The organism is Ignavibacteria bacterium (genome assembly GCA_016873775.1).
In the GTDB taxonomy this organism is placed as follows: domain Bacteria; phylum Bacteroidota; class Ignavibacteria; order UBA10030; family F1-140-MAGs086; genus JAGXRH01.
The window spans coordinates 1-42,190 of sequence record VGWC01000015.1 but is presented as its reverse complement, the minus strand read 5'-3'; the positions used below and the strand labels follow the sequence as shown (position 1 = coordinate 42,190).

Sequence of the window (42,190 nt, the reverse complement as noted above, 5' to 3'; positions counted from 1 at the left end):
GAAAAAGTCCGTGTAAGAAATTTGTCAAAAAAAAGAAACTACGTTGAAACAGAAACTAATTATTCATTCCGCACATTCCGCCGCCGCAACATCCTCCGCTGAAATTCTTTTGCGGAGAAACGTGATGGGATGAATGTTCGCTCACAGCAACACTTGGTGTAGAAAATAATTTCTTGTGTTTCTTTGAGCCGCACGTCGGACAAACAATATCGTTTTTCTTCTCGCGTGTTAAATGGAGAACGTCATACGTTTGTTCACAATCGTTGCAGCGATATTCGAGGAGAGGCATACAGTATTTAGTTAAAATGTTCTTGAAAATATTTTGAATTAATCTCTCTCGCAAAGCCGCAAAGACAACAAAGAAAACTTTTTTGCGACTTAGCGTCTTCGCGTGAGAAACACATTCTACAACTTCTCCAAAATAAAATTCGTCATCATTGTGTATAAATGCAAACGCGCGCTTAGTCGTTTATGAGTTAAGCGTAATTACACCGTTCACAAAATCAATATTCAAAATCGTGTCTCTAAAAAAATCTAAGCCAAGCAAGCCATCCACTAATGCGCTTGGCGGAAGCGTATGGCAAAGAATCGGGAAGTTTGTGCGTGTTTGCCCAAGCGCAGTAACTTCTTTCACTGTTATTTGTGCAGCAAATTCTATACCGCTTCCTGTAGTTATTTGAACACGTTTCTCGCTTGCCGCAGGGTCATAACCAAGAAGCACTGCACGATGTACATTTATCAAAGAATAGGTCGCCCCAGTATCGAGAGCAAAACGTCCGACGATTTCTTCCTTATGTTCGCCAAACAAATGTACATTCACAACAATAAGACGACTGTCCGGTCGAAACGTGAATTTCATAAAATGACAGCAGTGCCTTCGGGAATTTCTCCCGTGAAGAGAATTGCTGATGACCGAGGTTTTATCTCCAGCGATTTTCTATATACTTCATCTCTATCTTTGCTATGAAATAAAAGTTTGCCGCGAAGAATTTCGAGTTGTTCATTTGTTTCGGGGTTTTCGAGTAATACCCACTCTGAATGAAACTGTTCGTTGATTTCTTGAGATGTTAAAATGTTTTGCATAGGTTTTTATTCCAGTTTATTTTTACTTGCGGACAAAATCTACAAAGAAAGTATTCCTTTACCAATTTTAATTTCTCTCGCAAAGCCGCCAAGATGCAAAGAAGAAAACTTTTTTGCGACTTAGCGTCTTTGCGAGAGAAACACAATCACAACTTCTCCAAAATAAAATTCGTCATCATTGTGTATAAATGCAAACGCGCCGGTCTATCGCCAATACCGTGCATACGGTTCGGGTAAAACATTGTTTCAAACTGCACGTTTTTCTTTATCATTTCATCTGCCATTGCAACGGCGTTCTGCCAATGCACATTATCGTCGCCGGTTCCGTGAACGAGCAACAATTTCGATTTTATTTTCTCCGCGTGTTCCAATGGCGCGCTTTCTTTGTAACCATCGGGATTGAGTTGCGGCGTGGACATAAATCGCTCGGTATAAATCGTGTCGTAAAATTTCCAATGCGTAACGGGCGCAACGGAAATTCCTGCTTTAAAAACATCGCCGCCATTTTCCAATGCCATCAACGTCATATAACCGCCGTAACTCCAGCCCCAAATGCCGATGCGCGATTTATCCACGAACGGAAGCGTCGCCAGATATTTCGCTGCTTCGGTTTGGTCGTTCGCTTCCCACTTTCCCAAATTTTTATACGTGATGGTTTTAAAAGCATTGCCGCGAAATCCCGTGCCGCGATTATCCACGCTGACAATCATATATCCTTTTTGCGCGAGCATTTGATACCACCACATATCTCTTCCGCCCCACGCATCGAGCACTGTTTGCGAACCGGGACCGCCGTACACATTCATCAACACGGGATAATGTTTCGTTGCATCGAAGTTCGTTGGCTTGAGCATCCATCCGTTTAATTCAACTCCGTCGGAAGTTTTGAACGAGAAAAATTCTTTTTGCGAAAACGGATACACATCGAACGCGGCAATTTTATTTTCTTCTATGATGCGTACTAATTTTCCTTTTGCAGAATAAAGCGCGGTTTTGTTTGGCGTGTTTGCATCGGAATAATTATCAATAAAATATTTTCTGTCGGGAGAAAAATTTATCGAGTGTGTTCCTTTGCTTTGCGAAACGCGTTTAACTTCACCGCCATCAGTCTCGACAGAGAATAATTGTTTTTCCATCGGCGTTGGATTTCCCGCAGTGAAGTACAGCATTTCGTTTTTCTCATCAAACGCAGAAACGCTTTGCACATCCCAATTTCCTTTCGTGAGTTGGCGAACTTCTTTTCCGTTCATATCATACAAATACAAATGATTGAATCCATCTTTTTCCGAAGTCCAAATAAAACCTTTTCCATTTTTCAAAAATGTTAGATTACTATTTTCGGATTCAATCCACGTTTTCGATTCTTCCGCCAAAATCAATTTCGATGTTCCTGTTGTAACATCGGCGAAATAAAATTCCATTTTGTTTTGCGCGCGATTCAATTTTTGAAATGAAAGTAGAGATGCTGAATTCTGCGTCTCTACATTTCCAATCCATTGAATGCGTGGAATGTATGTATCTTGCGTTGAATCAAACGGTTCACCGATATCGAGCCATTTGTTTTGCTTTGTTGCAATTTCGATTGCGCCGATTTTCACAATAGAATTTTTATCTCCCGCTTTCGGATAACGCATTTTGGAAACATTCTGATGCGTCGGAAGAAAATCGTTAATCGGAAATTCGGGAACACGGTTTTCATCGAGTTGCCAATACGCAATGTATTTTCCATCGGGAGAAAATTGCCAACCGTTGATAATCGAAAATTCTTCTTCGTACACCCAATCGAAATGTCCGTTAAGAACGTGCTCGCTTCCGTCAAATGTAAGCTGAGATTCGGTTTTCGTTGCAATGTCGTACACAAAAATATTATTCGCTCGCACAAAGCCAATCCGTTTTGAATCCGGCGAAAACTGAATTACCATTTGTTCTTCTTCCGAATGTGTTACTTGAATAAACTCATCGTTTTTCACATCATACAAGAAAAAATTTCCGCCGGTTTTCAGCGAACGCGCAACGAGTGAACCGGTAAAAATAATATAGCGTTCATCTTTCGACCAAAAATAATTTTGCATTGCGAACGCTGTTGTATCGCCTTTCATTTTCAATTTGTTCGCATCAATGAGCAGAGATTTTTTCCCGCTTTCAACATCGTAGCGCATTACGTTTGTGCGTTTAGTTGTCGAATCGGTTTCAAGAAACGAATATGCTTTTCCGTTTTCAATCCATTGCACTCCGCGAATGAATTTCCCTTGAAACAACGGCGAAGTAATAACATCTTCAACCGTGTATTCTTTTGTGCGTTGTTGTGCAAACGAAGTTGGATTTCCGAAAACGAAAAGGAAGTGAAGAAAGAGAATAATGTGTTTCATAGGGAAGTATTTGTGAAATTGAGATTATGAGATAATAAGAAATTGCAAAAAACAGTGGTAAAATACGTTTAAAATAAAAAAGACAAAACCGAAGGAAATCGAAACTCTGAAAAAAAGAGGAGAAAATTGCATTCTCTTTGATGGAAGCAAACTTGCAAGCGGCGTGTCCTCCAAAGGCGGATACGCCGCTGGCGTATATTTTTATCGTTTGAGAGTCAATGGAAAAATTTCTGAAACAAGAAAATTGTTCCTTGTAAAATAAAAAGCGTAGAGTTATTGTTAAAAAAAAATGCTGAGCAGAAATGTACCTGCTGAGCATTTTTTCCCAAGAAATTTTTTTCAACTTTACGTGAAAACCTGTTAGGTCTTGAGAGAATTCTACTTCATTACCATCACTTTGCCACTACCAACTTTTTCACTTCCCGATGGTTATCGCCCCACAGCGTTTCCACTGTGAGATGAGCGAAATACATTCCCGATGCCAGATTACTTGCGTCGAACGTTTCTTCATACACACCTTCTTTTTGTTCTTTGTTGAGAAGAAGCGCTGCTATTTCTTGCCCCAACGTATTATATACTTTGAGCGTTACCGTGCTGCGTGCAGATAACGTGTAACGAATAACCGTAACGGGATTAAACGGATTCGGATAGTTGCCCACGAGTTGTGTTGTGCTGGGAGAAACAATATTCTGTGGAGGAAGAAGAGGAGACGGCTTGCGTTGAGGTAGTGCGGCAGAGCGTAGAAAGGGATGCGTGGGACTACTGACGGGCGAAACCTCACTCCATACAACCGTAACACGATCCGTTCCCACAGCAACAGATGGGCCCACTCCCAAGAAAGAATTTGGATTAACATTTACTTCCGGGTACCATAAAGTCCCGCCATCCATCGAGATGCACACTATTATTTGATTAGTGTCAAGAAAATGCAGCATCTTGTCCCATGCTACCGCAACGTTTTTTCCTTCATTCCTTTCTACTGCAAGAGAAGAAGTTCCCGCATCAGGGCGTTGAGTGAGAGCGACTTCCGGTGTCCACGTTTTTCCTGCATTCGTTGATTTGCGAAAAAACACACTCCCAGTAAACCCAAAAGCCGTACTTCCCAATTGTCCGTCTATCCAACATACGTATAAATTTTCTTTATAGGAAGATGCTATTCGAGCATCATCCGATGTGTAGCCATCAAGTTTGGTAAGGGCCGCGCGGTCGTTATGTTTGCTCCATTTCGTTCCCCCGTTTGTCGAGTAGAGATACATCGTTTCTCCTCCGCGATACTTCTTGTTATTCTTTCGCTTGGAATATAACATATGAAGTTTACTAGATGTTAATGCTATTTGTCTCGAATATCCTGTTACAGGAAGTTTCGTAGTCCATGTTTTCCACGTCGAACCGTTATCGTAAGATGTATAGAAATATGCGCCAGTTGGCATCTTTTTCCGATTAAAATACGTAAGAGTGATAACGACCGTATCGTTCCACACGGCAGGATAACAATCAGGAAATGCGTCGAACGATTCCTGCGTAATTGCTCGCGCGGAATCAAACGTATCTCCATTATCGAAAGAACGGATAAGATAAATCGGGGAGTGACCGAAACCGTTCATAAATACCCAATAATAAATCATAACGCATTGTTCGGTTACCGCCAGATAAGCGACAGCAATACCCGAGAACCGCCGGTCGAAAAGTTCACGTGTTTTAAAGTTTACCCCATCGCTCGAACGCGCATAAAATAATCTTCCCCATGGTGTATATGTAAAATGCGTATAGCCGTTTGCAATCCATACGCTACTATTGATAAGATCTCCTGAGTCGTTAAAGTGCATAATGGGTCCCCAATTCTCGATTCCCCAATTGGTATTAGAATCAACAGTAGCAGTATATGTATTACCCGTTTTCCAATCTGCATCCTTATTGAAAAAGAACGGTTGCGATGGAGTTGTTTGCAGCGACGAGCGTAGTTGTTGCGCAATACTTTGTGTTTGCGATGCGAATAGCATTACGACCCCGATGAAAAGAAAAGTGTATTTCATAACATTCTTTGGAAATTAGTGGTTCATAAAAAAATACTCGACCTAACAGGTTTTTAAAACCTGTTAGGTCTTGAGAGAATTCTACTTCATTACCATCACTTTGTGTATTTTTGAAAAGTTCTCGCTTTGCATCTTCACAAAATACACGTCGGAGGAAACTGCGCTTGCATTCCAGCCCACCGAATAATACCCTGCCGGTTTTATTTCGTTCACGAGCGTTGCAATTTTTCTGCCGAGTAAATCATAAAGGATAATTTCCACGTGGGCATCTTTGGGAACGTCGTAGGTAAACATCGTCGTCGGATTGAATGGGTTCGGGTAGTTGTGGTACAGTGCAAATGTTTTTGGTACGTTTTGAGATTTGAGTCGCGCGGGAAACTTTCGCATCGCAACGTCAAACGCCCGACGTTTGGAATACTGCTGCGGTAAAATATTATCGGTAATGAATTCCGTAACAATGCCCGCTAATTGCGTGCGTTCATCGTCCGGAAAATGCGTTTGCAGTGTGATGGCTGTTTCCAATGCGTTGTCGTCATATTCCAAATCGCACGTCTCGAAGAACAAACGTGCAAGGAGCGTGGATATTTTTGTGTCGTCGTCGAGAGCGAGGTCGGAAAGTGTACTCATTTTATCGTAAGCAGTGAACATATCTTCATTTTTTGCCGCATCGAGAGCGAGTATTTTTGCCGCCGCATATTCTACTTCGGGAATCGGATGGGAAGCCGCAACGGAACTCAGAAAGTCGAAGAAATTTTCCTCGGCAGCAACGCTTGCGCCCGTTCCATCTTCTTCTAATTTTACTGTGAAAGCAAGTTCTCCCAACGCGCGAAGCGCTTGTTCTGTTGTTCCTGCTAATGTTGCTTCTTCTAACTTTTCCTTCGTGGTCTCATAATCGCCAAGACTTCTCCGCTCTAACGCTTCCCAGAGCAATTTTTCTGCCTCATTGGCGGGCTCTTGCGAAAGACATTCAAAAATAATTTTTGACGTCGGGTCGGTCAAAAAGTTTTCCGCCGAAACCGTTGCGAGTCCCCAATCGGTTATCATCGAAGTAATCGCAGATTTTTCTACGGCAACACAAAGCGGGGCGTTGGGGTCGGTCCCCGCAATCAGATTTTCTCCCCCTACTTGCGTTATACAATCGTGGCGTACATATCCGAGAAACGCATATCCTTGCACGGTCAGAAGTTGTGTTAATGCATTGCCTTGCACGATGTTCAGTCCTTGCGAGTTCGTTGCTATTTCGCCGAAACGAGGATAACCGCTGTTATAGACAACGACGCCGACTTGCGAATGGTTTTTAATTTCGTTCCGAGAAAAAAGCGGACTGCTGGCGTCTATAAGAATTCCTTTTTGCCCTTCTGCGATAACATTATTCGTCAACGTTGCGTCGGCGCCATTGACCAAGACGATGCCCCAATCATTCGTCAGAAATTTACTTTCTTCAATGAGCGGCGGCTCTTCATTCATTCCGTACATTCCCGCGCCGATTCTGCAATTGCGGACGGTAACATTCGAGAGTGAGAGGTCTGCTTTTGCGGCAAAAATACCAACGACGGCATCGGAGATTTCTGCATTTTCGATATATGCCGATGCTCCCGGCGCAAGATAAATTCCTTTCCAGCGTGTGTTATCGTAAGCGGCTCCGAATTTCACGGGATGTTCATCGCTTCCATAGACGTTCAATGCTCCCTCGATGCGCATTTTCATACCTTCATCGAACACCACAGAACCTCCTTCTTGTACTATAAAGGATGAACCTTCGGGAATAACGACGTCTTCGATACAATGCATTTCTTCTCCTTCTCCCACTACAAGATTTTTCGGACGGGGAGGAGTGGTGGTGGTTTGAAATTTTCCTGCCGACGGCGCACCAAGAGAAACATTATTGCGAAACACACCTTTTTCCGTCGCACAGTATAGTGTGAAATTATTAATGTCTATTAAAACGCCGATATATTGTGGAACAATGGACATCGTATAAATGTGCTCGGCGGAAAATTGCGAAGTAAGGTTACTCCATTGTTCTGATGGGTATCCAGAAACGTCGAGTCTATTCGTATAAACGACATCGGGTTTTCCTTCTCGAATAATAAAAATGCGATTGCTGAGCAAAACTACTTGTTTGCATTCGCCGCTGAGAATAAGTTCTTGACTTCTAAACAACCCTTTCTTACCCGCTATAAATGGTATAGCATCCGTACCTCTAACAATGTGCATCGCACAATTATAAAGTGTTCCAAAGTTATTCGTACGATGAGGATTTCTTTGAGGTTGGGTAAGTTTGAGCCAAGAAAATGGTCCTTGGGATGTTCCGTTTAGATAGTAAACATCGTCATTCCCCGGGGATTTCACAATTGCATAACCTTTCATAGAAGGAAGTCCACGAGGTGTTTGAGCAAGTGAAACAACTTCTCCCTTATAATCAAATATCTTTTTAGGAAATGGAAGCCACGATTGTCCGCCGTTACTGCTTCGGATAAGCAAAATAGTATCTCGTTTACTTATTTTCCCAAAAGCAATTAAGCCGTTGTAATCAGTAGTCAAATTGGTCCACGACATCATTCCATTGATAACGGCATTGTTGCTAGGATGTCCCACATAGTTTCGTTCCCACGTTGAGCCGCGGTCATACGAAACAAAAATAATTGCTGTGTCTTCTTGTCCGCGTATATTTTTGTCTTTTTGCAATCTCCCAAAAGAAAACACTGTATCGGGCGAGTAAAAATAGAACCCCTTACATTCAAAGTTATAAGAATTATCTCCAAAATCAACGGCATCCCAATCGTTGGCGCTTCGGTCGTAACGGTCTGCCCCTGCAAGATATTTATTCTTTCCTTTCTTCCCTTCTTTGGAAATGGAAAACGCCGTGCTTTCATTGGCGACAACATATTGAGCGGGAACAGTCATCGTATAGGTTCCGCTGGGGAGCCAGATTGTGCCGCCGTTGGTCGTTCTGTACACACCGCGCGAGGTGCTGACGAACCACTTGTTTGTATCGAGCGGGTCAACCGCAATGCTGTAAAAAAGCGTTTTCTTTTTCGGTAAGCCGCGAACATTCAATGATCCGGGAGTATTGTCTTTTTTGTTCAATGTATCCGCAGTCCAGTTACTCGTTGTTTTTCTGATAACAAATAACTGTTGTTCAGCTGCGGCAACAACTCTACTTCCTACAGTACGAAGCGAGAGAATAGATTGAGATGATGAAAAGTTGAAAATTCTGACGGGATTCGTGGCATTAGTAATTGTGTCGAGAGCATAAATGTCGCCGTTTTCCGTTCCCACAAGTACTTTTGAACCCAAGAGCGCAACGCTCGTTTGACGGGGTTGGTTTTCCGTCGTTGGTTTTATTTTGAAGTACTTCCACGTCGAATTCGTAGACATTGCATTGTAAGTACGCCACACCCCGCTTACTTTCGCTTTGCCTGCCGATGTGCCGGTTACCCACACTTCGTTATCGTTTCCTGAACGAATTGCTATATCGGTTATATTTGTCTTGACGCTATCTTTGAAGTATTTAATATCAACCCAACTGCCGAGTCTACCATTACGTTCTGAAAATCGTAGTGATGTATTTCCTTCAGTATACTCTGAACCAAGCCAAACAATACTCGACGTACTCGGCGATCTGGAAAAACGAGAAGGATAAATATTCGGTTGTGAAGGAATTACGTTTATCCAATTAAGGTTACTGTTAGAAGTTCCTCCGCCAACAGAAGAAAAGAGTACTTTTCCTTCTTTTCCTACGAGTACATAATTTCCGCTATCAGGATTAGAAGAAACCACAAGAGGAGAGTCAATAGGTGTTTTTGTTGTATCCCAATCATTTCCGCCATTCGTTGTTTTCATCAAACGAAGTAAATCGGCGGTGTAAGCGATATTATTTTTCGAAACGGTAATGTCAAACGATTTCGGCGTGCGGGAAGGTCCGGCTAACGAGTCCCACGTGTTTTGCGTTTGTGCTATAAGTGTATGTTTTTCGCTTAGAGCAAAAACAAAAAACAACAAAACAATTTTGAGTACAAATTTCGTCGGCGACATCTTGAGCACACGCGCAAAACGCGTTTGTGTGTGATTAAGAAATGATGCGTATTTGAAAGTTCGTTTTACTGGGGGGGGGGGATTAACATAATTTTCTCCTAAATAAATGTTATTAAAAAATAGTCTACATAAAAAAACGTGGCTCAATATAGAAAAAGTTTTGGAAGATGAAAGAGATTGAAAAAAAAATTTAACATTTTTCAATACAATTTTGGTCGTGTTTCACAAGAGTTGTTGGCATTTCACCAAGACCGTAAACGGTCTTGATGGACGAAAAACGAATCATCAATGATTCTTTGATTTAATCCCGGTTTATCGGGGTTTTTTCGCGAAGCACGACCACTGATGGTCGTGGAAAAATTCTCTTTTTACTCTCTCTTTCCCCTTTATCAACGCTTCTGAGACATTACCCAATTTTTCTTTCTCAAAAGAAATAGGTACTTTTTTACAAAGAAATTTTTTTCAACTTTACGTGAAAATTTTATGAAATATATTGCTACAGTCTTTTCTCTTATTCTTCTCACTTCGCACATTGCATATTCACAAACAAACGGTTTAACGTTATTTTCTCATCTCGATAAAAAACACGGAACAACAAGCGGCGTTTCATACAGCGGATGCTGGGGCTATACTGCTTCCGATGGGCGCGAGTATGGAATTGTTGGAACAGCAACGGGAACGGCGTTTATTGATATTACCGATTCGGCAAACGAAGTTGCGTTTGTAACTGGACCGACTTCTGTTTGGAGAGAAATGCGCACGTATAACAATTATGCCTATGTCGTTACCGAAGCCGGCGGCGGAATGCAGATAATTGATTTGTCAAATCTTCCTTCTTCCGTTTCCTTGGTGCAGTCGTATAATTATTCGAATGGTTCTAAAAATATTTTGCGTTCGCATACGATAGAAATTGCAAACGGATTTTTGTATCTCAACGGATGTGCGAATTGGTCTCCGGGAGGCGCAGTAATTTTTTCTCTTGCAAATCCAACATCCCCGCAATTTGTTGGCGTAGTAAATTTTGGTAGATATTATCACGACACATATATTCGCAACGATACAATGTACGCCGCGGCCGGGTACAACGGAATTGATATTGTTCATCTTTCCAATAAAATTTCTCCGTCGCTGATTGCACACATCGGCGAAACAAGTTTTTACAAACATAACACGTGGACAACAACAAACGGAAACTATGTAATTTCTACGGATGAAATCGGAAGTACGCCGTTACAACTTAAGTTTTGGGATATGACAACGCTCCCTATTGCGCCAACTTCTCCTTCCGCAACGTATTCGTATTCACCTGCTGATATTGTTCATAACGTTACCGTGCGCGGAAACTATGCATACGTTGCATGGTACACTGCAGGAACAATTGTCGTGAACATTACGGATCCGTTAGACCCGATAACTTCTGGATGGTACGATTCGTATCCGGGAGCGAGCGGAGGGTACAACGGTGTGTGGGCAATTTATCCGTACTTTCCTTCGGGAAAAATTGTTTCGTCCGATATTCAAACGGGAACGTATGTTTTTACATACAACAATTTACATCCGCGCCGGGTTGTACATCCGATATTTCCGAACGATAATGATTCAATCGTTGTGGGTTCACAAATTAAATTTCGATGGAATCGCGCGGCGAATATGATTGATGACCCCCACTATTATCAACTGCATATTTGGGGAAATTCTGTTGATACAATTTTTCTGGCAAATGATTCAACAGTTATGCTCACGCTTTCATTTCTTTCCGCAGGAAATAAATACAAGTGGCGCATTATTACGAAAGACGAATTCAATACAACTGCGTCGCCTGATACGTTTCAGGTTCGAATAATTCCGCAACAATTTGGTTCCGTGAGCGGAATTGTTTTCAACGATTCCGACGGCGACGGGATAAAAGACAATGGTGAAACGGGACTTGTGAATTGGAAAATGAAAATTACAGGAACGAAAGATGATTCTGCAATATCGGACGCAAACGGAAATTATTTTATCGGCAATTTACCCGATGGAAATTATACGCTGAGTGAAGTATTACAAAACGGATTCGTGCAAACATTTCCGCCTTCGCCAGGAACATATTCTGTTTCCATAAGTTCCGGAAATACTGTTACGGGAAACCATTTCGGCAATTTTAAACTCGGAAAAATCGGCGGGCAAAAATTTCACGATGTGAATGGAAACGGAATAAAAGATGCGGGCGAAAACGGAATTTCTCACTGGGAAATATTTTTAAACGGAATAACGAATGATTCAGTAACGACCGACGCAAACGGAAATTTTCTTTTCACCAATTTGTTTGCGGGAACATATACGTTGAGCGAAGAAGTGAACAACGAATGGTTGCAAACCTATCCGATTTCGGGAACACATATCGTTAATGTTTTTAGCGGTGCATATTTGAGTGGAAATAATTTTGGAAATTTTCGTTACGGAAAAATAAGCGGAACGAAATTCAACGATGTCAATGCAAACGGCGTGTTCGATGATAACGAAAATGGAATTCCGAACTGGAAAATACTTCTCATGGGAGCGACAATGGAATCCGTTTCAACAGATGGAAATGGAAAATTTCAGTTCATCAATGTTCGTGCGGGCGCTTACACCTTGAGCGAAATGCAACGCGTTAACTGGGTGCAAACGTTTCCTTTTTTGGGAACATATTCTGTTTCGGTTTCCAGCGGAGATAGCATTGCAGGGAAAAATTTCGGCAATGTGCAAACCGGGAAAATCTCCGGAATAATATTCAATGACGGTAACGGCAATGGCGAATTGGATGAAGGAGAACCAAAACTTTCGTCGTGGAAAATTCGTTTGAAAAAAAATTCTTTGCTAGTTGATTCCGTTCTCAGCAACGCAAAAGGAATGTATGAATTTTCCAATCTTCTTCCGGCGGATTATGAAGTAAGCGAAGGAGTTTTCAATGGATGGATTCAAACATTTCCGATGAACGGTACGCATTTCGTTTCGCTTGCAGGAGGAAGTGTTGTTGAGAATATGAACTTCGGAAATTTTCAACAGTGTTCCATCAGCGGAATGGTGTTTGAAGATGAAAATGGGAATGGCGTTCGGAATGTAGGCGATATTTCGATGCATGGAATAAAAGTATTGTTGTTTTCTCCCGATACGCTTTCGCTTGTGGATTCGGCGCAAATGACGGATGAGGGTTATTCATTTACAGATTTATTTGCGGGAACGTATTTTGTTCGCGTACAAATAAACGAAGGATGGATTCAAACAACAACGAATTCATCGGCAATACCATTGACGAGTGGAATAAATATTAACGGAATACATTTCGGATTATTTCAATTGGGAAAAATTTCGGGAACGATTTTTTTCGATGCGAATGCAAACGCAATTCGGGATTCGGTGGAGGCGGGATTGCAAACGTGGAAAATTATACTTGGGGGACCAGCAAGCGATACTGTTGAAACGGACGAAAACGGAAATTATGTTTTTGAACATTTGCAAGCGGGAAATTATTCTGTGTGCGAAAAATTGCAAACTGGGTGGCAACAAACATTTCCTACGTCGGAAAGTTATTCGGTTTTCGTAACGAGTGGGAGTAATTTCTCGGGAAACGATTTTGGAAATTTTGTCGGCACAACGAAGTTTCGCACATTTCGCGCGGATACGTTGCTGGCACAAAAAGCAATTAAACTAAAGAAGACGGGAGACGGTACGTTCAAAGAATTGCCGAATATTGCAACCGTACGCGATAACGAATTTATAAAAATTGGGAAATACGGAGCAACTTTTTTAGGAGTTCCACAGGGAACAAAAGATTCGGCGAAAATTTATTCGTGGATTTCTTATAAGACGCCGAGTTCTTTGGGGAAATTTTATACAGAACCTCATACGGGAAATTCTTATCCGTTAGATTCGTCTCGTATTGGCTCACGATATAAAAAACTTGTTAAAGCAATATCACCGACGAGAGCAAAAAATAACAACGTTGCGTGGGAACAATGTGTTGTGTTCAAGTTGAATTTATTTGCGAGTCGCGATTCCGTACTTCCTCAAAAATTCGGTTCGTTGGTTTTAGATACGCCGTATGTGCTTATCGGAAGACAGTTGAAAGGAAGTACTCTTGAGGAAATTGCAAATTATTGTGATACACTGATGACCTATTGGGAACGATTTGGAATAAATAATTCAACAGCGTACAGAAATCTTGATACGTTTGCGAGAAACATTGTGAAACGAATAAACGATGGTTTTTTTGTACACATTGATACAAGCAACATTTCGATACATTATGTTACAGTGCAAAAATATTTCAGCGTGTATTTAAAAGGTGTGAAAACAGCATCTGAGGTAGGAATTGTACGCGAAGAACCGAACAGAATTTCTGCTCCGCTGATTTTTTACTCAAACGTAAAGACTGAGCCGTCGGAAATTGTATTGGAGCAGAATTATCCCAATCCGTTTAATCCGTTGACCGTGATACGTTATTCGTTATCTGTGAATAGTATGATAACGTTGAAAGTGTATGATGTGTTGGGTAGAGAAGTAGCGAAGTTATTGAGTAACGAAGAAATGGAAGAAGGTGAACACAAAATACAATTTGATGCGAGTGGTTTACCCAGCGGCGTGTATTTCTATCGTATAGATATTTCGCAAGATGGTTCATCCGCTGGGGCGGCAATCTTGCGTTACAGCGAAACAAAAAAATTATTGCTGATAAAATAGGTAGAAAAAACCTTGAAGGATGTTTATTTTTATTCTAACGGCAAATCAATTTTTCCTGTGGAAAGAAATTTGTTCAGCGCCTCTTCTGAAAACATCGCGGGATGTCCGCTCCACACAACTTCACCTTTTGTGTTGATAAGAAACATTTGTGGAATGGATGAAACACCGTACGCCGAAAATGTTTTACCATTGTTATCAAGCGCGACGGATGCTTTCATTTTGGTTTTTGCCATAAACGCTTCGACCGTTTCTTTTTTTTCATCGGATACAGAAACGAAAACTACGGAATCGTTTTTGAATTTTTCGACGAGTTCATTCATATGCGGAATGATTCTTCTGCAAGGACCGCACCACGTTGCCCAAAATTCGAGAACGAGCGTTTTGCCATCGTAAAAAGTTTTTCCTTTCTCAGCTTTTATTTCGCCTTGCATCCATTGTGAGAGTTCAATGTTCGGTGCCTTAACCGGTTCATTTTTCTCTCCTGAAAAAGTTTTGGTTGTGAATAAAATAAAAAGTGCTGCGAGTAAAATTGTGATTGTGTGTTTCATAAATTAAGTTGTTGTTAAACTGTTAAACTAATTCAGGTACGTTTTCGGCTTCATATTTTTCAATCAACGTGCCGAGGAGTTCCATCAATGGCGTTAACGGATGGAACTCGTCTTCTCCAACTTCGTCAATAAGATTATCAAGTAAATCAACAATGCGATTGTATTCTTCTTCGTTGTGAGGAACAAACACAAAAGGAGAAACTGTTTGCCATCCATTTTTTATTTGTTGTAGTTCTTGTGACGACATATTATTCTTTCCATTTATTGTTATCGTATTCTTGATGTGTCAGAATTGCGCGAATATAAACTCGTTTTCTGTTGTAATGCATTGCAGCGATAAGTCGTACTTTGTTCCCTCCAATATTGAACACGGTCAATTTTCCAACTTGGTCAGTGTTAGGAAAAACCGAACGTAACTCGTTAAACGAATTGAAATTTGTTGTCTTCATTATTCGGTACCAATGCAATAAACTATTTCTCGAATCGGGGTACATTTCGGTGAATTCATTCAAACGCTTTCTTGTAATTATGTGCACAATAATTTCGGGCTCAAGATAACGAAATGAATTTACTTTACATTCCTCATTAGTAATTCCGCATTGTCTTCACTCCCAACTCACGCTCTTCCCCTTATTCTGCTCTTTCAAATAATCCATAATCGGAGAAAAATATTCGAGCATTGCTTTTGAGGAAATCGGTTCGCCGGTTTTTTCTTTGATTACTTCGCGCCAATCTTTCGTTGCTCCGAGTTTTAAAATACTCATCAGCCAATCGCCAACTTTTTTATTTCCGTAGTAATTGCAATTGTGCGGGTCTTCGTGTAAAATATTTTTCGCAATGTACATATGCAATTGGTATTTAATAATGAACGCCATCGCATAATCGTAATACTGCGCCGGGTCGTCATTGATGTGTGTTTTTGTCGCGGCATCGCAAAAATTTTCACCGCGTTGTTCCGGCGCTTCCACTCCTTGAAATTCGCCGACATATTTCCACCAACGTTCATTGAGTTTATCTGCAGATAATTTTTCTTCGTAGAAATCATGTTCCCAATGCGTCATCACTCCCGCGCTCCACGGAATAAACACAACGGCATTATCGAGCGCTTCGTTCAATAAATATTGTGTTTGGTCAATCTTTACATCGTTTCCCATCACGCCGATTTCTTTTAAGTATTTCGGTTGACGAGCGGCTATACCAATCAAATCACCAATCGCTTCGTGAAATCCGCGGTTCGCTCCTTCACGTAATGTTATAGGAACTTCCGGAGTAGAATACGCGATGTAATAATAAATATGTCCGAGTTCGTGATGTGTTGTTTCAAACCAATCGTAATCGGGTTTCACGCTCATCAGCGAGCGAACATCCTTTTGCAAATCCATATGCCAAGCAGATGCGTGCGTGTTTTTCTTTCGCTTTGCATCGGCGGGAAGTTCATACAAATCCGATTTCTCCCAAAATGTTTTCGGCAGTTGTTTCATTCCGAGAGAAACATAAAATTTTTCCGCTTGCTGAATAAACCATTCCGGCTTTTTCTCCTTGAACATTGCATTCAAATCAACTCCCTCAACAATTCCGGGCCACGCTTGACTCCAACGATTTCCTAACCAATGCGCGGGAATTTTTTTCGGAACGGGTTGCTTAAATTTTTCAGCAAGTTTATTTTTTGTCCAGCAATGCAATTGTTCGTAGAGCGGTTTCAATTCGGTGTTAAATTGTTTCATCGTCGTCATCATTTCGGGAACAGACATTTCGTAACCGCTTACTTGCAAATCGAAAAACGAATTGTATCCCATTTCCGTTGCAACACGATTGCGAATGGATTGAAGTTGCAGCAATCCCGGTTTCAACGCCGCGCCGGTTTGTTTGGAAACTTCCCACGCGTGTTTGCGTTCTGTTAAATCTGTTGAAGAAGAAAGAATATCATCCAGCTGATTTGGGGTTACTATCTTTACCGGTTCGCCTTTTTTCTCGTAATGAAATTCAAAACTGTTCAACACAGCACCTTGTTTCGATTCTGCTTCCACACGCGCCGCGACAACATCGGGAATTGTTCCGGGATACAGTGCCGCGCTGCGTAAAATTGTTTCGAGTTGTTTGCGCGTCATCGCATCAAGTTTATCTTTCTGTTTCAAAAATTCTTTGCATTTGTTAATCACGTATTCGCTTCCTTGAAACGCGGCAAGCACACCATTCGCGCCGACTTGCTGTCCCGTGTGTTCATCCGTAACATCTGTTGACGCTTTCCAATCCGCTTCGGAAGAAATTGCGTAGAGTTTCGGATAAGTGGTGTTATACATATTCAAAAATTCCGCAACGTTGCGTCTGAATTGTTCGTCTTTTTTATCCACGCCGGTTAATCCGATATATACAAACGTGAACAGTAAAAGCGGTAAAGCAAAAATGAGAAAGAGTTTCATAGGAGTATGTGAGTAGTTTAGTAAAAAGTATGATAGAAAATTAGTGGAATGAAGTGAGGATATATTCTTCTTTTCCGTCTACATAACCAATTCCTTCGGGAGAGTGTTCATCAGAGACTATAATGTTTTTAACAATGATTTCTCTTTTGAATAAACCATGTTCGCCAACATATTCAAACATAATTAAGTTTTTATCAATTCCGGAATTTTTTAAATAAACATAACATTGAATTTTATAAACCGGATAATTTTTTGAAGATATGCTTATAGATTCTTTTGAAATAACCTTTTTCGTGAATTTAGAAATAGGAAAATCATGAGTGGAATATTTTCTTACAATCCATTCATTCCCAATTCTTAATGGAAAGACAAATGAAATTACCGTATCACGTTCAATGATGATTGAATCAGAAATGGTTTTAGATGCAATAAAGCCGTTTTCGATAAAATTGCGCAATGAGAATAGAGAAAAGAACTTTTGGTTGTAGTAAACAGATTCATACCGATAATCGTTTTTCGGTAATAATTGGAAACTACCGTTATTATAATTGTATGCAACTCTATACATTGTATCGTTACGTGTTTGATAATAGGTGTCTGAGAAATATGTAATTATATGTTCTTCCATAGCATGAAACTTGGAAGCATGTTGTGAATTGGGTAAAACAACATTTCCCTTTGCCTCTACTTTTCCTGTCCCGCGCATTGTATCTAAATGATATGTTGTTCCTGACTGAAACGGGCGAAAGTTGTAGTATTGATGTTCAATATTGTAATTCCAAACTTTTCCATTTTCATTTGGATAATCCTTTACTTCGAGCGTACTCGATTTTTTACATGAAGCAAATGCAAATATGATTGCAATTGAAAAATAAATTATGTTCTTCATTATTATTTCTTTCGTTTAGTGAATAAAACTTTTGCGACTTAGCGTCTTTGCGAGAGAAATTACATTTGCCGTTTGAGCCATTCCACAATATCATTCAAACTCTCTTCCGAAATTTGATGCTGCATCGGATATTCTTTGTATTCAACGTTTGCATTGTGTTCTTCGAGAAGTCGTTTTGCTTGTCTTCCAAATTGAACAGGAAGAACCTGGTCATATATTCCGTGCGTTACGAGAAATTTTGGTGAGTTTTGTAAAGAAAGTTTTTCCCATTCGTAATTTAAGAATGTTCCTTCTGCAATGTAGCCGCTGTTTGCAATTACGCCGGCAATTTCATTTGAGCGAGTTAATGCAAGCGCATACGCCATCACTGTTCCCATCGAAAATCCAAAGAGAAAAATTTTCTTTTCATCAATCGGAAATTCTTTTTTCGCTTCATCAAAAAAATCCGAAAGCGCATTGTAACTTTCGGGAAACATTTTTTCGTCCGGTTTTCCGGCTTCTTGAATTTCGTACCACGTATAACCGCCGTACGGAAATTCAAACGGTGCGCGAACAGAAAGAAATAAAAACTTCTCATCAAAAAATTCCGAAAGCGAAAGCAAATCGTTTTCATCTGCTCCTCTTCCGTGCAGAAAAATTATTGTCGGATGTTTCTCTGCAATTGAATTTTTGGGAACGATGACATGATGAAATAATTTCATGCGAAAATAGTAATGATAGATTTCCGACTACCAAAAAATCCGCAATACGAAATTTGAAACACGAAATTAACTTGCTGTTTCTATTTTTACAATCTTTGCAATAACGAGTCCAGCAAGAAACCATGTGAAAATACTATCCGCAACAGCAACGAGGGTATAATCAAATGGAAAGCCCAACCAATTCCAATTAATCAAATCGTGATACGAAGTGCCAAGAAGCCCAAGAACGGCAACAAACGCGACGCGTGAAAAATATGGTTCCGCAATTGCAGTGCTACGCGATAGTATCCACGAAGCAAGCCAAGCAACAAAGAACGTGATGAGCACCCCGACAATCATTTCATTTCTCATAAATGGATCCGCTCCGTTGGGAGAGAATGCCATAAACACCAAAGGTCCTCGACGATATTTATCTTCAACTTCTTTTTGTGCAACATCAGTATTTGCTTCTGCGTGCAACGGATACACATAAACGCCACGCGCAGGTATATTTCCCCGCAATGTTACCGAGAGTGAATCTCCGTTGGGAAGCGGATGCATTACACCATCGTGCAATCCAATGACTCTCCACGAGATAAATCCCCAAAGAAAAAAAACTAATCCCCCAAGAAAACCGGCAAGTATTGTACGCTTCATAATAATTTGGTTTGGAATTTGTAAAATGATGTGAAAATATATACAAGAACACTGAAAACAAAAATTTTCCATTTGTTTTCACTACAAACGAATTTGCTCTTGCAATACGTCTTCATTAGTCGTGCTGCAAATCGTGAGAATACGATGTTGGTTTTTAGAATTTCGGATTAATAATAAAGAACGGTTTTACGGATAGCAAGAGATTTGTATCTTTTGCCTGCACTTTTTTAACTTGCCCTGTAGCGTAATGGCTATCGCACTTGACTCTGGATCAAGGTATTCCAGGTTCGAATCCTGGCAGGGCAGCAAAAAAAATCCGTCCCGATAAAATGCGGATTTTTTTAAAACAAGAAAGAAAAAAATTATGGATGACGTTGCTTGCTATGCCACATTGGAATCGGTTGTGGCTCAAAGTAGAAATCCGTTTTCGTATTTCCAGTAAAATACCCCCCTGAATATCGAGCGAGAGAATGAGGTTCGGGAATAAATCCTGCGGATTTGTTATGCGGTTGAATAATTCCTATGGGGACAAAATTTCCGTAACGAACAATGTCGAGAATCGTTTCGTTTGTGCCCCAGATTGAATCAATGTATATAAAAGGAATTTGAAAGCCGGAAAAGTTGAGCGTACGTAATTTTCTTGCAATCGTATCTGTGCGTTCAACTAATGATATTTCTCCAGAGGCGGGAAGTTGAAACAGCGTAAATACTTGAAATGATTTATTAATCGAATCGCCGCCGGATTGAAGGAGTGCGCCAATGTTCACTAATGTGTCCATATTAAATATGAATGGCTTGTAGAGCTGTCCGCTTCCTCCCAAATCGGTATGTTCCAGCAATCGTTCAGGATTATTTGTGTACACAGCAAAACCTTGTGCGGCAAGAATACTATCTTCGGAAAAACTAATTTCATCCATTGGCGTGAGAATTTCTTTTACAATCAGCGAGGAAAGCGGTATATAGACATTTTGTGTTCCCGCACTCATTGGCGGTTGAAAAGGAGTAAATGGGTTTTCAAAAAATACATTGGAACGGAATTTCAAGTAATACGCTTTTATGGCAACCGTATCACGCGGATTTATTGTGTCGGCGTTTGTTCCGAGTGATTGCAGTGAGAGTTGTTTCACAGGCAACTGCGTTGGATTGTAAATTTCTATCCACGAATAGGTGTTCTGCTGTGTTGGAGAAATTGCGAATACTTCGTTGATGATAAGATGATTGGCTTTCGGCGTAGAACCGGTTTTCGGAAGTTCCGTCGAAAGTTCGCATCCGAAAAAATTCAGCGAAAGGAATATTCCAATGATGGCAACAACTTTGGTTGTTGTGAAAAAATTATTTTGGTTCATAGAAAAAGTAAATCTCAAACTGAATCTTAAAAGTTCATTTCAAACGTAACCGTGTGTGTTCCCGGAAGTACTTTGAAATTATTATATCCATATTGTAATGTTCCGTTGAATCCGATGGAATGAAGCCCAACACCAAATCCGCCAGTAAAATCTTCAACTTCGTACGCGAATTTGTATCCGCCGCGCAGTGTGAACATTTCACTTAGTATATACTCGAAACCGGCGTTGTATTGTTCATCCGCATCATTGGGGCGCGCAATTTGTACAGTAGAAAGAAGTTGTGTTTCATTTTCCTGAAATAACGTGAGTGCGATGCCAAAACGCAATGCTGTCGGCAACGAATACGGTTCGTTTAAGAATTGAACATCGTCTCCGAGATTTGAAAGCGCAACTCCTAAGCGTGTGCGAATTTCCGGCATATCATACATTGTTCCGATATCGAATGCAAACGAACTTGCAGTAACAACGCTGTTGTACAACGAAGAGTAAATGTATTTCCCTGCAACACCAACAGAAAATCTGTCACTGATATTTCTTGAATACGCAAGGTGCATTGCATAATCTGCGGCGCGGAAAAATTGTCCGTTCCCTTCAGGATAATGAACGGTCGTAACGGGCATATCGTCGGTTGCAAGCATAGTAATTCCTGCACCGAACACGCCAAAATCTTCAAGTCGCATTGCGGCGCCAACAAAAGAATGTTGGATGTTGGCAAACCATGGAGTGTATGTTGCAGAAACGCTTATGTTTTCTATACTCATCAGCCCGCCGGGATTTTGTGTCAGCGAAGAAACTCCTTCAGCAACAGCGGCAAACGAACCACCTAATCCGACAATGCGCGCATCAGTAGGAATTTTCAAGAATTGTTCGGCAACAGTTCCGGAACGATTTCCTGCCAATGAATTTGTAGAAAGAAAGAAAAAAACAAGAGCGTAAGCGCTTCGAAAAATTGGAGTGTATTTCAGCATAAGGAATTATTCTGTGTTTAACGAATGATGACAAATTTACCAACTTGAGTATCAAATTCATCGGACTCTACAGAGAAAATGTAGATGCCGCTTGCAATTGCACGGTTTCCGCGACTGAGTAAATTCCAGTCAACTTCACCGCGCATTGGGTCATTGTGTTCTAATGTTTCCACCAAATCGCCCGCGAGCGTATAAATTTTTATCGTGCATTTTTTCGGAACATGAATGAAACGAATAAGCCGCCTATCTTCCGACCAATCTTTATTTCTTCCTTCCCATCCGCCGTTTTCAAACGTATAATCATAGTCAACGCGGTACGGATTTGGAACAACCATCACTTCGTTCTTCTTCTTTGCAACATCAAACGGAAGAACAACGCGTGTCCAATTTTCACGAATAGAAGATTCAGCGGCTTTGGATGAAACAACGAACGTGTCGAGATTTCCTGCAGAATCTGGTTGTATTTGTAAAAACTCATTGGGGATTGCTAATGTTGTTACGGCGTACCAATATGTATTTCCACGAACAAGATTGGTATCTTCGTAGGAATATTCCAATCCTGTGTTAAATTCAAATTGGTCGTCCACATCAACCTGACGAAGGAGAGAAAAACTTTCAATCGGTGGATTGGAAACAGAAGGTTCAAGACTTCGGTAAATTCTATATCCTTCAAACACAAATCCTCCGCGGCGATGCGAAGAATCGGAAGGATGACGGTTTGAATCTTGTTCAGCAATATGGTTCGAATCGTCCCATGCTTTTTCGGGAGAATTGTCCCAACGCAAAGAAATTTTTTTGAAACCGATTTCTGATGTTAATTTCGGTGAAGGGGGAATGTAGGGAAGTTTGTAGCCGAGACGGTAAATTTCCACGGCGCGAGCAGCGTTTTCTTTTAATTCCTGTAAATCTTCGCCTGAAAGAATTGCAACAACAATGTTCAATGAACTATCCGGTTGAATATCGTAGGGTCCAAAGGAAAACAAAAACCGCGTGTCGCTTAATTGACTGATTTCGGGTGATTGATTTCCTCGTTGCGTTCCCCGCGCCATTAAATTATACCGTGATGCATCGTCGTTATACGGAGTTCCGCTACTGAAGTCAAACCATTCGTACGTAAAACGAACATTGTTCGTGACTTTCGGAGAACTGATATAGACACAACCGATAGGGGTTGCTCCGCGCGTGATGGGGTTATGCGCATACGCTAATCGTAAATTATTGACATATCCGGAAAAATTGCGATTGTAGAATCCTGTTTCTGTTGGAATTCCAATATCCGTATCAATGAAGTACCCAACGTATGCATCTTTAATGAGTCGCGTACTTTTATTGTAAATGGTTAAATCAATCGGAACAATTGCTCCGGCATAATCATTCATCCACGAAAACGATTTTTGCACAACTTCAACATTCAACGGGAGATGATTGGCAACATTTAATCCGAAATTGAAATCGCGATACCTGCAATAAAAATCCTCGTCGGAAACTTTCTTAAACGGAAGTTGACTTCCCCAATATGAATCCCAATCCGGCGGTTTAACGTCTTCTTGCACAATCCATATTTTGTCGAGCGTGCTGGAGCCGGGATACATTTCTTTTAAAGCGCTATTACCTTCGTATCCAGTAGTTACTGCGGTTACATATTGACCAATTTGTGCGCTTGTTGTATCAATTTTTCCCGCAATCCATAATCCTCCGCCGTATATATGTTCAATGCCGGAGCCGTTCGGATATTCCATTCCTAACGTTTCTGCGGGAACGCTCGAACCGGTTTGTGTCCACGCTAATTTTCCGATAGTACTGGAATTACTCATTAAGATTCGCAACGGCGCACTGTTTCCCTGATACGCGTGCTGATAATTGGGGGCAAGAGTTGTTATTACAGGTTCTTGATTTTTTTTCGCATTCTTGTAGAAACGGTTTGGAATAAATGAACCTGCAAACGAAACGAAAAATGCAGTGAAAAAAAATATGCGTAGAATTTTTTTTAGTATCATAATATTTTTCCTTCTGGAAATTTTTGCTTTAGAATTATCCCCAATTTAAACGGAGTCCGAGGAGAATTTGTCTTGGTGCGCTATAAATGTACGGCGGTAAAATTCCGGGCATTTTGTACCACTGATACATATCGCGCGTTTCATAGTCGAAATCGCCGAAACGATACGGTCTTCCGTAGTTAACGTTGAACCCACTCTCTGAACTCAACGAGGTAATGTTTTGACGGTCTAATAAATTTAAGACATCGAGGTTCACGTTCAGTTTCAATTTATGAGCGAACGAAAACCCTTTTGTGAACGAAAGATTCACATTCATTGTGTTTGGTCCCTCTGCGGTATTTTGTTTGTATGCGTCTTCAATCGTGTTCACACGCGCCGTTGTTGGTGTGTACGGAAATCCACTTCCATACGAAGCAGTAATAGAAACGCCCCAATCATTCACAAACGGAATTCCAAAAATATCATAGTTGTCATTTGCTTCTACACGATAACTTCCAAAGAAATTTATGGTATGCCGTTGGTCCCAATCCAAACGAATTTCGCGTGGAAGTTGGAATTTCGGATTATCGGCGTTTTGAAACGGATTGGATTTTCGACCTTTGGCAATTTGATACGAGTAACTGATGTTCCCGGAAAAATGTAATGAAGTTGCTTTGTTCAATGATACTTCAAACCCGCGCGAACTTGCATAATCGCTGTTGAGATACACGGCCACTTTTTTTGCCGGCACAACGGTTACATAGTCAAAAATATCTTTGTAAAAGCCCCGAAGACTTATGGCAAAATAATCACTGAGTTGGTTTTCAAAACCGCTTTCATATTGAATGGTTCGTTGTGGTTGAAGATTCGGATTTCCAACGGTTATATCACTTCCAGTAATATAGGGAGTTCGAAATAATTGTGTGCGTTCCGGATATTGCATAAAATGTCCGTAGTTAAAAAAGAAACCGATGCGTTCCGTAATCGGAAAGTTAATTGCAAGACGCGGACTAATTTTTCCGTGCAACAAATACCAAAGGAATGAACTTCCACCGTAATCTTTTCCTTTTTTCATTATCGAAGGAGTTGTTCCGGTAAACGCAGAATCTCCTGTTCTTACCCATTCGGAATAGAGTCCCGTTGCTTCGCTCCATTCGCGAACAAATCGTGTTTGAAGCACTTGTTCGCCATACCAAAAATAATCGTAGCGAAGTCCAACATGCAAATTTGTTCCAAAAAATTGAATGTTATCTTGCGCATACATCGAGCCGGTATTCGGATAGTTCAGTAAATTCCAACGATATACTCCGTATCCGGGCCAAAGACCATCATCGTGGCGAACAGAATCGGGATACGGTGCGCGATATGTTCTTCCGTTGTACGAGATTTTTCCGTTGGGATAACTGATTTCTGTCGAATGAATTGCTTCCCAATTCATTTCAAAACCTGTTTTTAAGTAATGGAGTTCGTGCAATGGTGTATTCAAATCGAACTTTATTGTTGCCGTTCGCGTTTGCCGATCAGACCAAGATTGGCTTGTACCAAAGTCGTAAAAGCCATCGCGACTTGGGTCGTAGTAATCGCTGTTTGTTACCGTTGAATAAAATGGCGGAGGTCTTCCGGCAACGGAGGCGGTTCGTTGTATATCTAATACGCTTCCTTGAAGACGATAGAACGAATTCGTTCCTAAAAAATGCGTCCATTGAATTGTATGTTGCGAAGAACCATTTTCATTTTGCAGCGAAGAATCTGCGAGGTCGCGCCATACGTGGCGATAATCGTGATATGTTCCAAAACTTGCACGATATGCGTAGGAAATTTGGTCAGAACCATTGTAATCGTATTTAATTTTTCCATTGAATGTGAACGAATTGGAAAGATAATCGAAATAGCGGAATCCCAAAACATCTCCAAAAAATCCGCGCATTTTTACTTCTCTTCGCAACGGATTGAAAAACCCGTTCTTTTGATAATTGTATGCTCCGTCGTTTTGACTGAAATCGGATGTGATGAAAAAAGTGAGATTGCCCGTAGGTTCAATTCCAACGGAAGGTAATATTGTTGTGAACAGCGGTTCGGGTCCTCCAAATGTTAAGGAATAATATTTTTCATTGAAGGACGTTTCGTCGTTTATTCTATCACTGCGCATTTGAACAGAACCCGTATAGTTTTCGGAACCGGATTTTGTAGAGATGCTGATGACTCCCGATTGTGCATTGCCAAACTCCGCGTCAAAACCGCTTGTTGTAACACTCATTGTTTGAATTGCATTTGCTGAAAGATTTAATCCGGAAGCGCTTATAGAGTTTGCAACACCCGCATTAAACTGTGAAATCTGTTCATTTGCTTGCGACGTTGTACCGCTGGAACTTCCGAATGCGTCGTTCACAGAAATTCCGTCAACAATGTATTGCACTTCGTTCGCTCTTCCGCCGCGCAGAAATACATTGTTTCCCATTTTGACAACTCCCGGCTGTATTGCCATTACATCCTGCACGCTTTTAACATTTGGGATTTGTTCTATCGAGCGCGAACTTAATGTTTTTGTAGAAGAAGTTGCTTGTACGTTCACTATTTTCCCCTCTCCCAATACTTCAAATTCTTTCAGTTGAACAGAACTGGGTTTCAGTTTTACGTTCATCGTTACTGTTTCATTTTCTTGTACTTCAAACGATTTCGATTCGGCGATTTCGTAACCAATCAATGTTGCACGCAATGTGTACTTTCCAACGGGAACGCCTTCAATTGTAAATTTGCCAGATACGTCTGTTACTGCTCCGCGTGTTGTTCCGACGATAATAACGTTCGCGTTTAAGAGTGCTTCACCTGTGCTTGCGTCTGTAATTCTTCCGCTAATTTTACCTGTTACTGCGGCAAAGAGCGTTGCTGGAAAGATTAAAAAGAAGCAACAAAAAAGTAGTTGAAATTTTTTCATACAATATTTGAAACTAATTATTGTTTATGTCAAAAAGTGCTTTTCTCATTACTTCTGTTGCTGTTGTTTGTTCAACATAGTACAATGGAAAACCAAAATAAATAACGTTATACGTTGGACCAATGTATCTGGAACCCATCGGAACGCCGTTCCATGGACTTGTGTTGGTTTTGGGAATAAACTGATATATCACTTCTCCAAAACCAAAGGAAGTTCCAGTAACGATAGAATCCATTGCACCACCGTAAGCGAGTTTGGAAGTATCAAAATAGACAGGTGGATAATTGAATAATCCGTTTGCGCCAATACATTCGCGTTGTTTCGTAATGGATGAAGTATCCGTAATAAAATGAAGCACGGAAGAATAGAATTGTTTCTTTTGTGTGTGTCCTCCCAAACTATGAGCGCGATTATACATATCCCAACTGCTGACGATAAGATTGCCGCCGAGATTCAGATACTGTGTAAGGTAACTGATAGAATTTTCAACTAAGAATAATTTTTTTCCAATTCCGCCGCGCACCTTTTTTTCGTTTGTTAAAATGATGCCGTTGTATTTTGATAATGTCCACAATTCCGGAAAACTTCCTCCGACGGAAATGAGAACGGTGTCAAGAATATCCTGCGGTTGCATAACATTGTTCATAATCGTGCGAAAGAAATTCATTCTCTCTGAAGGAGAAGGATTTTCTTTCGTCGGCATATTCTTTTGTAATGTATCCGAATGGTCTATAAGCAAATATCGTCTTGCGACGCTTGGAAGTATAAATTCCGGAATACGCATACGAAAGAGCATGGTATCGGGAGTATCGTCCACAATTTGAAATTGATTTTTTGCTCGTAAAATGAATTGGTGATACCGTGTTGTATCAAGCCATCCGTTATTGACAAAATCGCAATCGAAAGCGGTAATAGTTACTTTATCTGTATTCGGAGGAGAAGTTTTCCATTCCTGTGAATCAACTTTATATTGATATTCCAAATCTGCGCTTAAACTATCGGAGCCGGTAAAATACACTGTTAATCCGCTGTAGGTTTCCGTGATTTCAGGAAGTAAAATTTGTATGGGACTGTACCGACGGAGATTTTTTCTTATCACGGTTAATCCTGGAGGAAGAAATTGAACATTAAATAGTACTGTATCAATATCAGTAATAAATTTATCAAGTCGTGTATCTGGTGGATAAATACGTGGAGTTCCGAATTGAACACGCGCGGGAGTTGGGTCAATTGCTCCTTTGTTATCAATTGCGGCAACTTCAAACGTATGAATATTTAAACTGTCGCGGGAATCAAAAATAAACGTTCCTCTGTTCGGATTTTGAAATTGGCGCGCATCCGCCATAAACACGGAGTCGCCAAACAAGTATAATGATTTCCCACTATCGAGAACAGCAACAATACTATCAGCAACGCTTCCTTCAATAATGGAAAGGTAATGGTAAATGCTAGGAATGGTAGTAGGATGAGTTGAAATTCCTTTCACTTCCGGAACAATTCGCCGATGAATAAACCCTTTGAATGAAGTATTGATAAGCGTTCTCCGCAGTGTTGTGTCGGGAGGATAATTCGGTTGTGATGTGAGCCAACGAAATCGAAAACCAGTCACAAAACCATCTTCATCATCGCCGTTCCAATCCAATTGCACTTTTGCGGTTCCGAAACTATAAATGCTATCCAACGGAGGCACGTTCGACATTTTTGTTGTTGGCATTTTATTAGGATAAACTTTTCCTTCGCTGTTAGGATTTGAGCATCCCTGAAGAAAAACACAAAAAATAAAAAAAACAACGACAAATAATTGCCAGTATGAATTTCTACACGAATGAAATGTTGATGCCATAGTTATTGTACTTTTACAGAAGAAATCCAAAATTTTGGTTGAAAAAGGAACACATCCATTCCATCAACAACGGAACGAATCACCGATGAATCAATATCAACGGAAATAGTTACAACCGTTTTTTTCATTTCATTCACAGTGAAATTTTGAAGGAGATACAAAACTTCCTGTCCCGCTTCCCGTATATCTATGACAGGAATAAACTGGTTTTGATAACCGTTAAAAAAAGAAAAACCGATAGGTGCAAGATTTACGTTCACTCGTTTATATTCGCCTGTAGGAGTGTATGTTTGCCCAAGAATCAGCGAAGAATCCAACGCAAGTGTATCGAGCAAATCAATCAACGAAGGGTAGCGTTTCGTCGAACGAATATCGCTGTAAACCTGAAGAATAGCATCATCGTTGCGAATGGCAGCGACATTGTTGAGCATCACACTGAGTCCGTTTCGGTAAATCGGATGCGATGATCGGTAGAGAGATGTTATTGCTTTGACTCGAATCTCAAGAATCCCCGGTTGCGGAGAACGAAAATTTTCTTCACAACCAAAGAAGAGAAAAGAAAAAATAAGAACGGAAAAAATTCCATACTTCCTGTAAGAAAACATAGAAACAAGAAACATAATTGATGCGCCGAAAGTTATTCGTTAATAAAACGAGGCGCAATAAAAAAAAAGAAGTTGACATACACAAGAAAATACAATTCGAAAAAAAATAAATTCGTCCGATACAGTCATTGCCAACGCCAGAAAGTTTTTTCCTTTTTATTTTGAAGGGTAACGTTAAATTTCTATTTTTTGCACACTTTTTATTTACACTTATTTGTTTCGATACGTTTATGCTTCTTGTGCCCAATGTTCTCCTCCGTCCAAAATGGAGATTCATCGTGTTCTTGCAAGTTATCTTACCGGCGACCGTTTATCTTCTCAATATCCATAATGGATAAACGTCCTCCAATCACTCTGCTGAATAATATCAATGCTGTTCATATTCACTTTAAAGAAATAAAAGCAATGGATAATCATACGAGTTTTATTTCTTGGGATTCGCCCGCCGATGTGTACGCACTTGCATTTGCAGTGAACGATGAAATTTTGCACGAAACAACGTCGTTGCTTTCTTACGTTACAACCGCCATATCGTTGAACGAAGATGAACAACTTTTCTACGGAATTTTATGCTTGAAGATAACCATGATGATTTGGACATTGGTAAATCGTGGGTATTAACGGATAACAAAAATGTTCGCGTACGCTTGAAGTTCTTGGAAAATTTGGCGACAAAACTAATGCTCTGCGTGTCTAAAATATTTTCTGTACTGTTCGGGAACTATTTTATCCTCGACTGTTGTTGAAGAAATCGCTTTGTATTGTATGAAACATTCTCAGAAACATCTATTTCTTTTCGGACGTATTGTTCTTGCGCTCTTTCTTATTTCCAACAGCGGATTTACGATGCTCATCACGAATTGTTTGATGAAGAATAAGTCGTGTTGCGAAAATATGACATCGGCAGAAACCTGTGGTAAAACGAAAACATCGCATTCTGTTTCATTGAACTCGAACGGCGCATCGTGTATGGAAACAAAACTTGTCGGCGGCTCTTCTTCGACAAAGCAAGCGGTTGTTGAACATACGTTTCATATTCCGTCGCTCAAAGAAATTACTTCGTTTGTTGTTTCGTTCAGCAATTCCGTTTTCTCACAACTCAATTCTCTTTTTACTTTCTCCACAAAATTACTTGCAAACGTAATTACTTCGTTGGAGAAGTACGTACTTACCTCAATCCTTCGGATTTAAAATCCTCTTTTAGTTTTGAAATAAGAAATTGAACATCGATTTCATTTCAATCTTATTTTTATCTGCGAACATCAGCGCAATCTGCGGGAAACTTTTCTCCCGCAAATCTCGCAGACTTATGCAGAAAATTTCCATTAACGAATTACATTTAACTCTTTCTATGAAAAAGAAATTCATATTCATTTTTCTTTTGCTCTCTGCAATAAGAATAAACGCACAACAAGATTCGCTCGTTCTTCCCGAAGCGCAAGAGCTTGATTTACAATTTTTGATTGTTGAAGCATTGCAAAACAATCCTGAAATTCAAGCCGCAGATTTCGATTGGGATTTGATGCGAGCGAAAATTACGCAAGCGCAATCGCTCGAAAATCCCGAATTAAAATTGATGCACGAAGAAATTCCCGGTTTGAAATTCGGGGATGCAATGTACTCGCGAGTTGAGTTGATGCAAATGTTTCCTTTTCCGGGAAAAATAAATTTACAAACTGAACTTACGCGTATCGAATCGGAGCACAGTCATCACGACCACTTGGAAAAAATCAACGAAGTGATTGCTAAATTGAAAATGGCGTACATCGAGTTGTGGTTCAATCAGCAAGCGATGGTGTTGAACAGAGAAAACGCGCGATTGATGAAACAATTTCTTTCTGTAGCACAAACAAAATTCGGCGTTGGAGAAACTTCGCTACAAGATGTTTTAAAAGCACAAATTGAAATTACAAAACTCGATAACGACCTTTTTTCTTTTCGGCAAAAAGAATTGAGCGCGAAGACAATGTTGCTCTCAATTTTAAATCGCAAAGAAACTGATACGCTTGGCTTTGCTACAATTTCCGAAGAAGTTGTTTTCAGTGTTTCGCTCGATTCTTTGTTGAATTTATCTGTACAACATCGTCCAATGCTGAAACACGATTCGCTCGACATTCACGAAGGAAATACAATGATTGCAATGGCGAAAAAAGAATACTATCCCGATTTCAACGTTGGTTTACGTTACGACCATTCTTCCGAAAAAAATTTCAACGGGTGGACAATTTCTGCAGGAATTTCCCTTCCGTTTGCACCGTGGACAATTGCAAAACAAGATGCAAAAGTTGAAGAAGCAAAAATTTTTCTCGACAAAGCAAATGCAACTTTGAACGCAACGCGCAATATGGTTTTCGCAAACATCAGAGATTTATATTTCAAAGCAGAAGCAAACAAAAAACAACTCGACAATTTTCGTTTGTCTATTCTTCCGCAACTTCGTACAACGCTCGATGCAAGTTTAACGGAATATCAAAACGGAAAAACAAGTTTTCTGATGTTGCTCGATTCGTATAGAATGTTGGTTGATATGACGCTCGATTATTATATGAAGCGAATGGAATTTGAACAAACGCTCGCTCAACTTGATAGAGAAGTTGGATTTCAAAATGTTGCAAATATGAAATAGCCCGTGCAATATTGTCATTCCCGCGAAAGCGGGAAACTAAAATTGATGAAAGAAAATGGATTCCCGCTTACGCAGGAAAGACAATTACTCCACCAAATTCAAAACAAAAAATAAACTTTATGAAAAAAATATTCTCAATACTCATCGTTGTAATTTCAATATCAAATTGGAATTGCACTTCTTCACACAATGAAGAAACTCAACCGGAAAAAATCACAGAACAAAAAAGAAAAACGTATTACACGTGCCCAATGCATCCATCGGTGCGAAGCGATAAACCCGGTGCGTGTCCCGTTTGCAATATGTCGCTCGTAGAAGTGACGGAAACGGAAAACGAAGAGACACACAGCGAACACAAAACGCTCGGTGATGTTTCTCTTTCTCCATCGAAACAAGTTCTCGCAAATGTTTCAACGACAAAAGCAGAACGAATGAAACTCACGAAAGAAATCTCTGCTGTCGGAACAATAAACTATGCAGAGCCAAACTTCAAACAAATTACAATGCGTTTTCCGGGAAGACTTGAGCGCGTGTATCTCAATTGCTGTACGGGACAAAAAGTTGCAGTCGGCGACCCTGTTGCAGAAGTTTATTCACCCGATGTAATTTCCGCACAAAAAGAATTTCTCCTCGCATTTAATTCGTATAAAGAGGTTCAACAAATCGGAATTGATTTATCTGATGCGCAAAATCTTTTCGAACAAGCAAAACAAAAATTATTTCGCTATGGATTAACCGAAGAACAAATTTCCGAACTTGAAAAGACAAAGGAAGTTCAGGAAATTTTCACGATGTATTCACCTGTTGAAGGAACAGTCACCAAAAGCGAATTCCGTCAACAGCATTATGCTTCAATTGGCGAACCGATTTTTGATGTTGTGGATTTATCTTCCGTGTGGCTCTATATCAATGTTTTTGAAAACGAACTTCATTTCGTAAAAACGGGACAAGGAGTTGAAGCAACAACAGAAGTATATCCTAATGAAAAATTTATCGGAAAGATAATTTTTATTTCTCCGTCGGTTGATGCAACGTCGAGAACAGTTCGTATGCGGGTTGAATTTTCGAACGAAGATGAAAAGTTAAAATTGGAAATGTATATCAATGCAAAAATAAAAATTAACTTGCAAGAAGAAATCGTCGTTCCGTTTTCGTCAATAATATCAACGGGAAATCGCACTGTTGTGTATGTTCAGAAAAGCGAAAAAGTTTTTGAACCGCGCATTGTAACGCTTGGAGCAAAGGCAGAAAACTATGTTCAAATTCTTTCGGGAATTGAAGAAGGAGAAAACATTGTAACAAGCGGAGGATATTTACTTGATTCGGAAAGTCAGTTGCAAATGGGAATAATTAACCACGAATCGCACTGATATTACACGGATTATCACAGATTATTTTAAGAAATACTATGAAATACTTTATTCTCACAACAATATTATTCTTCTATCTCATTCAGCTTAACGGCTGTATGATGATGCACGGCGGGATGATGGGAAAATCACATTCATCCCATACTCAAGCAGAAGACAATGTTAAACCGATTGTGAAAGATGCAACCATCGGCGATTATCACCTTGTAGCAGAATTTCCTTCACTGGTTCAACACAGCGAAACAAAATTTTCTCTGAAAATTATTTTGCCGAATGAATCACTTTGGACAAATGCGCACGTGCGTATCAAAATTTCGGAAGGAAAAGAAAATGAAATTGATGAAGTGCTTTCGCCATCAAACGAAGGAAAGTATGAATACTCTTTTCCAGTTCACGAAAAAGGTTTGTACACTATTGCATTTGTTGTCGAACAACTCGATGAATCACTTTTGAAAATGCCAATCATTCTTTCGTCGGAACAAACCGTGCAAGAAATGAAACATAAAAATACCGGCGACAACGAAACTTCTCTGTGGTATTACGTTGGAGGAGTTGCTATGGTTGCAATGATGGTTGTAATGATGGGGAGAATCTTTTGAAATGATTTGTGATGTGAGATATGAGATGTGCGTAATAATGAGAAAAACTATTTTGCCTCAAATCGCAAATCCCATATCGCATATCGAAAATTAAAATCGTAAATCGTAAATCAAAATTCACTTATGATAGAAAAAATAATTGACTACTCCGCGCGCAACAAATTCATCATCATTCTTGCGTACGCTATAATCATCGGCTGGGGAATTTGGTCGTTAAAACATACGCCCGTTGATGCAATTCCCGATTTGTCCGACAATCAAGTCATCGTGTTCACGCAGTGGATGGGACGCTCGCCGAAAATTATCGAAGACCAAATCACGTATCCGCTCGTAACAAACTTGCAAGGACTTCCGAAAGTAAAAGATGTGCGCGCGCAATCGATGTTCGGAATGTCGTTTGTGTTCGTGATATTTGAAGACAACGCTGATATTTATTGGGCGCGAAGTCGTGTGCTCGAAAAACTCAATTATGCTTCATCATTTCTTCCTGCGGGAGTTGTTCCAACACTCGGTCCCGACGGAACAGGAGTTGGTCACGTGTTTTGGTACACGGTGGAAAGCAGCAAACATGATTTAGCAGAACTTCGCGCAATTCAAGATTGGTACATTCGCTATCAACTTAATTCTGTAAAAGGAGTAGCGGAAGTTGCGAGCGTTGGAGGATTTGTCAAACAATATCAAATTGATATTGACCCGAATAAACTTGCCGCGTACGATATGAGTTATATGACGCTCGTTGATGCAATAAAAAATACCAATCGTGAGGTCGGTGGAAAAATTATCGAACAAAATAATATTCAATTGTATGTGCGCGGCGAAGGTTATGTGAAATCCATTTCGGATATTGAAAACATTGCTGTTGGAACGGGAAACAACGGCGTTCCGATTTACATAAAAAATGTTGCGACAGTTCAACTGGGAAATGATTTGCGTCTCGGTTTGCTCGATAAAAACGGTGAAGGTGAAGTAGTGGGTGGAATTATAGTAATGCGCTACGAAGAAAACGCAAAAGATGTTATCGTCCGTGTGAAAGAAAAAATAAAGGAAATTGAAAAAGGTTTGCCGAAAGGCGTAACAATAAAAACCGCTTATGACCGTTCGGAACTCATTGACCATTCCATAAAAACGTTGGAGGATGCGCTTGTAGAAGAAGCAATCGTTGTAAGTTTGATGGTGCTGATTTTTCTTCTTCACGCCCGAAGCGTGTTGCGCGTCATTATCGAAATTCCCGTTGCTGTTCTCGTTGCGTTTATTTTTATGAAAGAGTTCGGCATCACTTCCAACATTATGTCGCTCGGGGGAATTGCAATTGCGATTGGTGTAATTGTTGATTCTTCGATTGTGCTGGTAGAAAATGCGTATCGCAATGTTGCTCGCGCGCAGGAAGAAAAAGGAACACTGACAAAAGAAGAGTACATCGAAATTTCTATTCTATCTGCAAAACAAGTTGGTCCCGCAATTTTCTTTTCGGTTGCGATTATGGTAGTTTCATTTCTTCCCGTTTTCTTGCTCGAAGGACAGGAAGGAAAACTTTTTCGTCCGCTTGCATTCACGAAAACATTTGTGCTTGCCGGTTCTGCCATCATTGCCATTACACTTGTGCCGATGTTGATGACAATGTTGACGCGTGGAAAATTCAGAAGCGAACATAGAAACCCGATTACCAAATTTTTGAATTGGCTCTACGCGCCGATTATTCATTGGGTTTTGAAATGGAAGAAAACAACGATTGCGCTCAATGTCATTGCGCTTCTTATTACTATTCCAATGATGATGAACATCGGAAGTGAATTTATGCCGCCACTCGATGAAGGAAGTTTGCTTTTTATGCCGGTCACATTGCCAAATGTTTCGATTACCGAAGCGAAAAGAATTTTGCAAGTGCAAGACAAAATTATTTCCGATTTTCCCGAAGTGGAACAAGTGCTGGGAAAAGTCGGACGCGCAGAAACAGCAACGGATAACGCGCCGATTAGTATGATTGAATCCATCATTCTTTTAAAACCGAAAGAGAAGTGGCGCGAAGGAATGACGAAAGATAAATTGATAAGCGAACTCGATGCGAAGTTACAAATTCCCGGTGTGCGTAACGGATGGACACAACCGATAATAAATCGTATCAATATGCTTTCAACGGGAGTGCGAACGGATTTGGGCGTGAAAGTTTTTGGCGACAATCTCGATACACTTGAACGACTTGCAATTGAATCGGAAAAAATACTGAAAACTATTCCCGGCGCGGCGGATTTGTATGCGGAACGAACAATCGGCGGAGAGTTTCTCGATATCAATGTTCAACCGGAAAAAGTTGCGCGATATGGAATCAATGTCGGCGATGTATTAAATGTAATCGAAACAGCAATAGGCGGAGAAAATATTTCTACAACAGTCGAAGGACGAAGACGATTTCCGATTCGCGTTCGCTTCGCAAAAGATTTTCGTGATAATGTTGAAGCGTTGAAAAGAATTTTGATTCCTGTTCCGGCAATGATGAATGAAGAAGAAAGTAGTCAGAAGCCAGTAGTCAGTAGTCAATCGTCAATGAATTCAATGTCAATCGGCAACAACCAATCATCTGATGTGAGCAATGTAAAATCTAAAATGTCAAATGTAAAATTCACATTCATTCCTCTTTCAATGCTCGCCGATATAAAACAAGTTTCCGGTCCGCCGATGATTTCGAGTGAAAATAGTTTGTTGCGTTCCATCGTTTTTCTCAATGTGCGCGGACGAGATATGGGAAGTTTTGTAACTGAAGCAAAAGAAAAACTCGATGCACAACTTAAACTTCCCGCCGGTTATTATGTTGCGTGGAGCGGACAGTGGGAAAATCAAATTCGCGCGAAAGAACGAATGCAAATGGTGATGCCAATCGTGTTCTTCATAATTTTTCTGATGTTGTATTTTGTAACAAAAGAATTTACCGAAGCATTTGTCGTAATGCTTTCCGTTCCGTTTGCGCTCATTGGCGGCGTGTATCTCATTTATTTTTTGGGATATAATTTTTCTGTTGCTGTGTGGGTGGGATTCATTGCGCTCTATGGTCTCGCAGTGGAAACCGGTTTGGTAATGGTTGTCTATTTACACGAAGCGCTCGATAGAAAACTTCACGCGTACGAAAAAGGCGAGCGAGAAAAAATTACCGAGCGGGATATTACCGAAGCAACGATTGAAGGTTCGGTGTTGCGATTGCGTCCGAAAATTATGACGGTGGGAACGAGTTTGATTGGACTTCTTCCGATAATGTGGAGCAGCGGAGTTGGCGCAGACGTAATGCAGCCACTCGCCGCACCGATGATTGGCGGATTGGTAACGTCAACGATTCACGTGCTTGTAGTTACGCCCGTTTTATTTCACTATATGAAAATGCATGCGCTGAAAAAAGGAAAACTTACCAAATCAAAAATGGCGGGGTGGATGAAGTGAGGGAGGGAATATTGATAAAAAATATCCTTTGATAATTTTCAACTTGATATTATATAACCGCAAAGCACACAAAGTTTTTCGCAAAGTAACGCAAAGGAACATTACGCGTATTGCTTTTCTGTTCGTTTGGTAACGGTGGATGTTCTTCTCATTTCTTTCGGTTCTTCAGAAACTCGCTGAATTCTTTTTTCTCTTTTTCTGTCCACGGTTTATCGAGAAAAACAACATCAACATCGTCTAATTTTTTATGGTTTGTCATAGGTGAAACCTTTAAAATATTGTTGAACTAAATCAAATGATTCTTTTGCATCAATATACATTCTGTTCTCGGAAATTTGTTTTGCGCTTTCTCATTCGTTCAATTTTTTCGGATTAAATTTACAAAACTTTTGGTGATATCTTTTTTGCTTCTGCTCGGCGTTTAAGAAATTAACTGCAACGAATGCAGAGAAGCGAACCAACGGAAGATTTCCTGACGATTGTTATATCGAATTTAGAAAAGAAGAATATCAATCTTTGAAACGAGTGTTTTAATTCTTAAATTTTTCCGCAATTTTTTTTCTACATAACAATTCAACAGCAACTAAAATTTTTAAGGATTTATTTTATGGCAAAACTTACACTGAATGATATTTCATTGACAAACAAACGCGCTTTGATGCGCGTGGATTTTAACGTTCCGCTCGATAAATCGCAAAACGTCGAAGACGAAACTCGCATTCGTGAATCGCTTCCTTCCATTACAAAAATTCTCAATGATGGCGGAAAACTTATTTTGTGTTCGCATCTCGGAAGACCGAAAGGCGTAACGCCGGAATTTTCTCTCAAACCGGTTGTTGCAAAACTTTCTTCTCTTTTGGGAATGGAAGTGAAGTTTGTTTCCGATTGCATTGGTGATGAAGTTACGAACGCCGCAATGAATTTGAAAAACGGCGAATGTTTACTGTTAGAAAATCTTCGCTTTCACAAAGAGGAAGAAAAAAATGACCCAGAGTTTGCAAAAAAACTTGCATCACTTGGTGAAGTATTTGTGAATGATGCATTCGGAACAGCACATCGCGCGCACGCATCAACGGAAGGAGTTACGCATTTTCTTTCGCCGTGCGTCGCAGGATTTCTTATCGAGAAAGAACTCAACTATCTCGGAGAAGCAACGGCAAATCCAAAGCGTCCGTTCGTTGCAATTCTTGGCGGAGCAAAAATTTCCGGGAAGATTGATGTTCTGGAAAATTTGATGAGCAAAGTTGATTGTATTCTCGTTGGCGGCGCAATGATTTTTACATTTTACAAAGCGCAAGGATTCAATATTGGCAAATCGCTTGTCGAAGATGATAAACTCGAACTCGCGAAATCAATTCTTGCAAAAGCAAAAGAGAAAAACGTAAAACTCCTTTTGCCGACGGATGTTGTTATTGCCGATAAAATGGATGCGAATGCAACTGCAAAAACAGTTTCCATTTCCCAAATAGAAAACGATTGGCTCGGTCTCGATATTGGCGATGAAACAATAAAAACATTTTCGAAAGAAGTTCTTTCTGCAAAAACTATTGTGTGGAACGGACCGATGGGAGTTTTTGAAATGGAGCGTTTCGCAAAAGGAACAATGGAAATAGCGAAAGCATTGGCATCAGCAACAAAGAACGGCGCGGTAACAATAATCGGCGGCGGCGATTCTGCTTCGGCAATTGCAAAAGCAGGATTGGAAAAAGAAGTTACGCACGTTTCTACCGGTGGTGGCGCTTCGTTAGAATTTCTCGAAGGAAAAATTCTTCCGGGAATTGCGGCGTTAACAGAGAAGTAAAAAAAATAAACCTTCAAGGTTTGTATAACACAATGGCTGTCGTAAACTTATTAAACGACAGCCATTGTTTATAGCAAGAAAATTAGTAATGTGAAATCACATCCAATTTCCCCGGGTAGAACGTTACACTCTCGCCCGGTTCTAAGAGTTAAAAGCGGCAGTGAAATTTTCACTGCGGCAGAGTAATGCGATATCCTCTTTACGTTGTTCCACATTACCCTCAGGTACGTTCCTTCGCCTGTATGAAAAGCTGAACAATAATCGCTGGCAAAATGTATGAAGAAAATTTTTCCTCTCCCAAAAATTTTTGCCAATGAAAAATCTTCCGTTCTTTTTAAACTGTGAAGTCGCACGTTTGACTATTTTACCTATATTTTAACTGTTTTTAAGTTTTGAAGATATTTTTATGAGTATCCTCTCTCTCTTTTTATTTTTATGCGTAATAGAGAAAATGGTGCATAATAACAATGGTTTTTTTGACGTGGAAAGTGAAGTAGGAAAAGGAACGGAAACGCTTTTGGATGTCGAAGATGAAGAATTGCTGCGTGATTTTGTGAAAACAATGTTGGAAAGTGTTGGATATACGGTGTATGAAGCGCGAAACGGAGAAGAAGCCGTTGAAGTGTACGGGCAAAAGAATAATGAAATTCAACTTGTGATAAAATATATGGGATTACCGCGACTCAGTGGCGGAGAAGAATTTTACAAGTTGAAAGAAATCAATGCAAATGTAAAAGTTATGCTTGCAAGCGGATTAGTAGAGCCGTCCGTAAAGAGCGAACTATTGAAACGAGGAGCGAAAGCGTTTATTCAAAAACCGTACGAAGTGCATCAATTGTTGAAACAAGTGCGGGGAGTTTTGGATGCGAAATAAAAAATTGAAAAACATTTCAGTATTTTGTTCACCGAATTCATACGTATAATTTCTAAACCCGAAAACCGAAAATAATAGATGTCGTGGTATCGCACAACAAGAAGCAATAATTACTACCGTCCGAGTTTCTTCGGCGGATTTCAATTTTTTCCTCCTGTCATAAAAATGTTGCTCCTTGCAAATGTTGCAATATTTTTCGTTTCGGGATTTCTCGATAATTTTCTTATTGGTGAAATTCCGTTACGTTATATTCTCGCCGAAATATTTTATTTGTTTCCGTTGGGAGCCGGATTTCAAATATGGCAATTGTTCACGTATATGTTTATGCACGCGGGATTCAGTCATATATTTTTCAATATGTTTGCGCTGTGGATGTTCGGAATGGAATTGGAAAACGAAATGGGTTCAAGGAAATTTCTGTATTATTATTTCGTGTGTGGAATTGGAGCAGGATTGTGTAATCTTTTTGTCGCTCCGTTATTTACAGAAGTAGGACCAACGGTTGGAGCAAGCGGCGCAGTCTATGGAGTGTTACTTGCGTTCGGAATGATGTTTCCTGATAGAATCGTGTTTATGTATTTTCTTCCGATGCCCGCAAAGTTTCTTGTCGGATTGTATATGGCGTTGGAACTGTATGCTGGAGTAACAGGAACACGCGACGGTGTTGCACATTTTGCCCATCTTGGCGGCGCGGCCGTGGGATTTCTTTTTTTACTATTTGATTCCAACGGGTTTCCCGGAGAAAATATCTTTAATCGCATTGCCGATAAATTTTCGCATCGAGGAAATGGAGATGATTGGTATAAGAATAACCGCGCTTCGTATCATATTGAAAAAGAAGAATATTCTTCGGACAAAACAGAGAATGTGAATCAAGAAGAAATTGATACAATTCTTGATAAAATCGCAAAGCACGGTTATGCGCAACTGTCGGATGAAGAAAAGAAAATTCTTTTTGATGCGAGTAAGAAACTGAATTGAAAACATATTATAGCACAATAACTTTTTTAACTAATGACTAATTACGAATGACAAATAACAGTCATTGGTAATTTGTCATTCGTAGCGGCAATGTTCAATGTAAAATGTAAAATATAAAATCAACAATGCTCGAACTTCCTGTTCTCAATAATTTTCAAACAGAAACAAAACCATCAAACGGCAACGAACAACATCAAAATTACAAAGTTGGTATTCGCAGAAAAACGCGCGTTGTAAATGTCGGCGGAATTTTAGTCGGCGGCAATTATCCGATTTCCGTGCAGACAATGACGAAAACAAAAACGAGCGATGTTGATGCGACCGTAAAACAAATTTGCGATGCTGCGGATGCCGGTTGCGATATTATCCGCGTAACAGTGAACGATAAAGAAGCCGCAGATGCAATGTCGGAAATTGTAAAACGCTCGCCCATTCCGATTGTTGCGGATATTCATTTCAATCATATTTTTGCGTTGAAATCTATCGAAGCAAATGTTGCAAAAGTGCGGCTCAATCCCGGAAACATCGGAAGCAAAGAGCGCATCAAACAAGTGCTCGATGCGGCGAAAGCAAAACATATTCCGATTCGCATTGGTGTAAATTCCGGTTCGCTTGAAGAAGATATTTTGGAAAAGCACGGTTATCCCACAGCAGAAGCGTTGTTCGAAAGCGCAATGCGGCATGTGGAAATTTGCGAAGAAAATAATTTTCACGATATCATCATTTCCGTAAAATCCACAGACGTGCGATTGATGATTGAAGCGTATCGCCTTGTAGCGCAGCGAACTGATATTCCGCTTCATCTCGGCGTAACGGAAGCGGGAACAACAAAAATCGGAACGATAAAATCCGCTGTCGGAATCGGAACGTTGCTTGCAGAAGGAATTGGCGATACGATTCGTGTTTCGCTGACGGATGAACCGGTAAAAGAAATTGAAGTGGGAAAAGAAATTTTACGCTCGCTCGGACTTGCATCGCGGAATATTGAACTCATTGCTTGTCCCACGTGCGGGCGATTGGAAGTAGATTTGTTCGGAATAATGGCGCAACTCGAAGAAAAACTTGCGGGAATAAAAAAGCCGATTAAGATTGCAGTTCTTGGCTGTGTTGTCAATGGTCCCGGCGAAGCAAGCGAAGCAGATATCGGAATCGCGGCGGGAAAAGGTGTTGCCATTCTCTATCGCAAAGGAGAAGTAATAAAGAAAGTAAAAGAAGAAGAAATCGTTTCAACGATTTTGGAAGAAGTAGAAAAGTTTGTGCCGGAAAATAATTGAGGCAGAAAAATATGTTAGGATTTGATAGAATTACATTTCAACAAAATATAATGGCGGGACAAGCCTGTATTCGCAGAATGAGAATTCCCGTTTCAATGCTCGTCAATTTAGTGCGATTGTAGGGGCAATTCATGAATTGCCCCTA

The 42,190-nt window shown here is 40.2% G+C and carries 31 protein-coding genes and 1 tRNA gene; 13 read left to right on the top strand and 19 right to left on the bottom strand.

What is annotated here, in order from left to right; genetic code table 11:
• Positions 1-55: 55 nt before the first annotated feature.
• From FJ218_03870 to FJ218_03845, 6 genes are all read right to left on the bottom strand, one after another.
• Positions 56-289 (bottom strand): zinc ribbon domain-containing protein, encoded by a 234-nt coding sequence (locus tag FJ218_03870; GenBank protein ID MBM4166041.1) that lies wholly within the window; start codon positions 287-289, stop codon positions 56-58.
• Positions 290-469: 180 nt separating this feature from the next.
• A complete protein-coding gene (locus FJ218_03865) occupies positions 470-859 on the bottom strand; it encodes a hypothetical protein (GenBank protein ID MBM4166040.1) in 390 nt (129 codons plus the stop codon).
• A complete protein-coding gene (locus tag FJ218_03860) occupies positions 856-1,083 on the bottom strand; it encodes a hypothetical protein (protein ID MBM4166039.1) in 228 nt (75 codons plus the stop codon). The genes FJ218_03865 and FJ218_03860 overlap by 4 nt, the downstream gene beginning before the upstream one ends.
• A gap of 146 nt (positions 1,084-1,229) precedes the next feature.
• Entirely contained in the window at positions 1,230-3,452 is a 2,223-nt protein-coding gene (locus FJ218_03855; protein ID MBM4166038.1) for a S9 family peptidase, read from the bottom strand.
• 392 nt (positions 3,453-3,844) lie between these two features.
• Positions 3,845-5,485, bottom strand: coding sequence for a T9SS type A sorting domain-containing protein (locus FJ218_03850; GenBank protein ID MBM4166037.1), 1,641 nt, complete (start codon positions 5,483-5,485; stop codon positions 3,845-3,847).
• Between the two features lie 81 nt (positions 5,486-5,566).
• Positions 5,567-9,532, bottom strand: coding sequence for a T9SS type A sorting domain-containing protein (locus tag FJ218_03845; GenBank protein ID MBM4166036.1), 3,966 nt, complete (start codon positions 9,530-9,532; stop codon positions 5,567-5,569).
• Between the two features lie 474 nt (positions 9,533-10,006).
• Here FJ218_03845 and FJ218_03840 point away from each other — a divergent pair, with 474 nt between their 5' ends.
• On the top strand, positions 10,007-14,227 hold the full coding sequence (locus FJ218_03840) for a choice-of-anchor B family protein (GenBank protein ID MBM4166035.1): 4,221 nt from the start codon (positions 10,007-10,009) through the stop codon (positions 14,225-14,227).
• Positions 14,228-14,256: 29 nt separating this feature from the next.
• Here FJ218_03840 and FJ218_03835 read toward each other — a convergent pair whose 3' ends face one another.
• From FJ218_03835 to FJ218_03805, 7 genes are all read right to left on the bottom strand, one after another.
• On the bottom strand, positions 14,257-14,775 hold the full coding sequence (locus FJ218_03835) for a TlpA family protein disulfide reductase (GenBank protein ID MBM4166034.1): 519 nt from the start codon (positions 14,773-14,775) through the stop codon (positions 14,257-14,259).
• Between the two features lie 22 nt (positions 14,776-14,797).
• Entirely contained in the window at positions 14,798-15,022 is a 225-nt protein-coding gene (locus FJ218_03830) for a hypothetical protein (protein MBM4166033.1), read from the bottom strand.
• A 1-nt stretch (position 15,023) separates the two neighbouring features.
• Entirely contained in the window at positions 15,024-15,311 is a 288-nt protein-coding gene (locus FJ218_03825; protein MBM4166032.1) for a type II toxin-antitoxin system HigB family toxin, read from the bottom strand.
• Positions 15,312-15,380: 69 nt separating this feature from the next.
• Complete coding sequence (locus tag FJ218_03820; protein ID MBM4166031.1) at positions 15,381-17,195, bottom strand: M2 family metallopeptidase; 1,815 nt, start codon at positions 17,193-17,195, stop codon at positions 15,381-15,383.
• A gap of 40 nt (positions 17,196-17,235) precedes the next feature.
• Positions 17,236-17,901, bottom strand: coding sequence for a hypothetical protein (locus tag FJ218_03815; protein MBM4166030.1), 666 nt, complete (start codon positions 17,899-17,901; stop codon positions 17,236-17,238).
• 242 nt (positions 17,902-18,143) lie between these two features.
• A complete protein-coding gene (locus tag FJ218_03810) occupies positions 18,144-18,785 on the bottom strand; it encodes a hypothetical protein (GenBank protein MBM4166029.1) in 642 nt (213 codons plus the stop codon).
• Between the two features lie 66 nt (positions 18,786-18,851).
• Complete coding sequence (locus FJ218_03805; GenBank protein MBM4166028.1) at positions 18,852-19,421, bottom strand: hypothetical protein; 570 nt, start codon at positions 19,419-19,421, stop codon at positions 18,852-18,854.
• A gap of 233 nt (positions 19,422-19,654) precedes the next feature.
• Here FJ218_03805 and FJ218_03800 point away from each other — a divergent pair.
• Positions 19,655-19,730: transfer RNA gene (locus FJ218_03800), tRNA-Gln, on the top strand.
• Between the two features lie 53 nt (positions 19,731-19,783).
• On the opposite strand, the gene FJ218_03795 is transcribed toward FJ218_03800, so the two are convergent.
• Genes FJ218_03795 through FJ218_03770 form a run of 6 tightly spaced genes read right to left on the bottom strand, consistent with a single transcriptional unit; the run spans position 19,784 to position 29,109 of the window.
• Positions 19,784-20,767 (bottom strand): hypothetical protein, encoded by a 984-nt coding sequence (locus FJ218_03795; GenBank protein ID MBM4166027.1) that lies wholly within the window; start codon positions 20,765-20,767, stop codon positions 19,784-19,786.
• A gap of 26 nt (positions 20,768-20,793) precedes the next feature.
• Positions 20,794-21,735: a PorV/PorQ family protein gene (locus tag FJ218_03790; protein MBM4166026.1), complete on the bottom strand. Its 942-nt coding sequence runs from the start codon at positions 21,733-21,735 to the stop codon at positions 20,794-20,796.
• A 17-nt stretch (positions 21,736-21,752) separates the two neighbouring features.
• Positions 21,753-23,732: a hypothetical protein gene (locus FJ218_03785; protein ID MBM4166025.1), complete on the bottom strand. Its 1,980-nt coding sequence runs from the start codon at positions 23,730-23,732 to the stop codon at positions 21,753-21,755.
• A 34-nt stretch (positions 23,733-23,766) separates the two neighbouring features.
• A complete protein-coding gene (locus tag FJ218_03780) occupies positions 23,767-26,646 on the bottom strand; it encodes a TonB-dependent receptor (GenBank protein ID MBM4166024.1) in 2,880 nt (959 codons plus the stop codon).
• A gap of 13 nt (positions 26,647-26,659) precedes the next feature.
• Complete coding sequence (locus FJ218_03775) at positions 26,660-28,489, bottom strand: hypothetical protein (protein MBM4166023.1); 1,830 nt, start codon at positions 28,487-28,489, stop codon at positions 26,660-26,662.
• A gap of 2 nt (positions 28,490-28,491) precedes the next feature.
• Positions 28,492-29,109, bottom strand: coding sequence for a hypothetical protein (locus FJ218_03770; GenBank protein MBM4166022.1), 618 nt, complete (start codon positions 29,107-29,109; stop codon positions 28,492-28,494).
• Positions 29,110-29,424: 315 nt separating this feature from the next.
• On the opposite strand from FJ218_03770, the gene FJ218_03765 reads away from it, so the two are divergent.
• From FJ218_03765 to FJ218_03715, 11 genes are all read left to right on the top strand, one after another.
• On the top strand, positions 29,425-29,715 hold the full coding sequence (locus FJ218_03765) for a hypothetical protein (GenBank protein ID MBM4166021.1): 291 nt from the start codon (positions 29,425-29,427) through the stop codon (positions 29,713-29,715).
• Between the two features lie 144 nt (positions 29,716-29,859).
• Positions 29,860-30,285: a hypothetical protein gene (locus FJ218_03760; protein ID MBM4166020.1), complete on the top strand. Its 426-nt coding sequence runs from the start codon at positions 29,860-29,862 to the stop codon at positions 30,283-30,285.
• Positions 30,286-30,403: 118 nt separating this feature from the next.
• The gene (locus tag FJ218_03755; GenBank protein ID MBM4166019.1) at positions 30,404-31,720 is read left to right on the top strand and encodes a TolC family protein; all 1,317 of its coding nucleotides are present in this window, start codon (positions 30,404-30,406) and stop codon (positions 31,718-31,720) included.
• Between the two features lie 119 nt (positions 31,721-31,839).
• On the top strand, positions 31,840-33,090 hold the full coding sequence (locus FJ218_03750) for an efflux RND transporter periplasmic adaptor subunit (protein ID MBM4166018.1): 1,251 nt from the start codon (positions 31,840-31,842) through the stop codon (positions 33,088-33,090).
• A 38-nt stretch (positions 33,091-33,128) separates the two neighbouring features.
• Entirely contained in the window at positions 33,129-33,689 is a 561-nt protein-coding gene (locus FJ218_03745; GenBank protein ID MBM4166017.1) for a hypothetical protein, read from the top strand.
• A 123-nt stretch (positions 33,690-33,812) separates the two neighbouring features.
• Positions 33,813-37,115 (top strand): efflux RND transporter permease subunit, encoded by a 3,303-nt coding sequence (locus FJ218_03740; protein ID MBM4166016.1) that lies wholly within the window; start codon positions 33,813-33,815, stop codon positions 37,113-37,115.
• Between the two features lie 607 nt (positions 37,116-37,722).
• Positions 37,723-38,916, top strand: a complete 1,194-nt coding sequence (locus tag FJ218_03735; protein MBM4166015.1) for a phosphoglycerate kinase — start codon at positions 37,723-37,725, stop codon at positions 38,914-38,916.
• Between the two features lie 406 nt (positions 38,917-39,322).
• Complete coding sequence (locus tag FJ218_03730; GenBank protein MBM4166014.1) at positions 39,323-39,790, top strand: response regulator; 468 nt, start codon at positions 39,323-39,325, stop codon at positions 39,788-39,790.
• 78 nt (positions 39,791-39,868) lie between these two features.
• Positions 39,869-40,771 (top strand): rhomboid family intramembrane serine protease, encoded by a 903-nt coding sequence (locus tag FJ218_03725; protein ID MBM4166013.1) that lies wholly within the window; start codon positions 39,869-39,871, stop codon positions 40,769-40,771.
• 125 nt (positions 40,772-40,896) lie between these two features.
• Positions 40,897-42,045 (top strand): flavodoxin-dependent (E)-4-hydroxy-3-methylbut-2-enyl-diphosphate synthase, encoded by a 1,149-nt coding sequence (gene ispG / locus FJ218_03720; GenBank protein MBM4166012.1) that lies wholly within the window; start codon positions 40,897-40,899, stop codon positions 42,043-42,045.
• A gap of 11 nt (positions 42,046-42,056) precedes the next feature.
• Positions 42,057-42,167: a DUF433 domain-containing protein gene (locus FJ218_03715; GenBank protein MBM4166011.1), complete on the top strand. Its 111-nt coding sequence runs from the start codon at positions 42,057-42,059 to the stop codon at positions 42,165-42,167.
• Positions 42,168-42,190: the final 23 nt, after the last annotated feature.

Excerpts from the sequence above, each read along its gene's own strand:
- FJ218_03870 (MBM4166041.1), bottom strand. The coding sequence starts at position 289 with ATGCCTCTCCTCGAATATCGCTGCAACGATTGTGAACAAACGTATGAC.
- FJ218_03865 (MBM4166040.1), bottom strand. The coding sequence starts at position 859 with ATGAAATTCACGTTTCGACCGGACAGTCGTCTTATTGTTGTGAATGTA.
- FJ218_03860 (MBM4166039.1), bottom strand. The coding sequence starts at position 1,083 with ATGCAAAACATTTTAACATCTCAAGAAATCAACGAACAGTTTCATTCA.
- FJ218_03855 (MBM4166038.1), bottom strand. The coding sequence starts at position 3,452 with ATGAAACACATTATTCTCTTTCTTCACTTCCTTTTCGTTTTCGGAAAT.
- FJ218_03850 (MBM4166037.1), bottom strand. The coding sequence starts at position 5,485 with ATGAAATACACTTTTCTTTTCATCGGGGTCGTAATGCTATTCGCATCG.
- FJ218_03840 (MBM4166035.1), top strand. The coding sequence starts at position 10,007 with ATGAAATATATTGCTACAGTCTTTTCTCTTATTCTTCTCACTTCGCAC.
- FJ218_03835 (MBM4166034.1), bottom strand. The coding sequence starts at position 14,775 with ATGAAACACACAATCACAATTTTACTCGCAGCACTTTTTATTTTATTC.
- FJ218_03830 (MBM4166033.1), bottom strand. The coding sequence starts at position 15,022 with ATGTCGTCACAAGAACTACAACAAATAAAAAATGGATGGCAAACAGTT.
- FJ218_03820 (MBM4166031.1), bottom strand. The coding sequence starts at position 17,195 with ATGAAACTCTTTCTCATTTTTGCTTTACCGCTTTTACTGTTCACGTTT.
- FJ218_03815 (MBM4166030.1), bottom strand. The coding sequence starts at position 17,901 with ATGCGCGGGACAGGAAAAGTAGAGGCAAAGGGAAATGTTGTTTTACCC.
- FJ218_03810 (MBM4166029.1), bottom strand. The coding sequence starts at position 18,785 with ATGAAATTATTTCATCATGTCATCGTTCCCAAAAATTCAATTGCAGAG.
- FJ218_03805 (MBM4166028.1), bottom strand. The coding sequence starts at position 19,421 with ATGAAGCGTACAATACTTGCCGGTTTTCTTGGGGGATTAGTTTTTTTT.
- FJ218_03795 (MBM4166027.1), bottom strand. The coding sequence starts at position 20,767 with ATGAACCAAAATAATTTTTTCACAACAACCAAAGTTGTTGCCATCATT.
- FJ218_03790 (MBM4166026.1), bottom strand. The coding sequence starts at position 21,735 with ATGCTGAAATACACTCCAATTTTTCGAAGCGCTTACGCTCTTGTTTTT.
- FJ218_03785 (MBM4166025.1), bottom strand. The coding sequence starts at position 23,732 with ATGATACTAAAAAAAATTCTACGCATATTTTTTTTCACTGCATTTTTC.
- FJ218_03780 (MBM4166024.1), bottom strand. The coding sequence starts at position 26,646 with ATGAAAAAATTTCAACTACTTTTTTGTTGCTTCTTTTTAATCTTTCCA.
- FJ218_03775 (MBM4166023.1), bottom strand. The coding sequence starts at position 28,489 with ATGGCATCAACATTTCATTCGTGTAGAAATTCATACTGGCAATTATTT.
- FJ218_03770 (MBM4166022.1), bottom strand. The coding sequence starts at position 29,109 with ATGTTTCTTGTTTCTATGTTTTCTTACAGGAAGTATGGAATTTTTTCC.
- FJ218_03765 (MBM4166021.1), top strand. The coding sequence starts at position 29,425 with ATGGATAAACGTCCTCCAATCACTCTGCTGAATAATATCAATGCTGTT.
- FJ218_03760 (MBM4166020.1), top strand. The coding sequence starts at position 29,860 with ATGAAACATTCTCAGAAACATCTATTTCTTTTCGGACGTATTGTTCTT.
- FJ218_03755 (MBM4166019.1), top strand. The coding sequence starts at position 30,404 with ATGCAGAAAATTTCCATTAACGAATTACATTTAACTCTTTCTATGAAA.
- FJ218_03750 (MBM4166018.1), top strand. The coding sequence starts at position 31,840 with ATGAAAAAAATATTCTCAATACTCATCGTTGTAATTTCAATATCAAAT.
- FJ218_03745 (MBM4166017.1), top strand. The coding sequence starts at position 33,129 with ATGAAATACTTTATTCTCACAACAATATTATTCTTCTATCTCATTCAG.
- FJ218_03740 (MBM4166016.1), top strand. The coding sequence starts at position 33,813 with ATGATAGAAAAAATAATTGACTACTCCGCGCGCAACAAATTCATCATC.
- FJ218_03735 (MBM4166015.1), top strand. The coding sequence starts at position 37,723 with ATGGCAAAACTTACACTGAATGATATTTCATTGACAAACAAACGCGCT.
- FJ218_03730 (MBM4166014.1), top strand. The coding sequence starts at position 39,323 with ATGAGTATCCTCTCTCTCTTTTTATTTTTATGCGTAATAGAGAAAATG.
- FJ218_03725 (MBM4166013.1), top strand. The coding sequence starts at position 39,869 with ATGTCGTGGTATCGCACAACAAGAAGCAATAATTACTACCGTCCGAGT.
- ispG (MBM4166012.1), top strand. The coding sequence starts at position 40,897 with ATGCTCGAACTTCCTGTTCTCAATAATTTTCAAACAGAAACAAAACCA.
- FJ218_03715 (MBM4166011.1), top strand. The coding sequence starts at position 42,057 with ATGTTAGGATTTGATAGAATTACATTTCAACAAAATATAATGGCGGGA.